The following is a 53,490-nucleotide window of genomic DNA, read 5'->3' as shown; positions in this document are numbered from 1 at the left end:
AGACCACATCACGCATTGAACATGCGCCCGCCAGTGCTTGAAACCTTATTAGAGAAAACGAAAATTACTGGTACTGAAATTGGGGGCTAGACACGGCAGCCATATCGAAGCACCTGAGCCGCAAGAAATGGCGCCCGGCTTTGCCGCCACAACTGCCCGTCTGGGGCAAGCCTGGATGGACAGGATCAGCAGCACCTAGGAGGCACCTGATGAGCGACTGGAAAAAAGCCTATCGCAGTTTCTATTATGAAACCGCGGATGACCCGGAGGATATCGTGCTGGAGCGTAAGCGTACGGCGCTTTTGGTAATCGACATCCAGAACACCTATCTTGAGCCTGATGATGACCCCGCCGAGGCTGCACGTTGGCAACCGTTCTATGACCGGATGAACAACATCGTCATCCCCAACAACGCCAAGCTTCTGGACTGGGCCCGGGGTGAAGGGATCGAAGTCGTGTTCGCTCGCATTGCCTGTCAGACACAAGATGGCCGCGACCGCTCTCTCAGCCAGAAGAAACCGGGGTTCAACTATCTGTTGTTGCCGAAAGACCGCGAAGACAGTCAAATGGTGCCCGAGTTGTCCCCTCAGGGCGACGAGATCGTGGTGACTAAAACTACCGATAGCGCTTTGACGGGCACCAATCTGCGGCTGATGTTGCGCAACATTGGCATCACCGATGTGATCGTGTCAGGCATTTTCACCGACCAATGTGTCAGTTCAACTGTTCGGTCATTGGCTGACGAAAGCTTTGGCGTGGTTGTCGTGCATGACGCTTGTGCGGCAGCCACAATGGAGCTGCACGAGAAAGAACTGGAGATCATCAATATGATCTATTGTCATGTTGTTGGTATGGATAATCTGTCGAAGCTCTTGCAAGACGCCTAGGCTGACGTAAAAGCATTGTAGATGGGCCAGATAAAGCTCAGCTGCAGTAAGGAGCCATTGGAGCAGGTGCAACGAAGGCTCACTTAGTCCCGCTCATTTCAGCCGTTCGCTGCATCACCGCCTAAGGGCTGTTAAGCGGGACTTTGCGGTCATTCACTTTTGTTGATCCAATTGGAGCAAACGGCCCACAAGGCCCGAGGTTGGATGTTGGGTAAGCTGTCGAGCATTTGGCCGTTCTATTTGTGAAAGTGCACTCGCTCGGTCTTAGCGGCGCAATAGGGACAGCTTCCAGTGACACGCGGCTTTAGAATGAGCGCAACCCGCCGTTCGCCCGCGCAATGGGCAGTTTAGGTCGAACAGCCTAATTTTCAGGCGATGTTTTATTTTCTACCCACAACTAAAATAGTGTCTTTCAATCGTCAGCGGTATCGCGAAACCGGCGCACCAGATAGTCAACAAACGCGCGGGTCTTTGGGGCAAGGTTGCGTCTATGAGCAAACATCACGACGATATCGGTGCTTGGCGGGGCGTATTGTGGCATGACATGGATTAGCTCGCCCGATAGGAACTTCTTATCGGCCATATAGTATGGCAACCGCGCGATCCCGATGCCGGCAAGGGTCGCGCGAAAGATGACATCAGTGCTGTTTCCTTCAAAGTTGCCTCGGGCCTCAAAATCAACCCCGTCGGCAGGCCCGCCCATGCCCCATGAATTTCGGTTGCGATTTCCCGCAACCCTAAGGCAATTGTGTGTGGCCAGTTCGAAAAAGTTTGTCGGCATCCCGTGGCGCTCAAGGTACGAGGGGGCCGCACACAAGACTCTGCGGCTGTTGACGATCCTTCGGGCTACAATGTCGGGACTCTTGCGTTGCTCCGCAAAGCAAAGTGCGGCGTCTAAACGCTCACTTTGTAAATCAATTTCTCGATCTGTTAGGTCAAGCGAGACTTGGACTTCGGGGTTTTCATCCATGAACTCTGGCAGCGCGGGGATCAGTTGGGATTTGCCGAAAGCAACGGTAGAGGCAATTCTGAGCTGTCCGCGCGGGATACCGTCAAAGCTTGTGATGAGCGCTTCGGCCTCTTTGAACTTGTCGGCCATCGCCTTGCACTTATCGTAAAGGTCTTTGCCTTCCAGCGTTGTAGACACGCCCGTTCTGGACCGGTTGAGAAGTCGATAGTGGACGTGATCCTCAAGCAGTCCGATCTGCTTGCTTACGGCGGAGGGCGTTTGTCCCATTGATCGTGCAGCAGCTGAAATGCTGCCTTGCTCGACCACATTCGCAAAGATCAACATCTGCGCAGAAATATCCATCCCGGATCACCAGCCTGTTCCATTTTGGCAAGGTGCCTATGCCAAATCTACAAATTGTGAGCGCTAACGAATGCGGCTACCTCTGCAGTGCAGCATGAATACTGCGCTGCAGCAAGACACGAGGTGAGAACATGGCAATTACAGGATCTACAAATTGGTTGGATGCCGTCCTAGAAGCTGGACGCACAGTATTTCAGCAAAAGTGCGACCAAATTCGAAAGACGCGTGCACGACGCACAGTCTACTGCGATACCTATCAAGAGTTTTCGGCGCTTACCGATGGGGATTTGAGAGACATTGGAATTTCGCGAAGCAATATCAAAAGACTGGCTCGGGAGGCGGCGCATGACCATTAGAACTCAAGGGTACGGGTCAAGTGACAGACAGACCGACGCTGCTTTTGCACTGTCTAAACTGGTGCAGGGTCTTGTGTCGGTGATCGCGGGTATTGGCAGCAAAACGATGGCCAAGACACGCTCCTTTACGAAAGCCCTTCAATTGGCTCGAATGATGTCGGTGCTCTCAAGCATGAGTGATGATCAGCTTTTCCAGATCGGTATCTCACGATCCGAAATACCCAAGTATGCAAAAACCCTGATGGCGGATGACAAATAAAACAAGCCATTCGGGTTAAGAAGCAACGAAAAGTGCTGGTTCTCGCTCCTCCCAGAGTAAGCCAGCATGAGCGGCGGCGGCAAAAAAACCAACAGGGAGCGCCAATGCACAGGGCCAGCATCTTCACCTCCTCCCGAGGGTGCTGGCCCAAACTTTTGGGCAGACAGGAGGTCCGAGCAATGCGTCTCAAGAGAAATCCTCAGGATATTCTGATCAGCCGCCTTTATGCGGCCAATCAAGACAACATTTGCGATCATTTTTTACGTCTCGATGTTCGATCTCGTCGCGCGCGGTTTTGTGGAGCGGTCAACGACAATGGAATATTAGATTACGCACGGAACATCTTTCGCGGTGACAGCATTGTCTGCGGCGCTTTTGTCGATGGGCGGTTGCGTGGTGTAGTAGAGCTGCACGGCGTCTTTCAGTTTTGGGCCTCAAAGGCCGAAGCTGCGATCTCTGTCGAGCCTGACTCGCAGAATATCGGGATAGGAGATGCGTTGTTTGAACGCATAATCGCAATGGCCCAGAATCGAGGCGTCAGGAACATTCAGATGATGTGCCTGAAAGAAAACAGCCGCATGAGGCACCTTGCGACAAAGCACCACGCTTTGCTGCGCAGCAATCACGATGCGGTTGATGCTGTCCTCCATCCCTATTGGCCAACACTCGCGTCTGTAATGAAAGAGGTCGTCGGAGAAACCAGGGGTTAAACTCACGGGCTATTTGAGCGAAGCAGCCGTTCTGGGGAGCTGTAGCGAAATCATTCTTTGTCCCGCAGTCTGTGAATTCGACCTCTGTTGTTTGCTGCGGTTTCCACGAATGGCCGGTCTGCCCGCTGCGTGGCGGCACCGGATCTTACGTTCTCGCAGCACTTTTCGCGCTGCAAGCGCACGCAGCAAGATTCTGACGCTTCCGGTGTGGGCTCAAAGCAGCCGTCCGCTGCGCTCAACACGAATGCCCGCTCTGGGCAAAAAGCAGCAATGGGAGTTGGGTTAGCAGCTCAGCCACGAGAGGATTATATTTTCAAAAGCCGATTAATTCACAGGTGCTTATTGACCATGCTGATACAGTGGATTATGCACTGCTGAGCACGAGCGGGCGTTGTGTAGTGGTAAGACCTTAGCCTTCCAAGCAAGTGTTATATGTTTCCTGATCATTCCTATAGTTGCCAAGTCATTCAGTTTAAGTAATAAATTGTTGCACGGAGTTTCCTGTGAATTCCCCCTGTTTCAATCCATTACCTGCAAAAAGCTGACAAAATGCCAAAGCTGACAGAACACCTCGCAAAGCGTCTTCCGCAGTCAAAAGCTGGAACGGACAAGCACTGGGACAGCGAGATCAGGGGGCTGGTTCTCTTCGTCGGAAAGAGGTCAAAGACCTGGTATTTCCAGAAAGACGTGGGAGGGAAAACGCAACGTATCCTGATCGGCCGCTATCCAATGATATCCGCTCAAATCGCGCGGCAGACAGCGATGGGCCTAGCGCTTGATATGGGGCGCGGGGCAGGGAAGGTGGCTCAGATCGGCGCTCCCCGATTGGAAGCCGCCATGGAAGCCTACCTTGTTCGCCCTAAACTCAGGTCTGAATTGCACAAGCAGGGCATGCGACAGCAGTTTGAATTGCACCTGAAAGACTGGCTCAGGTTGCCACTGGATGAAATCACCAAGCAGATGGTTGTCGAGCGACATCGATCCTTGTCTGACCGGCCGTCTGCTGCAAACCACGTTCTGAAGTACTTCCGAACGGTCTGGAACCACGCAAGGCGCACGCATGACCTGCCGGAATCGCCGACCATGGCAATTGAATGGTGTGATGAAACCCCGGAAGGGCGGATCATCGAGAACCTGAGGGAATGGCGTTCAACCGTTGACAGGTTAGAAAACCCACTGCACCGGGTCTTCTACGAATTGTCGCTTTTCACGGGGTTGAGAAAGACCGAAGTGCTGACGCTTCGATGGGATCAGGTTTTTGAGGATCGCATTCACCTTCCGATGACGAAGAATGGCCGTAGTTTTGACCTGCCTATTCTTCAGGTTCATCACGAAATTCTGGCACCCCTCAAGAACCTCAGCCGAACCTGGGTGTTTCCATCGCCCAAATCCGCATCCGGCAGGGTCCATGCCCCGCAAAGGCTCAAGTGGTCTCCGCATGCCCACAGGCGAACCTTCGCAACCGTTGCAATGGAGACGGGTGTCCTTGAAGATGTCGTCGGTCGGCTTCTCAACCACACGCCTCTTTCCATCACGGGCCAGAGATACGTGAAGCCATCACTTGACGCGCTTAGGCCGTCGATGGAGGTTGTTTGCGGGGAATTGATCCGGCGTGTTGATTTGAAGGCTTGAATTAACAGTAGAACTGGAGGCAAATCTAAGAAAATTAACAAGAGAAGGAAACCAAATTGGCAGGAAGTAAGATGCCCACTGAGGCTGACGCGATTGAACACTACGACGGTGTTGAACGTATTCTTGAAAAGCACTTTGCGGGCCCCGAACGCTATCCCATCGAGCTAATGGCGTTCCAATTCATGACAGTATTAGCAAGCTCGTTCCCCAATGTTTGGTCACCAAAACAAACTATGGATCAACTCGTGAAGATGAAGTCTCATTTTGCCGAGATTGAACGGATTTATAACAAGCTTCCGTTCATGATGATGGACTTGTTTGATGGGGAGGCAATTCGGCTTGTCGGTGTCGCTAAGGAAAATCAATTGAGTATGTCAATTGCGCTTGAAGAAGGTGGCACTGCAGCGAATTCTTTTCCTTCCTTCGAAGAAGCCTTGGAAAACGGGTTTGGGGTATCAGAATTTCTCGAAGTTCAGAAAAGTTTTGGAAAACCTCTAGCTAAGGCGATAGAACTTGCTCCGCGTGGAATTACACATGGAAACAAGGGGTTGACATCTTGGGAGGTAGTTCATGCTTGCGTCGTGGTCTGCAAGGAATTCCCTGACAAGGTAAATGTTCCGGAGGCTGTGAACGAGGCGGGTCCGTTTTATCGCTTGCTCGTGGACATGCTAGACCATCACGGCGAAAACGTGGATCCTGTAGCGGCGTTCAAAGGTTGGAAAAAACATATGGTTAGCCTGGATCAAAATTAATTCTGTGCTGACCATGACCAATTCCCAATTGTGGGCATCAATGTTCCAGACGTTACCTAATGGAGCAGAACGATGCAGGCAGAATACCTTACTGTGCAAGAAGCAGCACAATACACCGGGATAAGTGAAAGCTACTTGGCCAAGCTTCGGATGGGCACCTTTTCCATAACTGGCCCACGGTTCGTGAGAATTGGCCTGAGGGCAATCCGTTACAAGCGTTCTGAACTTGATAACTGGATGGAAGATCGTTCCACCAACCTGGGTGAGGGTTGGTAAGATGGCGAAGCAAGGATCCTGGAATTCACTCCGTTTTAAATGGAAGTCACACCTTCTCAAGACGCGTTCAATGTCACGTGGCGCCAAACAGCTGGGTGTCGTTCTGTGTGACACCTACGTCGATAAGGATACCGGGAAATGCTGGCCGGGAAACGAAGAGCTTTCAAGGTGCTTGGGGGCGTCGGTTCGGTCTGTCCAACGACATGTGAACGAACTCATAGAAGCGGGTTGGATTCAGAAGGTCCGTATCCCGAGAAGACGACGGGGTTTGCAGCTGGAATTCCCATCGGCGCTGGGGCACTACAAGCATGACAAAACTGTCGTTAACAAGATGCCAAAAGTGTCACCCCAACATGACAAAACTGGCGCTCCCTATATAAAGAAAGAACCAAGTAAGAACCAAAGACGCGACAGGCATTCTGAAAAGAGCTGGCAGGTCGTTCCCATTAAAATGAACGAGACGTCTTGTTTGAGTGCTTGGAGATGTTGGTGTGATCAACATTTGGATCATTGTTTTGACAGCCTTTTAAAATTGCTGAGAAACAGAGATATCTACAAATTTCCATCTCGCTTTCCGAGGGAAACCGCCGAGATGGAGAATGAGTACAAGCGTTTCTTTGGGATGGTGGTTCAGGCCAAGGGAACGTTTCTTTGATGGCGTTCAGGTTTGCGCCTCGCGGGCCAACAATTGGAGGGTAAGCAAAGAAGATCCCGATCCCTGCTTTACGTTTTCCAAGCCTCTCTATTGAAGCTGACTCGTGAGACACGTCTTGCGCATCTTGTAATTTTAATGTCGATGTTTCTTGAAAACCCCAAGGAGACTACCCTTGAGCCTCGCTCTGACCGTAATCGAGATCACCGCACCAGTATTTTTGCTCGCCGCAATCGGTTTTGTGTGGGTGAGGTTAGGGTTTGAATACCGGGTGGAATTTGTCACACGCCTGGCCATGACACTGGCTGTTCCGGCTCTTATTTTCATTGCCCTGATGGAAACAAAAATTCCGGCTCAATCTCTGTCGCTCATTAGTCTTGCAGCAATCGTCGGTTACGTGGTTGCAACCTTGGCAGCTTGGGTTTTGGTCAGGATTACGGGCCTTGATCTACGTACCTACCTGGCACCAATTGTGATGGGCAATACCGGCAATATCGGGCTACCGCTTGCGTTCTTCGCCTATGGTGATGAGGGCTTGGGCTACGCGGTGGTCGTTTTTGCAATCTCTGCAATTTACTCCTTTACTTTCGGAGTGTGGATTGTCTCTCGTGCCAGATCGCCGCTTGCCATGTTTAAAGAACCTATCGTGGCTGCCACCTTGCTGGGAGCACTCTTCCTTTGGCAGGGCTGGGAAACGCCTTCGGTCGTGACCAACACCTTGTCACTGGTTGGGCAAATGGCAATCCCACTGATGCTTGTTACCTTGGGTGTCGCAGTGGCTCGGTTAACACCAAGAAACTTGGGTCGGGCGGCATGGGTCTCCGTGGCCAAAACAGCGCTATGTGCTGGCATCGCTTGGTCGGTCGGGCTTTGGTTCGGCCTACCACACGTAGCATTTGGCATCTTAGTTTTACAGATGGCCGCACCAGCAGCGGTAACAAGCTACCTGTTGGCGGAAAAATATGGCGCCGATGCGCAGGCGGTTGCGGGCCTGGTTGTCGTTTCAACCTTACTAGCCATAGTTACGCTTCCCATACTCCTAGGCGCGGTGCTCTGACTTCAAAGTCCACAAACCTCCACGCCGAGCACTAGGGGGGGTATCAAAAAAACAAAAGCCTCTCTGGCGTACCGGCGCGGGTAGCTCAGTTTACACGCCCGCCGATTTGAGGAAAAAAGCCCATTTTGAATGGGTGGAATATCAAACAATTTTTGCCCGTCATTTCATTTAGGACGGCCTCTCTTCTGACAGTGCTGTTAAGATTGAACCAATTAGCAGGCCGAATGGCGAGAAAACACTGTACAGGTTCTGTTAGTTTGTCATCTATTCTACTGGTAACTGAGACTGGTTAGCATTCGTCTGACGCCACTGGCCCGACAAATGACCTCTACTCATAATTGTCAACGCCAACCAGAAAAACCCGTGCAGAAACGGGGCCATCTACACATGTCACCACCTTAGCCGATGACGTCTAAAGATTCAGATTTTCGGCGTGCAATGAAATCCAGCAGAGCTTCGTCAATGCTCGCATCAAGCTTAGGAGCTTCGAATTCGTTAAGTACCCTGCGAATCTCTAGCTCTGCGCGGTGTGCAGCGTCGTGGCTGCCATTTTCGCGCCACTGCTCAAACGATGAAGAATCAAACAGTTGCGAATCGAAGAAGGCGTCTTTGTATCCCGACAAAGTTTGAGATGCGGTAAGGAAGTTACCTCCTGGTCCCCCCATGTCGATGTAGTCTTTAAGCGCAAACGCACTATCAGAAACGTCTACTGTTTTCATCATGCGGGTAACAGAACCTAACATATCGCAATCCAGCGCAAATTTACGATAGTCGATGCAAAGCCCCATCTCCAGTGATCCTGCGGCATGGATTAGAAAATTGACCCCAGAAAGAAGTGTGTAATTTAGGTACAAGGCAGACTCAATTCCCGACTGAGCGTCAGGAATTTTCGACGATGTTGAAGAACCGCCGCCACGGTATGGGACACCTAGACGACGGGCAAGCTGGCCAGCCGCGACAACACATTTCCAAGATTCATCGAAGCGAATAGGCGCTCCGCTTCGCATGTTCAGCCCCATTGTGTTTATCCCAAAAATCACTGGGGAGCCAGGTCGTATGATCTGCGCCAAGGCCATTCCTGCCATTGCCTCGGCAAGAAGTTGGGCAAGAATCGCTGCCGGTGTAATCGGGCCTGATGCCCCGGCTATGACGAATGGTGTTACGACGCAAGCCTGTCCGTTTTCAGCGTAAATTTCCAAGGAATCAAGTGCATCTGCATCATAAAAAAGTGGCGATGTTGGGTTAATCATAGCCGAGAGGCAGCAATGCTGTGCAACAATATCCTCTCCGAATGCGATCTGGGCGAGAAGAATGCTGTCCCGCGCTTGTTCGCGCGAAGTTACGGCTCCCATGAACGGCTTGTCCGAGTAACGCAGATGACCGTAGATCATGTCGAGATGCCGTTTGTTAACCGCAATGTCTGTCGGTTCGCATATCGTGCCGCCTGTGTGGTGCAGATAGGGCGATGCATGCGATAGACGGACGAAATTATTGAAGTCTTCAATGGTCGAATACCGACGCTCTCCATCAAGGCTGCGGACGAAAGGAGCGCCGTACAATGGCGAGAATACCATTGACTTGCCGCCTATTTGGACATTTCGCTCTGGGTTTCGGGCATATTGCACGAATTTTCGGGGCGCGGATGCTTGGATGATCTCGCGGCACATGCCCATTTCGAACGTAACGCGCTCTCCGTTGATTTTCGCGCCAGCTTTGCGGAAATACTCCAGCGTCGCTGGATGGTCTTTGAAATCGATACCGATCTCACATAATATCCTATCGGCCTCCATCTCGATCCGGTGTAAGCCTTCCTCGCTAAGGATTTCGTATGTTGGGCAGCTTCGAGAAACGAATGCTGCTTCTGGTTTCGTGAGCGACTCCATTCCGCCATTTTGGCGACGTCTGCTCGGCCCGTTTCTACGTCTTTTTGAAACTTTGCTGCCAGACATCTTCAATCCTATCTTGCGAATAGTAAAACGTTTTAGTAATCTCATTTACTATTATGTCTTAATTAATGTCAAGAATTGCACAGGATCAACCGGCGGCCAAGTAATCATCAAACCGCCTTCATGTAGCGAAATGAGGTCAACCCAATGAACGAGCAACTGCGAATTTTCGGGGCGCCGTCACGCTATATTCAAGGCGAGGGAGCTTTGTCGTCACTCGGAGAGATCGTATCAGGCTTTTCCCGCGTATGCTTCGTCGTTTCCGATGGTTTGGTGCTTGAACTTTACAAGAATGAAATCGAACGCAATTGCAGGGATGCTGGTGTATCAGTTTCTTTCAGCCAATTTGGTGGCGAATGCACTTACGCCGAAATCCGCCGCATGGCATCGCAAGTTAAGGACGCTGGCGTGATTGTTGGACTTGGTGGGGGAAAAGCGATTGATACGGCTAAAGGGATAAGCCTAGAGCTTGGATTGAACATCATCATCGTGCCGACGATTGCTTCGAATGACTCGCCGACTAGCCGTCTTGCTGTAATATATGATGAAGACCACCACATCGTTGGCGTCGAGAGAATGCCAAGAAACCCGGATGCGGTGCTGGTTGACTCTGCTATCATAGCAAAAGCTCCGGTGCGGTTTTTAATTTCTGGGATAGGTGACGCGATTTCAAAGAAGTTCGAGGCCGAACTATGCGCCCGCTCAAAAGGCCTTAATTTCTATGGTGGACGCCAGACGTCGACAGCCTTAGCCCTTAGTGATTACTGCTATCATCAAATCAGGAAATACTCTGTGGATGCCCTCAAAGCCGCTAGACAAGGTTTGGTGACGCCGGAACTGGATGAGGTGATCGAAGCTGCCATTCTACAAAGCGGCCTGGGTTTCGAGAACGGAGGTTTGGCAATTGCTCACGGTTTGACCAGAGGTATGGTGCAGCAAAAAGAGGCGCAACGCGCACTTCACGGAGAATTGGTCGCATGGGGCCTTCTCGTCCAGTTGATCGCAGAAAATCGCGATAGCGCGTTTATTGCAGATTTGCGTACTTTTTATCGATGTATTGGGTTACCTCTTTTTTTGTCAGATCTCGGTTTTGAGAATACCAATGGAGATGTGATTGACGCTATTGCACATTCGACTTGGACCGATGCGTCTTATGTCCGGATTATCGACGGTCTTTCTGCAGAACGTATAGCTACCTCAATTAGGCAACTTGAAAAAATGTAAAGCGGATTAGGTGGATGTCATGAAACGGTCCCATCAATTAGGGTTTGAAACTAGGCTAATGCATGTCGGACGCGATCCCGAACGGCATTTTGGGGCCGTCAATACACCTTCTTATCCAAGTTCAACGATCCTGTCTTCAACCCTTGACGACTATCTCGAGACACCAAAATACGGGAGGCTCGGGACAGAAACTTCTAGGGCTGCCGAAATGGCGGCGGCGGAGATTGAAGGTGCCGAAGGAGCGGTTGTCTTTCCCTCCGGTTTGGCCGCAGTCTGCGGGGCGCTGCAAAGTGTGTTGAAAACAGGCGACCATTTGATCGTCGCTGACAATGTTTACGGCCCGACCCGTAAGTTCTGCGACGAAGTGCTTACCAGGTTTGGTGTCGAGGTGTCGTATTTTAATCCTCTCGACCACAGCTCTGTAACAGACCAGATCAGGCCAAATTCGCGCGCCGTCTATTTGGAATCGCCTGGTTCACTGACATTCGAGGTGGCCGATACCGCAGCGATTTCCGCAATTGCACATGAAGCCGGGCTTGTAATGATACTCGACAACACATGGGGTGCTGGCGTTTTCTTTCGGGCCTTTCAGCATGGCGTAGACATTGCCGTCCATTCTGGCAGCAAATACTGGGGTGGACATTCGGACTTAATGATGGGCTTTGTTGTCGCAAACGGCACACACCTTAGTTCGGTAAGGAACACTGCAGTTCGGCAGGGCGTCTGTGTCTCACCCGATGTGTGCTATCTCTTTCTCCGCGGTATACGCAGTCTCCCGTCACGACTAGCGCGACATCAGCAGACGGGTCTTGATTTGGCAAATTGGCTTACTACCCGTCCGGAGGTTCGGACCGTTGTTCATCCCGCTTTAAAGAGTTGCCCCGGTCATACTAATTGGAAACGGGATTTCAGCGGGTCGTCGAGCCTGTTCGGCGTCGTTCTCGACCCTCTAACACGGTCGGAGCTCGCCCTGTTGATCGATGCTTTGGAACTTTTCGGGATAGGTGACAGCTGGGGCGGGTATGAAAGCTTGATCGTACCGGTTTTCCCTCAAGCTGTGCGGCTACGACCGACCAACTTACCTGAGGGAACCTGGCTGAGAGTGCACACGGGACTCGAGGCCTCTTCAGACCTGATCACTGATCTTGAAATAGGATTCATGAAGATCGCTAAGACCTTTGATTCGTTGGGCCGCGGTAATGTCTAAAACCGCCGATAGAGAAAGGAACTCCATGGCTGAGCATAATTCCGACACCGAAAACAAAGTTGTCTGCGAAAACGTATGGAAGATTTACGGACCTCTTAACAACGAACTCAACCAACAACTTCTGAGCGCCAACTACGATAGCCAAACCCTTGAACAGAGTCTCCGAAAGGACGGCAGTATTATCGCTTGCTGCGACGTAAGTTTTGAAGTTAAGGCCGGAGAAATCTTTGTTATTATGGGATTATCCGGTTCTGGCAAGTCTACAATTGTCCGCTGTCTGTCCCGCCTCGTTGAACCCAATTCCGGTAAAATAATGTTTGACGGAAGAGACTTGCTGTCGCTTCCTCAGACAGAATTAACCGAAATTCGACGCCACAAGATGGGGATGGTTTTCCAAAATTTTGGTCTCCTTCCTCATTTGAACGTGTTCGAAAATATTGCTTTCCCGCTGAAACTTCAGGGGCTGCCTACAAACGAGCAAATAGAACGCGCCCAAAGAGTTATTGATCTTGTCGGGCTGCAGGGGCGGGAAAATAGCTATCCACGCGAACTTTCCGGGGGCCAGCAACAACGCGTCGGCATTGCGCGCTCATTGACAGTAGAACCTGAGCTATGGTTGCTGGACGAACCGTTTAGTGCTTTGGATCCTTTGATCCGGCGGCAAATGCAAGACGAATTTCTGCGCCTGCAGTCGGTCCTGCGGAAATCGATTGTGTTCATTACACATGATTTTATCGAGGCGCTGAGGATCGCGGACCGCATGGCGATCATGCGCGACGGTCGAATTATCCAGATTGGTAGGCCTGAGGAATTGGTAGCGAACCCGGTTGACGACTATGTTCGTGACTTCACCCAAGAAGTTCCGCTGATGCGTATATTGCGCGCGGGGCAACTCATCGATGAAAATGCGACCGATATCGTTTCAAGCGACGATTTGCCTTGTTTGGACGAAAACGCCAACAGCGAGGCTCTGGTGCGTCTCCTCGCGAAGTCACCTAGCGGTGTCGTCGTGACACGTTCAACGGGAGAACGGATTGGTGTTGCGACGCCGTTGAGCCTGATAGCCCGGCTGTCGCGCGAACTCCCTTCTGAACAAGAACAGCAAGCATAGTAATACCTATCGCAAGTGCTGACGCGTGTGGATGGGTTCATTTGTTCAAGATTGTTTTAACTGCACCTTATTATTTCAGTGTGCGCTGCTCTGAGCAAGAAAACCTCAATCAATCAAAGAGCTCTTTACCGGGAGCGCTTGCCTCCTGGATAGAGGAAAGCACGGAACCTAATAACTCTCGCCCAAAGAACAACTGATAAGTAATTCCGCGACGTGGGCATTATTCGGAAGTGCGATAGCCGTTGCGACAAGTTCTGCAAGATCTTCAGCCTGTATCATTTCTTCGCGTGGCAGCTGCCCGGCATTAGCTGCCAAGTCGGTATTAACCCAGCCAGGACAGACTGCGGTGACCCGAACTCCATCATCCCATGCGGCTCTGCGCGCGGCATGACTAACTGCCATTAAGGCAAATTTACTCATCGCATAGCCCGTACCATCATTGATGACGCGTTTGCCCGAAAGGGACGCGACGTTTACGATCCGCCCATTTCCCGCAGCTCGTAAATAGGGAAGTGCAAAGCGGATCATCCGCATTGGGCCCATGGCATTGACTTCGAAAATCTCTCTGAACGCATCGTCATCGTCATCCTCGAGGTTCACGCTGCCGCCCATGCCTGCGTTGTTTACGAGGCCGTCGATCCGCCCGAAGTGATCTGCGGTTGATGCAACCCACGCTTTACCACTTCCTGAATCCACTGCATCATACGAATGGGTCATAATGCGATTGGGATCGAGGTCAGCGGTCACCTTGCGCAACTGCCCTTCGTTCCGAGCGCCCAGGCTGAGTGAATAGCCTTTTTCGTACAAGTTTAGGGTTGTTGCCCAACCGATGCCGCGATTGGCACCGGAAATCATGATTACTCGGTTCTTTGGCTGCATCATATTTAGGCCTCTTTCCTTTTAACTATAAAGTTTCGGGGGTTTAGGGTAGCATCGGTTCCGGTCTGCCTACGATTATTTGAATGCGCTATTCGCGCTTTGGCGCACCTGACCGCTGGCTGTTCTGCCAATTATCCGGCACGATAACTGGAGCGTCTGATTGCTTCAGTGGGGGCTTGCCAAGGATCATATCAGCTGCCTTTTCGCCAATCATGATCGTCGGTGCGTTAAGGTTACCATTGGTGATTGTGGGCATGATTGACGAATCGACAACCCGCAAGCCTTCCACCCCGTATACGCGTGTTTGATGGTCCACGACGGCGTCCGGCCCCGTTGCCATCTTGCATGTTCCACAGGGATGATAGGATGTGGCCGCGTTCTGAGCGATCCAGCTGTCCAGTTCCGCGTCAGTTTCAAATTCGCGGCCCGGTCTGATCTCTTCTCCTCGAAAGAGGTCAAGCGAGGGCTGCGCGAAAATTTCCCGCGTTAACCTTGCAGCAATTCTCAGAACCCGCCGATCTTCTTCGTGATCCAGATAGTTAAATTTCATTTCTGGCGAATCTTTCGGGTTACTGGAGCGCAGACGCACATACCCTCGGCTGAGTGGTTTGCCGTGGTCCACAAAGGCATGAAAGCCGTGACCTTTGTGGTATTCCGAACCATCAAACACCCGGGCGACCGGCGAAAAATGGAACTGGATGTCCGGAATGGTCAACCCTGGACGGCTACGGATATATCCGTTTGCTTCATAGTGAGACGTCGCTCCAAGACCACTTTTAAAAAGCATCCAACGGATGCCGATCAGAAGTTTGGAAATGGGATTCAAGTAACCATTAAGTGTGATCGGTTCTTTGCATTCATAGTGAAGCGAGACTCCCAAATGGTCCTGCAAGTTCTGACCGACACCCGGTAAATTAGTGATTGTCTCAATGCCGTGAGATGAAAGTTGTGCGCTGTCGCCAATGCCCGAAAGCATGAGCAGCTTTGGCGAGTTGATTGGTCCAGCGCTCAGAATGACCTCGCGCCGTGCCCGTGCATGAAAGACTTTACCCGCTCGCGCATACTCGACCCCAACTGCACGCTTCCCTTCGAACAGGATCCGTTGCGCAAGTGCATGCGACGTGACTTGCAGGTTTTTCCGTTTCATTGCGGGTTTCAGGTAAGCATTGGCCGTCGAACTGCGTACGCCTTGACGGATGGTCAGGTCCATGCGTCCGAAACCTTCCTGCTGCGCGCCGTTTACGTCTTCGGAGTACAGATAACCTGCGTCAACACCGCTTGAGATGAACGCGCCGTAAAGCGGGTTAGCCATATTGTTGCCATTGCAGGTATGCACGGGCCCATCATTGCCGCGATAGGTATCGCCGCCATACTGACAAGTTTCTGCGCGGCGGAAATAGGGAAGGCATGCCTGGTAGTTCCAGCCAGACGCTCCGGCAGCCTCCCATTGATCAAAATCGCTTGGATGGCCCCTAACATAACACATGCCATTAATGGAGGAGGTGCCGCCCAGGACTTTTCCACGGGCCTGATGAATACGTCGCCCTCCGAGCCCCGGTTCAGGCTCTGTCATGAAACCCCAATCATAACGCTTAAGGGTCATCGGTAAGTAGCAGGCTGACGGCATTTGAATTACGGGGCTTTTGTCGCTGCCTCCATATTCCAGAACCAAAACCGAGTTTTTAGAATCTTCGCTCAATCGGCTAGCTAGCACACCACCGGCCGACCCCGAGCCAACGACTATGAAATCGAATTCTAAAGTCATCTTGCTCAGTTGCTCCCATTCTATTGATCGAATTTTAGACAGCAATATACCAGAACCTGAAACCAGTTCGTGTAGAGTGCATCAATGCACAGATATTGCGCACTCCACAGCAGGAATAGTTTTTTGCAGGATCTTTCCTAAAACGATTTACCAAATATGATAGTGTGTAAATTTCTTGTGTTGTCAACGTGAATTTTTTTGCTTTGTGGAGCAGGTGCTACCGGGCAAGACGGCCCCAAAAACTCGGATGGTGAGTTAGGGTGTTGCGCAAATTCTCTCGTTTGAGCGCCTAATGCCAATAAAAGGTCGTAGGTCGCTTCAAGGCGATCCAGTGTTGGAGAAATCCCAATCTAGTGAAACCTCAGAAGAGCCAAGCTCCACCTCTGGACTGGTGAAAGTGCCGCGATAATAAGCAAAATTTTAGTGCTCCACCAAACTTTACCTAGACCAAATCGTATTTACTGAACTATCACTATTTCGACAGGCCTTCTTAATTAACTCAATCAAACGGAAGCGCATAGGCAAGCTCGATGGCTGAAAAAAAACGACGCGCGACGACAATTACTGATGTGGCTAAGGCTGCCGGGGTTTCTTTAGGCTCGGTTTCCCGGGTATTGAGCGGAGACAAAACTTTCGTGGTGCGAGAAGAAACACGAAAAAAAATCATCAAAACAGCACAAAGTCTAAATTTCAAACCAAACCCTTTGGGTCGTGGCCTAAGGACTTCACGTACATTCACGTTGGGCGCTGTTATCCCACACCTGGACAATCCGGTTCACGCGCAAATTTTGAAGGGCGCCGAACGCGCGGCCGCGAAGCGCGGATATTCGTTGCTGATAGCCCATCGATCCGAGGGCATTACAGATTCTTCACTTTACGAGCGCTTGCTTCAACATACGCGAGTAGATGGCCTCATTGTAGCTACGATGCATGACGAGCAGGCCGGCGTCGCCACTTTGGCGGAACTCGGACACCCGTTCGTGCTCGTTAATCGCAAGGCAATTGGCGTTAGGCACTTTGTCGTATGTGAAGACCGCGGCGGTTCAAGAAAAGCTGTGGAGTACCTTGCTTCAAAGGGACACCGGATTATTGGTCATCTGGCTGGACAACTCCACCGTTACAATGCGGAGTGCCGAATGAACGGCTACAAGGACGGGCTTAATGCTTGTGGTCTGAAATTTGACCCGCGCCTGGTCGTTGAGGGCGGGTACTCTCAAAATGAAGGCGCCGACGCCATGCTAAAAATGTTGAAGTCGGGCAACCCCAGGCCAACTGCGGTTTTCGTAAACTCATTGCTTGCGGCCGCAGGGGCAATGAGCACGCTTCGAAAGGCGGGATTAGTTATTCCGGACGATATTTCGATCATTGCGTTTAATGACGGGGCGATAGCCGAAGTTCTCGCTCCGCCGCTCACGACTATTCGCGTGCCACTGGAGCAAATGGGTCAAATCGCATCTGACACTTTGATTGATGCAATCGAAGGCAACGATGTTGCCGTCGCAATGACTATTTCAGAGACGATAATCGTCGAGCGGGAGTCTGTTGCGTCAATCGGCTAACGTTGAACTGACCTTTTTTGTTTCACTTCGCGTCCAGAGCTAAATTTGGCGGCCGTTGGTCTTATGGAGAGATTTGAAGGCGGTGCCATCTCAATGTTGGTGCAGTAAGAAACTACTTGACAGCTGTGTAGGGATCGTCAAATTACAACTAGTAAAACGATTTTCTAAGGGTTGTTGATACAAATTGCATGGGGGCGGAAAGCCAATGTACGGAAGCATATCCATTGAAGATGCCGGGCGCGCCGCAGAAACGGAAGCAAAACCAGATTGGCTCGGTGAGCTGAGACGTTGCGTCGGCGACGAAAAGGTCGACGTGGGTTTCAAATCTCGTATGGAGCATAGCAGCGACAGGATACCCTTCGGCCGGTTCAGGCGTAGGTCCGGGTTTCTCACAGGATCGTTGCCAAGTGCGATTGTAGAAGTAGACTCGATTGATGATATTCAAAAGGTAATGAGCTTTGCGCAAGAGCAGAATGTGCCAATCATACCTTATGGCCTAGGTTCAGGCGTTCTGGGAGGAACCGTCCCGTTTAATGGCGAAATAATTCTTGACCTGAGTCATATGAACCGGGGCGTCGCAATAGACGAAGAAAACTTCGTTGCGGTTGTCGACGCGGGGGTTTGTGGTGCTGAACTCGAAAAGGCCCTGAATGCTCGAAAAATGACATGCGGGCACTATCCACAGTCTTTGAGTATGTCGACCATTGGTGGCTGGGCTGCTTGTAGAGGTTCTGGCCAGGCTTCGTCACGGTATGGCAGTATTGAAAACATGGTTGTGGGTTTAAAGGTCGTTCTTCCAAATGGTCGACTTTTAAATGTGCGGCATTCTCCGCGTCGCTCTGTCGGTCCCAGCATAATCGAGATGTTTCTCGGTTCTGAGGGCACGCTAGGAGTCATTGTAGAAGTGACAATGCGCATCTGGCGTTTGCCCCAGCACACATGTGGTCAAGTAGTAAAATTCCGGACCCTCAAAGAAGGAATTGCAGCGATCAAACAGCTTATGCAAGCGGAGCTGCGACCAACACTTGCGCGGCTCTATGATCAGCCGGAGTCAATCGTATGGGAAGGTGAGAGCTTGCCGAATGACACTTGCGCCGTCATTTTAATGCTTGAATTCGCGGGCGATGAGAAGGTCGCCCAGGCAGAATTTGAAGTAGCCTTGGCTATCTGCGGTGAAAATCAAGGAGTTGTAACTGCGTCGTCTGCGCTCAATCGATGGAAGGAAAAGCGTTATCAGTCTCATTCCGACGAATTTGTAAAAGGTGGCGGGTTTTATGACACCATTGAGATTGCTGCACCGTGGAGTGTTCAGTCCGATATGTACGACGAAATCCGAAGGGAAGTTTCCAAGCGGCATGGCGCCATCGCCAACGTAACAGCGCACTGGTCGCACGCATATTCCGACGGTGCGTGCATGTACATGACGGTAAAGATTCAGAAAATCGACGACGCGACGGGTCTCAAAGTGCACGCCGAAATCTGGGATACTGCAATGCGTATATGCTCGGAAATGGGCGGCACTATCAGCCATCATCATGGTATCGGCTATTTCAGAGGTAATTGGTTGGCTAAAGAACTGAATGAAGGCTTCGCAATTCTGCACGGACTTAAAGATTTTATTGATCCCGCAAACGTTCTTAATCCTGGGAAACTTGGGTTGACCCAAGAAAGCTGACTGATGAAGACAATGCCGTTCATCGCGGCAACATAGGATGGATTGAAGATGAGTGATGCGATGCTGCTCGGCGTTGATTTGGGAGCTGGTAGCCTTAAAGCAACGATCATCGGAATCGAAGGAACGGTACAGGGTGAGGCGACTGTGCCGATACGGACGGACATGCCAAAACCCGGTTGGTCCGAGCAGAATCCCGAAGATTGGTATTCTGGCCTCTGTACTGCGGTGCCAAAGGCGATCAAACAGAGTGGAGTCTCCGCAGGCGCGCTTAAGGCTATGTCTTTCTCAGCAGGTGCACATACCCCTGTCCTGCTAGACAGCAACGACCAAGTTATCCGCCCAGCCATACTATGGAGCGATCTGCGCAGCAGTGGTGAGGCTCGGGAACTCCTTGAAATGGCAAAAGAAGAGATTCTGCGGATATCGTTTAACCTGCCAGCAGCAACCTGGACTTTACCTCAACTTCTATGGTTGCAGCGCAATGAACCTGATTCAGTTGCGGCCGCTAAACGTCTGCTCATTGCCAAGGACTACCTCAGGCTCAGGTTGACTGGCGAGTGGCATATCGACTGCGTCGATGCCGCCGGCACCATGATGGCTGACGTTCGCTCGAATACCTGGTCGCCTGAACTCTACAATCTGATTGATTGGGATCCTCTAACATTGCCGCCGATTGTGGAGCCGACCAGACATATCGGTAATGTGTCTAAGCGCGGGGCAAGTGACTCGGGCTTGCCAGAAGGTTTACCGGTGATTGCTGGGACGATGGACACTGCCATCGAAACCTTTGGCGCGGGTTCGATAAATCCGGGAGACGGTACGATCAAGCTGGCAACTGCGGGAACGGTATGTGTCGTAAGCGATCGAAGCGTAGCGCACCGCAGTGTAATTGATTATCCTCATGTCGTTCCAGGCCGATATTTCTCAATCACAGGAACAAACTCTTGTGCATCCGCTCACCGATGGTTGTGTGACCTGTTTTATTCTCCCGGCACCACCAAGGGAGCAGCCAACATATTCGAGGTGATGGATTTGGAGGCCAGTAAGGTGCCCGCCGGCTCCGATGGAATGCTGTTTCACCCCTACTTGAGCGGCGAAAGGTCGCCCTACTGGGATGAAAAGTTACGGGCGGATTTCATCGGAGTAACAATGCGTCATTCCCGGGGTCACTTTGTACGTGCTCTTTATGAAGGCATCGCTTTTTCGCTCTTTGACTGCAATTTGTGCTTCAAGGCTGAAGGGTTGGAGATGGAAACAGTTCGATTGATCGGAGGCGGTTCGAAAAGTGCGACGTGGTCACAAATTGTTTGTGATGTTTTCGGTAAGCCGGTCAGTGTGCCGGTCAACGGAGACGCGTCATTTGGTGCTGCACTTCTAGCTGGAGTTGGAATTGGAGTTTTCGCCAGTGAAGCGGAGGCAGTTTCGCAATGCGTAAGGGTGGCGAGAGTCTTTGAGCCCAACGTTGAGCGTACTGCGCTCTATCGCGATCTGTTCGAAATCTACAAGGATTCTCAGGCCTCACTGGCCAGCATCAATCATCGCTTATTTAACTTTTCTTTGGGGCAGGTTGGGACCTGATAATTATTTATGGACAGCAATCACCTTCTTTGCTTATTATTAAAGATAAAACGTTTTATCTTTTGGATTGTGGCTGATGGGTTGATCGACAAAATAGGAGGCCGCCGACGATGAAGATTGTCTTTTTCAGAGTGCTACCGGGCCTCCCCACAGCTGTCCGACAGGTGTAGGTATGTTATCAGCGGGTAAGAGTATTGGTCGAGTGCTCCGGAGAAGCGGCAAGCGATCCGGTCGGCAGGTTGGTTTGGCTGAAAGCAGCTCGATCGAACCGGATGCCCACGGTAGCTCTTTAGCGGGAAGCAGTCTAAGTCAGTCAAATTTGTTCATTTGGTCGTCCGTAGGTCTGGCAGTTCTTGTCAGCCTTGTATTGTCCGAACGGTATCCAATCTTGCTCAGGATAGAAGAGGGGGCTGGCCTTCCAATCCCGCAATTTCTTGATTTACTGATGGATTGGTTTGTAGGGATTTTCAAAGCCCCGTTTAGGCTCTTCGCATCGATTATGGAACTGCCAATTGAAGGGTTCCGCAGCTTCTATCTTTGGCTCCCTTGGCCATCTATTGTGGTGTTCACTTTTTATCTTGGCTATGTCGCAGCAGGCTGGAGTATGGCGATGTTCTGCGGCGGATCAGCGCTCTACACCCTGATTATGGGGAGCATGAAGCCAGCGGCATTAACGCTCGCCATGATATCGGTGTCGCTGCCTATGTCTTTATCGGCAGGTATGTTGATCGGTATTCTTAGCCACCGCAACTCCAGAGCGCGGACGATACTAAGCGCTTTGCTCGACTTTATGCAGACAGTACCCGCCTTTGCCTATTTGATCCCCCTTCTTATTCTGTTTGGATTTGGACCGACGGTTGGCCTTATCGCCAGCGCTATTTATGCGATCCCACCTATGGCAAAAAACGTTCTGCTTGGTCTCAGTAGGGTGCCAGCCGATGCAATTGAATCGGCGACGATGTCGGGGGCCAGCGAAAGGCAAATGCTTTGGCAGGTCAAGGTTCCGTATTCAATGCCGACAATCATGATTGGTGTGAACCAGTCAATCCTAGCCACGTTGTCGATGGTGGTGATTGCAGCGGTTCTGGGGAGCGGAGAAGATCTCGGTTGGGACGTTCTCGACAAAATGCGGAGGGCAGAGTTTGGAAAAAGCCTGCTTGCAGGAGTAACTATCGTTTTGATGGCAATGGTTATGGACCGCGTGTCGCAAGCATTCGCTCGCAAACATGCAACAAGTTATGGTGCAGGTTACACCTGGAGTTACCGGGCCCAGATTCTGGCCATCCTTGTGATTACTCTATTTGCGTTTAAAGGGGCGGCGCTGGCGTTCCCGGCATTAGACACTTTTCCCAAGAGTTGGGTGTTCGGTGGCGGCGATGCTTTCGACGATGTGGTTAGTTGGATCAATATCAACTATCCACAGGTGACGACGGCAATAAAAAACAATGTGTTGTTCTTTTTCATGCTGCCGCTGAAGCTTGGTCTCGATACGGTCGTAAAGCCATTTTCCTGGGGTTTTGAACCTACGCTTGCGCATTTGCTCGGCTATTTGGTGGGCTCAGCAGTTCTGATTGTTGTTACGACAAAGGCTGCTGGGTGGCGTGTTGGTCTGTCGCTTGCCTATCTATCATTGGTACTTTTGATTGGTCTTACAGATTTGCCATGGCCGGCAATCCTGATCCCGGTGGTTGTTCTGGCTTGGCAGGTGGTTGGCTTCAGAATGGCTGTTTTTGCCTTCGGTGCTTTGGTGTTCATGCTCGTCAGCGGACTCTGGATGCGCGCAATGATCTCGGTATATCTTTGCGGCTCTGCAGTGATCATCAGTTTGGTATTGGGATTGTCTCTCGGCGTCTGGTCGGCACTAAGCGACAGAGTCTCAAGATGCATTCGCCCAGTAAACGATACGCTTCAGTCGATTCCTTTGTTTGTATTTCTGATACCCGTGGTGGGATTGTTCAAAGTTGGTGAATTTGCCGGACTACTTGCAATTATCATGTACGCGATCGTTCCGGTTATTCGCTACACAGAACATGGTATTCGCTCTGTCAACTCTGAGGTGATAGAGGCAGGACGGGTTATGGGATGCACACGCTCACAACTTCTATTCAAAATCCAGCTTCCGCTGGCCTTGCCGGAGATTATGCTGGGGATCAACCAAACCGTTTTGTTTGGCTTGGCGATGTTGGTCGTGACCGCTCTTATCGGCACCAAAGGCCTTGGGCAGATCATATATCAAAGCTTGTCGACGGCGAGTTTCGGCTTGGGAATTTCCGCCGGCCTTTCAATGGCATTCATCGCCATAATCATAGACCGGATCATTCAGACTTGGAGCCAAAGGCGTAAGCTCGCGCTGGGAATTATAGATTAGATCAGAAAGGGAGAACCATTCAAGACGCGTGGAAAGCGTCGTTAAGGAACAAATTGACCGGCAACTGTCAAAAAGACGGGAGGTTTGATGTATACTTACAGCAAACGATTGATCAGCAGCTACTTTCTGTTGAGGCCGCAATTTTTGGAAAGCGTGCGGATGTGAGTTCCACGCAAAAGCATTCAAAATGCTTGAATGTACCAACAACAGATGTCGTTAAACATCCTGTCAAGAAACCGATCGTGGGAGGTAAGACGATCCATATTTAAAGGGAGAACACCGTGAATATTACAGAAAAACACGACAATCAAATCAATCCCCGGCGAAATCTGGTGAGAATGGCGGTCGCCGCAATCATTGGGTTCGGCCTTTCAGGTCAGGCTGCCAATGCAGTAGAAGGTATACCGGAGAATGAAGGTGCCATTAAGATTGCAGTAGCCGATAATACAGGTCAGCTGTTCCAAGCCTACGTGCTTGGACAGGTGCTCCAAAGCGTCGGCTACGAAGTCGAGTATGTAGCTGCTGGATATTATCCGCAGGTTCAGGGACTTGCCGACGGTGACCTGCATATGACGACTTCGCTTTGGTCTTCGAACATGGGTGAAGGGTGGATGAATCTCTTCGAGACTGGTCAAGTCCTGGATGCCGGTGAGACACATCATGCGGGTGTCGAAGCGTGGTACGCCAATGACAAAGCCCTGGAAGTTTGTCCAGGTTTGGACAAAAACTGGGAGGTCTTAAACAATTGTGTCGAAGCCTTTGCCACGGCAGAAACGTTTCCGCAGGGCCGGTTCCTCGATTATCCAATTGAATGGGGCGACAGTAATCAGAAACGTATTGCGGCATTAAACTTGCCTTTCGTGTCGCAGCCATCAGGTAGTGAAGGCGCTCTGATTTCAGAGATCAATGCGGCGGAAGATAGAGAGGAACCGCTCATCGTGCAGTTCTGGTCACCTCATGGTATCTTTGCTGATGTTAACCTTACGCCAGTGCCCCTGCCGGCATATGCCGAGGGCTGTAATACAGATCCGGCCGTTGGGGTTAATCCAGACGCAACATATGATTGCGATTGGGCACCAGCGCGTGTCTGGAAGGGTGCTTGGCCGGGTGTGGAAACCAACTATCCCTTGGCATATCGCATCTTGCAGAACTTCGAGGTGACTGGACCGGAAATGGCACAGGTCATGAAAGCGGTCGACACCTTAGGTGGGGAAATCCAGGAGTACGTGGATGTTTGGGTAGTAGATAATAAGGATCACTGGCAGGGTTGGGTCGACGACGCTTTGGCAAACCGGTAGGCGTACGTAGCAAAAAGAACGTTGTTGGACCCCCAAACGCGTCGTTAGGGGTCCAACCGTTCTGAACTTGCGTTGTTTTATTGCTCTAAAGGGGATTCTGACAGATGCGTTGGAAAAAGACTCTGCAAGTGGTTGATGTCCACTGCGAAGGCGAGGTGGGGCGAGTGGTACAAGCGTTGGGAATTGATCCACGCGGTGCCACAATTGCTGAAAAAATCCAGCAAATAAACAACGTAGATGACAGCCTCCGGCGTTTGATCATGCGAGAACCACGTGGGTTTGCCGCGAGCCATGGTGTTCTGCTAACACATCCGACTGTCCCTGAGGCAGATTTCGGACTTATCATTCTAGCAACGACCAAAGCGACTGCGATGTCTGGTTCTAACGTTATGTGCGCAACTACAGCACTTCTTGAAACTGGAACAGTGAAGATGGAGGAGCCCTATTCTTTCATTACATTTGATACGGCTTCTGGTCTCGTCCGCGCCACTGCTCGTTGCCGGGATGGCAAGGTCGAGAATGTGGCGCTGAAAATGCCACCAGCTTTTGTTGCACATCTAGATGTCAAGATCGCCACAAGTGCATGGGGTCGGGTCAGCTTCGACATCGCTTTCGGGGGAGTCTTTTGCGCCATTTTTGACGTTGCGCAATTTGGCATCAAAATCGAACGTCATTCGGCGCGCGCATTGGCAGACCTGGGAATCCAATTATTGTCCCTGGTGCGGAACGAATACGAAATCGCTCACCCGATTTATCCCGATATTAATGGCGTTGCCTACATCATGTTTCGAGACAAAGAGGAGGATGGAGCTACGCGTACGTGCAGCATATTGATGCCGGGCAGGGTCGACCGCTCGCCCTGTGGAACCGGTAGCAACGCCAATCTGGCGACCCGCCATGCGCGAGGGCTTACCGAAGTGGGTGAAATGCATGTAAGCCGGTCTATCATTGATGGTGAATTCCAAGCTGTCCTGGATGAGACAATATTATTAGGCAGTCAAAAAGCGATTGGGGCTACAATAACAGGTCGTTGCTGGATTCATGCAATCTCGCAAATGGGTCTCGACCCCAGCGATCCATTTCCAGAAGGTTTCATACTTTCCGATACTTGGGGCCCTGCCTCCGGGCAGTTAGATCCCTAATGCGTGGCACTTCGTCGCTACTGCGAGTGATCGGGAAACGATGCACTGTATCATTTGGTTCTTTCCAAAGCGCATGTAGGCTTGAGCAGGTAGCTCGACACGCAGAGGAACCTCGTTGCACGTCCGCAGAAGCAGAAGCAGAAGCAGAAGCAGGAGCGCTGTGCGGTCGGGCGATAATTGTTTGACTCAAGGCCGGAGTACCTACTGGGCGCGCAGATTTGACACCGACCCAGCTTGTATCGGGTTCAATGCCGTAGTTTTACAGCGTTTTACGGTGCGAAATTACAAACTTTCCAACTGCCAAAACGGCTTGTGTTCTTGCAGGATGTGCCGGACTGGAGCAACGCAACTTGATCTCAGTTGAAGCAAAAAAATTGGATGTGCCTATCCCATATTTTAAAAAAATATAACCATAGTTTTTTGTTCAGCATTGGAAGATTGATGCATGGTATTTCGGCCCGAAAAGAAGGTTGACTCAGTACTGATAAAACGATTTACTTATATGTGCATTTGAGGTTGAGTTGCAGTCCGAGCAGGGCGGCCTGGATTTCAAGATTCCGGAGGGGCAATGGAAAAATCACTACTTATCGACCCCCAAAAATGTACGAGTTGCCTCCAGTGCGAAATGGCTTGTTCATTTGAAAAAACTGGTCGTTTTAACCCAGCGCGTTCGCGGATCAAGATTTTTGAGATTGATCACGGTGCGATCTCGATCCCATACACCTGTACACAGTGCGCCGAAGCCTGGTGTCTCCATTCCTGCCCAGTTCAAGCACTTAACCGCAATCCAGAAACGAATGCGGTTGAAGTGTCGGAGGCGGATTGCGTCGGCTGCAAAGTTTGCACGATTGCCTGTCCGTTTGGAACAGTGAACTACGATCCTGAGAGTCAAAAAGTGATTAAATGCGATCTTTGTGGCGGTGACCCAGCATGTGCCAAGGCATGCCCGACGGGCGCGATCACTTTTGTTGATAGTGCTTCGACCGGATATGAGCGAATGAGGGAGCATGCGATCAGCGGCCTTCCTAAGCCGGAGCAGCAATCGGGCTGACAAGAAGGGGCTTCCAAAAATGAGCTGGCAGGGAAAAATTTTACTCGTCGACCTGACTGCGGGTCGAGTAAGGACGGAACCGCTGAATATGCAGTGGGCTGAGGATTACATCGGGGCACGAGGTTTGGCGACAAAATACATCGCAGAAATGATGGATCCGACCGCAGACGCACTCAGCCCAGAAAATCTATTGATCTTTGTGACCGGACCGCTGACCGGCACTATGGCACCGACCTCGGGTCGGTACGCGGTCGTTACAAAGTCACCATTGACAGGAGTGCTTGCCTGCTCGAATTCCGGTGGAAAATTTGGAGCGGAGCTAAAAAATGCTGGGTATGATATGCTTATCGTGACCGGCAAGTCTTCGAAACCGGTCTATCTAACGATCTTCGACGAAGAGGTAAAAATTCTTTCTGCCGGAGAGATTTGGGGCCAAACGGTATGGACAACCGAAGCATGGATTAAGGCTCAACACCAAGATCCGCAAATAAAGGTAGCGTCTATTGGTGAGGCTGGAGAACAAGGGGTACGTTACGCCAGTGTCATCAACGACTTGCATCGAGCTGCCGGGCGCTCCGGTGTAGGCGCAGTTATGGGGGCGAAGAATCTCAAGGCAATCGGTGCGCGAGGGACTAAAGGTACTGCTATCGCAGATCCAGAGGCGTTCATGGGTGTGGTTCGTAAAACCCATAAGATATTGGCCGAGAACCAGAGCCGAAAGTCGCTAACCGATTTTGGAACGATGGCTTCAATGGACTCCATGCAGGCATTCGGCTGCCTGCCAACCCGTAACTACGAGGGAGTTCAGTTTGACGGCGCGAGCAAGGTCAATTCAGATGCTATGTTTGCGGTTCAAGAAGACGGGCACCGGAATTTTGTTTCGAACAAAGCCTGCTTCGGTTGCACGATCGCATGCGGTCGAATTGCGCATATCGACAAAAATCATTTCAGCGTGGTTAATCGCAAGAAATACTGGGTTGCATCCGGAGGCCTAGAATACGAAACGGCCTTTTCGTTTGGCCCTATGAATGGAATTGATGATATCAATGCGTTGACGTTTGCTGGCTACATGGCGAACGAGCATGGCTTTGACACCGTTTCTTTCGGTGGAACGCTTGCCGCAGCGATGGAGCTCTACGAAAGCGGTGTTATTACCAAGGAAGATACCGAAGGCGTTGAACTCACTTTTGGGAATGCCGAAGCCCTTGTGATCATGGCCGAAAAGACTGGTAAGGGTGAAGGCTTTGGGAAGATACTGGGGCTTGGTTCTCGATTGATGTGTGAAAAATTCGGCCATCCAGATGTGGCAATGCACGTCAAAGGACAGGAATTTGCCGGTTTTGATGCAAGGGCTTTACAGGGGATGGGCCTTGGATACGCAACCTCAAATCGAGGAGCGTGTCACCTGCGCCATGCAGTTTTCTCAGAAGATATGTCAGAAATAAGTGGTAACGGCAAAGCAAGGCCCGTCAAGGAAAGTCAGGATCGTATTGCCGCTATGGATTCCAGCGGTCTATGCCTTTTCTTGGTAGACTCTGGTATGGAAATTGAACATTTTGCGGAATTGCTCGATTCCGATTTGGAGGGAAATTGGACCGTCGAACGGCTGATTGAATCGGGCGAGCGGACCTGGAATCTGGAACGTTTATACAACATGAGGGCTGGTATTACTGCGGCAGATGATTGTTTGCCTGGACGCCTGATGAACGTTCCCGCGCCGTCAGGAGCTGCAAAAGGAAAAGTCAGCGAGTTGGATATGATGCTGCCGGAATACTACCAAGAGCGAGGTTGGACAGAAGATGGAATTCCCACCTCTGCGACGCTGCAGCGGCTCGGACTCGAAGCTGGATAAAGTCACTGATGGAACATTTAATCATAGGGGCAGGACCTGCAGGTATCATCGCCGCCGAAACCCTGAGACGGGTAGATCAGCAGTGCAGCATCACGGTCATCAACGCCGAAAATGAGCCGCCCTATTCCCGGATGGCGATACCCTATCTGTTGACCGGAAGCATTGACGAGAGTGGCGCCTATTTACGTCGAGCCGAGGGCCACTGTGAAGACCTCAGGATTATCCAGGTTTCCGGCCGCGTTGAAAAAATTGCACCGAAGCAAAAGATTCTGACTCTGGCTTCAGGAGAGACGCGTCGTTATGACCGACTCCTGGTGGCGAGCGGATCAACGCCAGTGTTGCCCCCGATCCCTGGTGCAGACGGCGCTGGTATTGAAACCTGTTGGACACTCTCTGATGCACGTGCAATTGCCCTTGGCACAGGCAAAGGAAGCCGCGTCGTGCTGCTTGGCGCAGGCTTTATTGGGTGTATTGTCCTGCAAGCGTTAGCGTCTCGTGGAGTGCATTTGACCGTCGTTGAGATGGAAGATCGAATGCTACCGCGAATGATGGACAAGGTCGGTGCTGCTATGCTCAAGACGTGGTGCGAAAAAAAAGGCGTCTGCGTCAGGACTTCCACTCGCGTTGATAGCATTTCCGGTACACCTGGTGATTTAACACTTGTTCTTAGTGACGGTAGCAGGATCGCGGCAGACACCGTCATATCCGCGGCTGGCGTTCGTCCCAGTATTGATTTCTTAGGGGGTTCGGGGATAGCCGTTGACCAAGGGGTGCTTGTCAATGACAGGCTTGAATCTTCAGTCCCGGATGTCTTCGCAGCAGGCGATGTCGCACAAGGACGAGAGTTTTTGACCGGCCGACGAGAGATTCACGCAATTCAACCTACCGCTTCCGAACATGGCCGCATAGCAGCGCTCAACATGGCCGGAAAGAATTCTGTTTACGTTGGGTCTTTGTCAATGAACGTTCTAAATACGATTGGCCTGATTTCCCATTCGTTTGGGCAATGGAATGGTCTTGATCGAGGCGAGGATTCAATCCTCGCAGACGCGGACAATTTTAAATATATGCGATTGAATTTCGATGATGACCGCCTCATCGGAGCGCTAACTTTGGGTTTTACCCAACATGTCGGTGCCATAAGAGGATTGATTCAGTCTAGAGTCCGCCTTGGGGATTGGAGAGATCGTTTGATAGGCAATCCTACCCAAGTCATGGAAGCATTTGTCGCCTGTACGAACGGCGCGATACTAAAAGGATGAGAACGTGCCGAAAGTTCAGATAATGGTATCAACAGTGCTCGCCAATCTCCTTCCAGACGGCGAAAATGGCAAAATATCTGGGTTAGATTTGCCTGAAGGCGCATCCATTTTTGATGTTCTCCAGCGGTTGAATTTTACAGAAATTCAAAAATATCTAGTTACTCTTAATGGCCAGATGCTTGTCGGCCTCGAGCGTGACCAAGCACTGGTCCGAGAAGGTGACGTGATCGGTGTATTCCCTCCACTCAAAGGCGGCTAGCAGGCGCTGGTAGATTGGACCGGCTTGGCTGTCCGCAGTCATGTAAAGTTGGGCATAATAACGGCTTGGGTATGTAGAGACTAGTTCGCATTGGTCTGACACCACCAGCCAGACCGTTGCAACTAGGCGGAGTCCATATACGTCCACAATGACACCACTCTTGGGTCCAATGGAAGAGTTCCTCAAACGAACTTCTATTTTATCGAATAACCACCATCCACGATCAACGATGCACCCGTTACGAAATCCGACGCGCTGCTGGCAAGAAATACTACCGGACCGGCTAAGTCCCCGGGTTCACCCCAGCGCCCGGCTGGTGTGCGTTCACGGATCAGTTTCTCCTGATCGGGAAACTTCTTCAGATATGATTGTGTTAGGTCTGTGTATAACCAGCCGGGCAGTATCGAATTTACTTGGATATTGTCTTTCGCCCAGGCTATGGCGCACACTTTTGTGAACTGGACGATGCCGCCTTTGCTGGGAGCGTATGCAGTGTCGTATTCGCCGCCGAAGATCGACATCATCGAAGCAATATTAATAAGCTTCCCACCTCCGCTTGCGAGAAAATACGGGTAGGCTTCGCGCGCGACCATGAATGGACCTTTAAGGTTCACATCCATCACACGATCCCATTCCTCGTCTGGGGTATCCTCTGGTCTAAAACGACAGGATGTGCCGGAATTGTTGACGACAATGTCGACCCTACCCAGCTGTTTGACAACCTGAGCAAATGCGCTTTTGACCGAAACAGGATCTGCTACGTCACACCTGACACCGATAGCGAGACCACCATTCGCGCTGATCTTCTCGATGGCATCAGCATTCTTTTTTTCATCTCGTGCAGCGATTACTATATTGGCGCCAGCGTTGGCTAGCCCCTCGGCCATGCCAAGGCCCAGCCCACGGTTACCGCCGGTCACAAACGCTACTTTTTCGTTAAGGTTGAATGTATTGTTAGTCATCTCGTTTTCCATAAACATTTCTTAATTGACGGGTAACTGTTTTGGACCTTTTGCTTAGCTCCTATGCAGTTTAATACAAGATCACATATTTCTGTGTGTTTCGCACATGGGGAAATCTCATGGCCGATCATGAGAAAGATGAATGCGTGTGTCACCTTGATAACCGTGACAGCCCACTTTCTGGATCTTCTATAAGATTATTCATGTACTCCAGTTCAACGTGCAGCCGGATAGTTGGATCGGAAAGTGACCATCCTGCCGAATTCGGATTTCCTGGGGCTCGGTCTAGACCTTTCGCGGTTTTGTTCCGCTTCTTTGATAGCATAATTTGCACTAAAGGAGATGACGTATGAGACGAACAAGGACGGATGAATTTCGCAATGATCCGGCGCGTCTTACGTCTGATCTCTTTTACGTGTTTGTCAGCCGAACCATTTGGCCCTGTCTTCGTTCTCATCTCGTATCCCTTCAAGGATTACGAGGAGCCAAAAACCCTCAATTAGCAGAAAACCTCGATCTGTCTCAAAGGCTATGGCGGGTTACATGACGACAGACACTCAGATTGTTTTATCCATTGAAATAAGGCAAACCACACCTAAAGTCGGTATCGCATTCAAGTTCGCGTACTCATTTTAGCTTTATGGTCGCAATTCCATTGTGCCTTTGAGTTCTGTTCTGAGCCAAGAGCAGAATTCCGTAACATCAGTGCGTTCCAACCGGTTTTTGGGAACGACGAGGTAATGGTGGCGATCCCATGTCTGTTCGATTTTGATAGGGCGAACCAAACTGCCTTCCTTGATAAAATCAGCTACGATGTGGTGCCAGCCAATTGCGACACCAAGGCCTCTTAGTGCAGCTTGAACCGTCATCATATAACTCGAAAAAGTTAAGCCATGCTTTGGTTGAGGCAACTCAAAACCAAAAGACGAGAGAAAGCTTGCCCAGTTCACTGAAGTCTGCCAAGGATAGCCAACAAACGCTGCTTCATCCAAATGTAACAACGTGGCGTCAGCAAGATCAGCCGGCTCGTTCATAGTAGGTCGATCCGTCAGATACTCCGCACTACACACTGGATAAGCCATTTCAGTGAGAACCTTTTCGGAATAGAAGCCGGGATCCGGATGGTATCCCGCTACAATAGATACGTCAAAGTCGTCTATCAACGGATTTGGATTCCGTTCCATTGAAACAATATTGATGTCTATTTCGGGGAAATGACGACGAAACTGGCTCATTCTCGGGATAACATAAAGGCTGGCTTGCGAGGTGAGCATTCCTACAGTAATTTTGCCAGAATCTCGTCTTTGCCTGATATCTTGTGTTACGATGCTAAGATGAGACAATGAAACCGCAACAGCTTCCATTAGGCGACGGCCATCAGGTGTTAAACGCACAGAACGGTTCTGGCGATCGAACAAGCGCGCACCTAGGCTTTCCTCGAGCGATCTGACATGCCTGCTTACAGCGGACTGCGTCAGGCAAAGTTCATCCGCAGCTACTGTGAAATTCTCTAGTCGTGCTGCAGCCTCAAATGCTCGCAAGGTGCCAAGCGGAGGGAGGATCCTACACGGAAACCGCATTTTTTACCTTTGCCTATATTTTAGTATTTATGTTCAGTCTGTTTGACATGCTGAGATCGACAAAAGGCAGGTTAACAATTTTTGCCAAACAATTCAAATTTTTCATGGATACAATTTTGAATTTGCGCAACCTGCACCGTGGCTCCTATTTTTCAGTAGCGCCCCAGCTCCCATTCTCTCCTAATTTTCCCCTCGTTGCAGATGTGCAATATTTTATTTGTTAGTGCCGACGCGAATTCACTTTTAGATATTAAATTATTGTTAAAAATTACTTTTTATGAATATAAGGTGAGTATTATCTCCCAAAATTCCAAGCATATCGTCTGTTGAGCAACTAACATAGAATAGTACATCATCGACAGGGATGTTGCGCTACCGCGCTCAAACAGAATAGCGATCAAATTTCGGAGCCATGAGTATTCCTCATCTGATTGCCTAGCCATTTGGAATTTGTGTTTGCTCGAGTTTTCTCTCAACTTGGCATGTAGCTTTTATTTAGGAGCGAATTGAGTGGTGACGAACGCCGAACATTTTATGCGAGACGCCGGAAATAGACGACGTGGCGGCCGGCAGGGCCGGAAGCGTTCTATCGAGAGTAGCCCTATCTTTCATCGCCCAACACTGGTTCGGAACATTCCGTTTTTAGATTTATTGGATGACGAGGGTGTTGATCAAATTCACGAAATGGCGATGCGGATCATTGAAGAAATCGGAATTGAATTCCGGGATCCGAAGTCTATATCGCTATGGAAAAAGGCAGGAGCTGACGTTGATGGGTGGCGTGTGCGCGCGGGCCGTGAAATGCTCATGGAATTACTCACAACCGCACCACAGGAGTATGTACACCGAGCCCGTAACCCAGAACGTTCAGTAACAGTAGGTGGCGAAAATATGGTTTTTGCGCCAGCTTATGGGATGCCCTTTGTTCGCGATTTGGAGGGTGTGCGTCGCAACGCAACACTGGCAGATTTGGACAATGTCCAGAAGTTGACCCAAATGGCGCGAGCAGTTCACGTTGCAGGCGGCCCGATTGTTGAAATTATGGATGTTCCGATTCCGCACCGACACCTGCATACGAATTTAAGTTCGTTACAATACAGTGACAAGCCCATCATTGGTGCCGTAACGGCCGCATCGCGAGCGGTCGACACTATTAAAATGATGCAGATAGTTTTTAGCGAGTCTTTCGTCGATGAGAACACGGTTACGACCTCACTGATAAACTCGACATCACCATTGGTGTGGGACGCAAATATGTTGCAGTCGCTTCATGTTTATGCGGCCAACAATCAAGCGGTTATCTGCGCACCTTTTTCGATGGCTGGTGCAAGTACACCGGCAAGCCCCGTGGGAACTATGGCGGTAGTAACCGCTGAAAATGTAATGGCTATTGCGCTGACTCAGTTGATTAGACCAGGCACTCCAGCGCTTTTTGGTTGCCCCGCAATGACGGTATCGTTGAGGACGGGTGCTCCAGTATTTGGGTGCCCAGACTCGGCATTGATCCAACTTCTGGCTGGCATGATGGCGCGACGTTACAAGGTGCCACACCGGGCCATAGCCAATTGCGCGACAGCTAAGACAGCCGACATTTACGCTGGCTACGATTCGATGTGGGGCGCGTTTTCTGCGATGTTGGCCGGTGCCAATTGGACTAGCCATGCCGGTGGGGTTGTGGAGAACACAATGACTTTGTGTTTTTCAAAATTGATGCTTGACTACGAACAAATGGACGCCTTCTACCACTTCGTACGCGGGGTCGAGATGGAAAAAATCTCGGATCTGGTGAAAGTCGTCCAAAGTGTGGGACCCGGTGGTCACTATCTAGGGACCGCTCACACGCGCAACAGCAATCTATTCGAACATTTGATGCAAGATACCAAGCCATATGATCAATGGGTTGAGGAAGGCTCTCGTGATGCGGTTGACGTCGCAAATTCTAACGCAATAGAACATCTCGCCCGGTATGTTAAACCACAGCTGGATCAGGGAATAGAAGAGGCACTAGTCGACTTTATTGCAAAACGAACGTCTGAGCTTCCGGCTAACGCCAGCGAATAGGATATTAACACGCCAATTACTTCTCTCGGGGTATGGCGGGCACCTTGGGTGGCGTTTAAAAGATGACTGAAACTATGCGCTTCAATTTCTTGCTTATTGAAGGTTTCTTCCCGTTGCCACTTTATGCGGCGATAGAACCAATGTGCTACGCAAATTACTTGTCTGGGAAGCAGCTATACATTTGGCGCTATCTATCCCAAAACGGGCGGCGGATTCTAGTTCGAAGAAACTTTTGATCAGCGTATCAAGTACAAACGAAATGAACTATGGATTAGTAACTAATCTTTTCGGTATATTTGCCCTCTGTTTTTTGTTGAGTTCAACTGCGCCGAAAGGACGTACATTGGCCCTAGTGGGAGAGCTATTCCTCAAGATCATATCAGCTGCTTTCTCGCCAATCATGATCGTCGGTGCATTCAAGTTCCCACTTGTTATTTCAGGCATGATTGATGAGTCCGCAATCCTCAGTCCAGCAATGCCGTAAACGCGCAATTCAGAATCCACGACGGACTTTGAGGTATTGCCCATAGCGCAAGTGCAGCTAGGATGATAGGCTGTTTCCGCATGTTGGCGTACCCAAGCGTCGATTTCCGCGTCGCTCTGGACAGCTGCACCAGGAAGAATTTCCTCACCACGCCAAATGTCAAATGCAGGTTGGCCAAAAATCTCCCGCGTTAGTCGGATTGCCCTGCGGAAAGTGGCAATATCTTCATCCTCACTAAGGTAGTTGAACATCAGTTTTGGTTTGTCTTTAGGGTTTGCAGAAGCAAGTTTTACTTCCCCTCGACTCAACGGTTTTACTGGGCTTACATGGGCTTGGTAACCGTGTCCGTGTGGTGTCGATGACTGGTCAAACCCCATAGCACCAGCAAGGAAATGATACTGCAAATCCGGTGCTGGAAGTCCATCCTTGCTTCGTATATATGCGTTTGCTTCAAAGTGATTTGTCGCGCCTAGTCCTTTGCGGAACAACAGCCATTGCAGACCAATGGCTGTCTTGGAGAATAAGTTGAAATGCCGGTTGAGAGAAACTGGTTTGGTGCAGGAACTCTGATACCAAACTTCTAGGTGATCTTGTAGGTTGCTACCCACTCCGGGTAAATCACACACTACTTCAATGCCATGAATCATCAGTTGTTTGGCAGGGCCTATACCAGAAAGCATTAAAATTTTGGGCGAATTTATGGGCCCAGCACTCAGGATTACCTCACGCCGAGCAGCTACTCGAATGACCTTCCTTCCTTTAGTATATTCGACACCAACCGCCTTCCCTTTCTCAATTAAAACTCGATGACAAAGCGCATTCGTTTCTAACTTAAAATTAGTGTTATTAAGGGCAGGCTTTAGATATGCATTGGCGGTTGATGACCGGACGCCATTACGAACCGTCATGTCCATTTTCCCAAATCCGTCCTGCTGATATCCGTTCACATCATCCGATTGAAGATATCCAGCATCAACACCAGCCTGAATAAAAGCGCGGTACAGAGGATTTTTCATATTACGGCCGTTGCAAGTGTGGATCGGGCCGCTCCCTCCGCGATAGTCATCTTCGCCATAGGCACATGTTTCGGCACGCCGAAAATAAGGCAAGCATTCCTGATAAGACCATCCCTTAGCACCTAGCTCCACCCATCTGTCAAAATCACCAGGATTGCCACGAACATAGCACATCCCGTTGATAGAGGAGCTTCCACCGATTACTTTGCCACGCGCCTGATGAATACTTCGATTATTTAGACCGGGATCCGGTTCGGTGTAAAAACCCCAATCAAAACGTGACTTCGTCATTGGTAGGTAGCACGCACCGGGCATTTGGATGATAACGCTATTATCTTTTCCCCCATACTCCAGCGCCAATACTTTGTGCTTGCCAGACGATGACAAACGAGCAGCAAGAACGGCGCCTGCTGAACCTGTGCCCACGACGATGTAGTCAAACTCTTCGTTGTTCATTGACCTAACCTCGTTGGTAACCAATAGCGAAAAAATCGTGTAAAAAACGGGGCGTATCAAAGGGTACGTCTGATGCCCTTTTAAACACAAGCTCGCATTTATCGGCGTATTTCATGAAAAATTATCATGTAAGAAAGGCTAGCCAGAATCGCAAGTAAAGCTAGAGTGTTGCCACGTTGTCAGGACTGTCTGACGTCAGCGCCTATCTGTCCAAATAGCGTTATTTGATAAGAGAGTGTTTTTGGCTCATCGCAAGCACTGAGGAATGGAAGGAGAGACAGACAAGCGGAACTGGACGTAAGACGTCAGAAAAGATCGTCAATGACATTCAGCGAGCGACGCGCAAGCAAGCCTTAGCGGAAGGATGCAACCAGCTCATCTGCGGGACCGGGTGCTTGCGCACCGGACTCGGCCAACGCGCCTGCGAGAAGGATTGTCCGCCGCTATCTTCTGATCGGGAAAAGTGCCTTCAATGTCAAGAAGGGGCTCTAAGCAGCCGTCCGCTATGCTGCTACTTAAGGGCTGCTGTGCGGGACTTTGCTGCCGTTCGCCGCGCTTAGGACGAAGGTCGGCTTTCGTTAGTTACTAACCTGCCCTCTACCGGACTCGACCCCTTCAATACGGTTATCCGGGAATTGAAGAGGGCGTTAAGTTGATTGAGATCATGGAAATCCAAACCAAAAGACTTGCGTTCTAAAAACACGTCGCCCAAAATACTGATGGAGGATGCCCGCAATGACTAACCCTATTATTGACGAATTCGTTGAACGAGCCCGTACAGCTGCCGCATCCGACACCTCCACATCTGCGATCCGCGAATTGCTTAAGGGAAGTCTATCGGAGTCCGACGCCATGGCGGATGCGATTGCATCACTGGAAGATGACGAAGTCATGGTCTTCGAGGACGAGACCTGCTCGATCTGGACTTGCCGCTATGATTCAGACGTGGTTTTAGCACCGCATGAGCACTGCATGTCTGTGCATATCGCCGTCTATCGTGGCGCCGAAGTCGAGGTGCTTTACAAACGCGAGCCGGGCCGGCTGAAGCATGGTGGAAACAAACTGGTTTCAGCAGGTGAGGTGGTCAGCCTTGGGCCTGATGCGATCCATGCGATAACGGCGGATGGGAGCGGGCAAAGCCACGCGATCCACATCTACGAAGGTCCGCTCACTGAGGTGAAACGGTCACTATTTGACTGGAACAGCGGCGAGGAAGTCGACTTCACCATGGAAAATTTCCATGCGATGCGGCGACTGAAGTCGAACATGAAAGAGTTCCAATAAAAGCCCCTTAAGACAGTTGGTATTGAACAACCGCGCACAATATTTGTTAATTTCGACGGGCCAAGGACGGGCCAGATTTCTATTCGCGCTCGACGTTCCCACTTCTGACCGGCACGCCAAATTCCTCGAAGCAGATTTGCGCTAACTTGGCAACTCCTTCGCGAATGTTCTCATTTGTCGGATGCCCAAAGCAGAGGCGCATGCGGTGTTTATTGTCCGCACCTTCGACTGTCCATAGAGCCCCGGGATTGATCTCTACGCCCTGACCTAAGGCCACAGTATACAACCGATTGGTATCAACAGATTTCGGAAAAGTGACCCACAGGTAGATACCGCCAATCGGCTTTCTATATTCGACATCTGCGCCAAAGTACTCGTCAAGAGATGCACAAAGCGTATTGGCCTTTTCTCTCAACATGTGGAGCAAGCCCTCGACATGATTGTCAAAATTCCTCGGCAGGAACTCGGCCAGCACTATCTGTTCCAACGCACCACTGCCCGCATCGGTTTTTAACGGCAGGATATGACCCATCAACGGCCACGGCGCGACGAGATAACCTACACGCAAAGCGGGTGCGATTGTTTTGGAGAACGTGCCACAGTAAATTACTCGATGCTCGTCATCCAGAGCATGAATCGCGGGTGGACGATCCCCTGAAAAAACTAGGTCAGCGTAACAATCGTCTTCAAATATGGGAACATCGTATCGCTTGGCCAGCGCCAGCATTTCCAGACGCCGTTCAAGCGGCATAACGGAGCCTGTCGGATTTTGGACGGTAGGAATGGTAAATATGTACTTCGGTTTGCGGCCTTGGGCGGTAAGGTCTGACAGTGCTTGCTCAAGTGCGTCCATGCGCATCCCGTCGTTGTCGAGTTCAATGCCAACATACGAGACACCCAACGCATCCAGCTTTGTCAGGGTCCCCGCGTAATTTGCTGCCTCTACCAAGACCACATCGCCGTTGTTCAGAAGAGTTTTATTGACCAGATCCATAGCTTGGAGCGACCCGGTAGTCAGCAAGACCTCGCTTGGATCAACCGACATTCCGGCGCGTCGTTTAAGTTGTTTGCAGATGATGTCCCGCAGCGGCAGGTGACCTTGCGGGCCGCTGTCCATACCATATTTCCCCATGGCGTGACCCAGATTTCGGATCACGTCACCAACAGCATCCGCAAGAGCCTCGGTCGGGACAGTTGGTTCATCAATATTGCCGCCGACAAAATGGAAAGGCGGATAGCCTGAAAACGGCTTTGCATCGCCTTTGGCAGCAGCTGACAGAATGGTGCTGAATTCAAACATACTTGAGACGCCTTTTCGATTTGGGAATCTTTTGGGGTACTATGTCAGCAAGTTAGAAAGAGCGCGACTCCCTCAAAATGCTAAGTCTGTTCGCAAAACCGCCATTGGCGTAATTCGCAGCGAAAGATCGGTTTCCGCCCCTGACCGACGAACGCTGCGTTTTGGTCCAACGTCAAAGAAGGGCAAAAAGCAGCAATGGGAGTTGGGTTAGCAGCTCAGCCACGAGAGGATTTTATTTTCAAAAGCCGATTAATTCACAGGTGCTTATTGACCATGCTGATACAGTGGATTATGCACTGCTGAGCACGAGCGGGCGTTGTGTAGTGGTAAGACCTTAGCCTTCCAAGCAAGTGTTTTATGTTTCCTGATCATTCCTGTTGTTGCCAAGTCATTCAGTTTATGTGATTAATTGGTGTATGGAGTTTCCTGTGAATTCCTCCTGTTTCAATCCATTACCTACAAAAAGCTGACAAAATGCCAAAGCTTACAGAGCACCTCGCAAAGCGCCTTCCACAGTCGAAGACTGGAACAGACAAGCACTGGGATAGCGAGATCAGGGGGCTGGTTCTCTTCGTCGGGAAGAGGTCAAAGACCTGGTATTTCCAGAAAGACGTGGGAGGAAAAACGCAGCGTATCCTGATTGGACGCTATCCAATGATATCCACGCAAATCGCGCGGCAGACAGCGATGGGCCTGGCGCTTGATATGGGGCGCGGGGCAGGGAAGGTGGCCCAGATCGGCGCTCCCCGTTTGGAAGCGGCCATGGAAGCTTACCTGGTTCGCCCCAAGCTCAGGTCGGAAACGCACAAGCAGGGCATGCGACAGCAGTTTGAGCTGCACCTGAAAGACTGGCTCAGGTTGCCACTGGATGAGATCACCAAGCAGATGGTTGTCGAGCGGCACCGATCCTTGTCTGACCGGCCGTCAGCTGCAAACCACGTTCTGAAGTACTTCCGAACGGTCTGGAACCATGCAAGGCGCATGCATGACCTGCCGGAATCTCCGACCATGGCAATTGAATGGTGTGACGAGACCCCCGAAGGGCGGATCATCGAGAACCTGAAGGAATGGCGTTCAACGGTTGATCGGCTGGAAAATCCATTGCACCGGGTCTTCTACGAACTGTCGCTCTTCACGGGTTTGAGAAAGACCGAAGTTCTGACGCTTCAATGGGATCAGGTTTTTGAGGATCGCATTCACCTGCCGATGACGAAGAATGGTCGCAGTTTCGATCTGCCTATCCTTCAGGTTCATCATGAAATCCTGGCGCCACTTAAGAATCTCAGCCGAACCTGGGTGTTCCCATCACCCAAATCCGCATCCGGCAGGGTTCATGCCCCGAAAAGGTTCAAGTGGTCTCCGCATGCCCACAGGCGCACCTTCGCGACCGTTGCGATGGAGGCAGGGGTCCTTGAAGAGGTTGTCGGTCGGCTTCTCAACCACACGCCTCTTTCCATCACAGGCCAGAGATATGTGAAGCCATCACTTGACGCGCTTCGGCCATCGATGGAGGTTGTTTGCGGGGAATTGGAGAACCGGACAAAAAATCTTGAAAATCGTGATGCTCTTGTTTGATTGCTTTAATTGAAGCTGATCTATCTGTCGTTTAGATTTAAAGGAAAATGGCGCTGGAAAATTTTTTCGATGAGAGTGACGAACTTCACCACAAAAAGTTCTTTCAAGAGTTGGAAAACACACTAGAGCACCACTTTTCACAGTGTGGAAAGTTCGATTGCGGGATAATGGCGCACTATCTCTGCTATGATCAAGTACATGGAATTCCGGAGATTTGGTCCGTCCCTAAAGTCCAGAAGAATCTTGAAAAGGTTAAGTTCCGTCTGAAAGAAGTGGCAACCATATTCGAGGAATTGCCGTGGTCGGTCTACGATGAAATGCGCTTGAATGCGCTGAAAAGAATGGAATTGTTCACGCCGCCCGGTGAGAACGAGCCAAAGGAATACTACGGTGAGCAACTTGAGAAGAGAAAGGCTATGCTGAATCTCGCTAAAAGATTGATCCCGTATTCGCCTTCTTACAGAGCCTTTTCAGCGTTCTCAGAGTTTTTTGCGGTGATCGACGACTTCTACCCAAGTATCGACGCCGCAATGGAAAAAGCAGAAGACGGTAGCCCGCTTGGGAAAAAGGACATTGAAGCGTGGCGGCTGGTGGATTCTTGTGCCAAGATGTGCGAGGTTCGCAATCCAAACACGATACCTGTTCCCAAACACATGAATTCTGCCGGACCGTTTTACAGGTTGTTGGCCGATCTGTTTCCACTGTTCGGATTGGAAACTTCGCCAGAAACGGCTTTCAGAGGTTGGAGAAAGCATGTGGGTAATGGAGATGAAAAATAGTTCAGCACTGCCCATGACCCATACCCATTTGTGGGCATCAATGTTCCAGACGTTACCTAGTGGAGCAGAACGATGCAGGCAGAATACCTTACCGCCCAAGAAGCGGCGCAATACACCGGGATAAGTGAAAGCTACTTGGCCAAGCTTCGGATGGGCACCCATTCCATAACTGGCCCACGGTTCGTGAGAATTGGACTAAGGGCAATTCGCTCCGAGCGCTCCGAGCTTGATAGCTGGATGGAAGATCGATCCACTAATCTGGGCGAGGGTTGGTAAGATGACGAAGCGAGGATCCTGGAATAAACTTCGCTTCTGCTGGAAGAACCAACTTCTCAAGACGCGTTCAATGTCGCGTGGAGCCAAACAGATGGGTGTCGTTCTTTGTGACATTTACGTCGACAAGGATACCGGGAAATGTTGGCCGGGAAACGAAGAGCTTTCGAGGTGCTTGGCGGCGTCGGTTCGTTCTGTCCAGCGACATGTCAACGAACTCATTGAGGCAGGCTGGATTCAGAATGTTCGTATCCCAAGAAGACGACGGGGTTTGCAGTTGGATTTCCCATTGTCGCTAAGGCACTACAAGCATGACAAAACTGTCGTTAACAAGATGCCAAAAGTGTCGCCTCAACATGACAAAACTGGCGCTCCCTATATAAAGAAAGAACCAAGTAAGAACCAAAGACGCGACAAGCGTGTTGAAAATATCGGTTCAAATGTCCTTGTGGAATGCACTCGAAGGTATGCGGTTGATACGTGGAAACGTTGGCTGAAATTTAACACCGAGCTTGACGTGGAGATGGTGTTCAATTTGCTTAGAATAGGTGACGCGTATTGTCTCCCTGAGGCACATCCCATCAACAACCTGGATGAGCAAAACCGCTACTACGATTTCTTTCACTCGGTTGTACTGTCAAATGGTGAATGTCTTTTGCAGCAGGGGCCAGCATGACGGGTCAAAACAAGATGCGTAGATCCATAGCAATGGTGTGCCGAACCTCTTCGACCCGAGAAGCAGGCAAAGTGGGTTTCGATTGCTGGTTGCAAAATGGAAAGCCGCAATCTGAAGGGGGGGGTATCGAAAAATAAAAAGCCCCCCTTTGGGTACCGGCGCGGGTAGCTCAGTTTACACGAACGCCGATTTGAGGAAAAAAGCCCATTCTTGAAATTCATCGAATATCTAAGGTAGATTGTCAGTTTCGAGCTAAACCGGTCGTTCGGGTTAAGAGCGGCGAACTACCGCTACGAGCCCAGAGTAACGGATGCTGCGAAATGCACCAACGATTGGTATGCATCAATAAAACTACCTTCTGCGCTGGCTGACGGTTTCGATTGGAAGAGCGCTTGCCCGCAGATGTCTTTCGACCCTATTGTTGCTGAAATTCAGCTTTAACGGTCAAAAGGACGTCATTGAAACCGCAGATTCCAAAAAAGACCGTAGAGAAATGGCAACGTATCGTTGACCTGATCGCGCGTGTTGCCGAAGTGCCAGCCAGTCTGGTTATGCGCACTGATGCGCCCTACCATTCGGTTTTTGTCACCAGCCGAAGTGAAAACAACCCCTATCAGGTTGGCTGCCAGTTCACGTTAAACGAAAAACTGTATTGCTATGGGGTTCTGCAAAATGACGGGGAGCTGTTCGTCGAGGACGCTACCTGTGATCCTGTCTGGTCAGATAATGACGATATGGAAAACGGTATGACCTTCTATATCGGCTACCCTCTGAAATGGCCGGACGGTGCGATTTTCGGAACAATCTGCGTGCTTGATTCACGGCGCAACCGGCGCGCGACATTGTTCCGGGAAGGGTTGAAGGAATTTGCCGGCGTGATTGAGGCCGATCTTGAATTGTTCATAGAGATAAACCGGCGGATCGAGTTGGAAGCCGAGTTACAGACCACTTTGGACGAGCTTGAACTTCGTGTCGCGGACCGCACGGCGGATCTGGAAGAGGCTAATACCGCGCTTCGGGTGTTGCTGGGCAGTGTCGAAAAGGCGCGCGAGGAATACGATCTCACGCTACTGCGCCAGATCAAAGGGCTGGTGATGCCGCATCTGGCAAAACTTCGCATTCGGCTGAAAGACGATCCAACTGGATGTGCCTATCTGGATTTGGTCGAAGACCAGCTGAAGTCGATCACCGCAAACGTGAGCAGGAATTTGATGACAGTGATGGAAAAGCTGACCCCGGTCGAGCGCGAGATAGCCCAAATGATCATGCACGGGCAGTCCACAAAGGAAATAGCGCGCATCCTATCGCGTGGGCGCAGCACGGTCGAATTTCACCGCAATAACATTCGGTCCAAGCTGGACCTAAGACATAGCGGAAAAAATCTGCGCAGTTTGCTACTATCTCTCCACTAAAACATGGGGAAGTTCCCCATGTTTTGCCAGTATTATTCTAATACATGGCCGACCAACGTTCGTCGCTATCATTGTGTCATCTGGAACCAAATCCAGGTCTTTGAACAACAGGGATGACAATCATGGACAGAGATAATCTCAACTTAGAACCTACGCTCATTAATGGTGAAAAGGATGAATTGGCCAACGGCATTTCACGCCGCTCCTTCTTTATGGCAGCGGGGGCTGCGGGTGTTGGTGGGGCTGCCAGCCTGCTGAGCGGTGCATCTGCACAGGCCCAGTCGACCGACTGGACGCAGCCTGGCAACAACAACGGAGTGATTGAGTTACAGAAAACCACCGGATCAGCCATTTCGGGCGCAGTGGGTATCGACTTCTATGGCCACTGCGCGATCAAGATCACATCGCCGGGTGGCGCGACGCTTATGTTTGACCCTTGGCGCGACGACCCCTCCGGCGCCTGGGGGCTTTGGTTCAAGAACGAATTTCCCGAAACGCCGGTCGATATCTGCCTGTCGACACATACCCATTTTGATCATGACGCCATTCACCGCCCGATTTCGACCATGGTGCTGGACCGCATGGTTGGAAACTTTGAATTCGCCGATATCAAAATCACCGGGTTTGCTGACAAACATGTCTGCCGCGCACCTGGCTGGTACAACTGGACAAATGCGCTGAACGAATTTGGCGTAAAGGCCTGCCCGCCGGAAAATGTAAGCCACATGGATATGGTGGTTTATCTGGTCGAGACAGGCGGCATCCGAACACTGATCTGGGGCGACAACCGGCATAATCCGCCACAGGAATTCTGGGATGCGATCGGACAGGTCGATGTGCTGACACTGCCCGTCGACGGGTCGCAGCACATTCTGGATTACCAGCAAGGCAACGATATCGTCGAGAGGCTCAAGCCCAAGGTCATCATTCCGACTCACTATCTGAGTGAAACAACCAGCTACACGCTCACCACGCTTCAAAACGCTGATGATTGGGTCAAGTCGCAACAAAGCTTCAAGATGCTGGATAGCGCGAGCCTGTCTCTGGAAGCCGGGGATGTCGCCGGTATGGATCGCGAATTCCTCTATTTCGGCAACCATGCCCATACCAGCTGATAGTATGGACCGATGCGGGCGAGGGGTCGCCACGATTCCTTGCCCGCCATCGAACGGGAACTACTTTCGGCGGTTTTGCTGTCGGCTTGTCATCATCGCCAAAAGGCAGTGAGTGACCAACATACCAACAATCATTCTGACGAGTGGAACGAACGCCAGTTTCTTACCCCATAGGCTGTGCAGCAGGAGCATAAGGAGCAGAAGCCGCCATTCGTGCGGTTGCGGCGAAAGAGCGCTCCGTCCCGCTGAGCGAACATACATGTTGAGAGCAGCGAACGGCGACTATGAGCCCAAACTACCAGATGCTGCAACTTGCACAAATGGCCGCAATTCGAGCAAATCGGACTCAGGGGGTTCACAGAAAATTGTGCTGTCTTCGATATACTACGTCTGCAGTCGACAATAGATTCGGTCACATCAAACTGATCTCTTTTACCGCAATTCGCAGTTGACCTCGATCAATCCGAACCAAGAATGGCTGCCAAGTCATCCTGGGGCTCCTGGCGCGCTTCCATATCAAGACCGCTTTGAATGTGAGCAAGATGAGATATGAGTAACTGCTCGGCCAGTTCCGGGTTCTGTGACTGGATCGCCTTCAGGATGCTGCTGTGTTCATCATCTGGGCAACTGGCGTTTTCGGATGATCCGAAGAGACCGACAATGAGTGATGTCCGCGTGACCAACTCGCGCATCATACGGAAGATAAACTTGTTTTCAGTCGCTTGGGCGAGTTTTGTGTGAAACTCACCTGAAAGCCGAATGATTTCGGTGCGCTCTTTTTTCTCGCGGGCCGCATCCTCGAGAGCAATGTGGTCAGTGAGGATCGTCAGATCGATATCACCTGAGTTCTGCGCCAGTTGCCGAACGAGTGGTGGTTCGATCAACATCCGGGCCGCGAACACATCGTTCGCCTCGGACTTGTCGGGACAGGCGACATATGCACCACGATTTGACTGTAGCTCAATGATGCCCTGACTTGAGAGCAGAAGAAGTGCGCGTCGCACCCGCATGCGACCAACACCGAATGTCTCGCAGAGGCGCGCCTCACTCAGTTTGGTATTTGGTGCCAAACGTTGTTCCATGACTGCCTTGTAGATGCGCTCAACAATAGTGTTTTCATCTGATCCCGACTTTGGGTCCGATGTAGCTATACTGCTTTGCTGCGGATTGGATAACACAAGATCACTTTCAAGACTGACGGTTTTTATGGCTTAGGCTGCCTGCAAACTCTTAAACTCCAATTAGAGTAAGGCCAAGCGATGAGGTTTGTCGACCAAAATGACAAATGTGTTGACAAAAATTGTTAACAATCGTGAACTGACAGGGCGGCATGCATGGAGATTCCATCAAACTGCCGGCCAAGAATGGTGCGAAACGCGTCGAAATTGAATTCAACGGGAGTTTGAGACATGCAAAGAAGATCACTTATGAAGGCGGCTTTGACGGCCGTTACAATGACAGTCTTTGGGGCAACTGCTGCCTTCGCAGAGAACCCAGTTCTGAAAATCGGATTTGTTGGCGTGACCAGTGGCCCTGCTGCTGCTTGGGGCATTTCCAACCAACGTTCTATGGAAGCGCGTGCTGCCTGGATCAACGAAACCGGCGGCTACACCATCGGTGATACGACCTATGACATCGAAATCGTGTCATTCGACGACCAAAAAGACCCCAAGCGCGCGATCGCGGGCATGGAGAAAATGGCCCAAGAAGGCATCCACTATGTCGTTGGTCCGAACGTCGATGACGGCGCGGCGGCCGTGCGTCCCGTGGCTGAATCCAACGGGATCATGTATTTCCCTTATGCGTTCCCCAAGTCGCTTTATCAGGCACCAGCCTCTAACGCGGTTCTGGGCATGGTTGCCAACTACCAGTCCGGCCCAGCGATCTACAAATATCTGATGGAAAACGAAGGCGTGAAGACCGTTGCGTTCATCGCAGCCAATGAATCTGATCCTCTCAGCCAGCGTGACGGCGGTGTTGAAGCCGCAACTGCCCTTGGTATGGAAGTCGTATCTTCCAACGTGACATATCAGGTCGATACTACTGACTTCACACCGGTTCTGACGCCCGTCATGCGCTCACGTCCTGATCTGCTGGTGCTGTCCGGTGTATCCCCTGCGAATGCGCCGCAGTTGATTCGCTCTGCGCGCGAGCTGGGCTTCCAAGGCCTTATCTCGACAGAAACTGCACAGGATGCTGGTGTTTTGGCCGAAGGTGCTGGTGATCTGGCAAACGGATTTATCTCTGTCGGTGGCGCGTCCACACCAGAGCTTGCATCGCCAATGATGAATGAATTCGTGCAACGCTACACGGATATGTTCGGCGAGTACAACGACGAGTCCAACACCAAGGTTTATGCATTGGAGTATATCCTCGAAACGCTCAAAGCTGATCCTTCTGCGATCACTGATGTTGATGCGTTCCAAGCGACAATGGACACATTTGAAGCACCAAACCCATACATGAACGGTGACGCAAAGCTGCGTTATGTCGGCATGACATCCTTTGGCCAGCGTCGCCAAGTTGCGGTTCCTCTGGTGGTGAATGTGTATCAGGACGGTGCGTTTGAAACGCTGTTCGTTGCTGAAGTCGACTAAACACGTCCCTTTCTGCTTTTGACCTTTTCCTAAGCAGAACTTCCCCGGGCCGCACGTGGCCCGGGGCTTTTCAAAGAAAGAAAAGCTCCATGGAACAGATACTTGCCAATGGCGTCTATCTGGGGTCCCAGTATGCGATGATCGCGCTTGGTCTGACCCTGATCTTTGCCCTCATGAACGTCCTCAACTTTGCCCACGGCCAGATGTACGTAATTGGCGGTTTCGTGACTTATACCTTCTACGGTCAATGGGGCGTGCCGTTTGTTTTGGCCTTGGTGATGTCTTGCGTCACGCTTGCCATTCTTGGAGCCCTGATTGAGAAATTTCTCTTCGCGCCCGTGATCAAAGGATCAGCCCGCGAAGAAAGTACAATGCTTCTGGCTGCCGGTATCGCCTTCTTCCTCGACGCTGTGATCCTGCTGGTCTTCGGTGAGAAACAGCGCGGTGTTCCAAAAATTGTGGATGGCGTGTTCAACTGGGATTTTAGGATCATTATGCCTTATGACCGCATCCTGATCTGTGTGCTTGCGATCCTGTCGATCGTCGCATTCATCGGCCTAATGCAATATACAAAGACGGGCCGCGCCCTGCGCGCCTTGGCTCAAGATCGTACAGCGGCCCAGTTGATGGGCGTGAATGTAGACCGCTACTCGATGATCGGTTTCGCGCTTGGCGCGATGCTAGCAGGTCTGGTTGGTGGTCTGTTGGTCACGATTACAGGTGTGAACCTTGGTATGGGCGGACCCACATCGATCAAAGCCTTTATGATGGTCATGATCGGTGGCGCGGGTGTGATTTCTGGCGCGATTTGGGGTGGGATCATCCTCGGGTTTATGGAGGCCATTGGCCTCGCGCTGCTCTATCAGTACGGCGATATTACTTATCTGCTGATCTTCGTCTCCTTGATGATCTTTCTCGCCATTAGACCGCAAGGCCTGATGGGCAAGCCGTGGGGTTGATGTGATGCTTGGATTTACCTCAAAACAGCTTTTCGGCGTCGGGATCTTCCTGTTCATGATCTTCATCGGCGTTCCGCTCATCATTGGCGCAACAGGGCGCTGGGACTTTTACTTTACCCTGACATCGGTGGCCCTGCTGGCGATTGCCAGCGCCGGGGTCTGGCTGACTTTTTACATCGGCCGGATCAATATTGGCCAAGGTGCTTTCGCGCTGATCGGTGCCTATGTTTCGGCCATTCTGGTGGTCAAAGCGGGCTGGTCCTTCTGGATCTCGCTGCCTGCGGCGGGCCTCTTCGCGGCAGTGGTGGCGATCCTGATCGGCCTTCCCATCCTGCGTCTTCGCGGCGTGTATTTCGCGATGATCACACTGGTTTTGACCCAAGTTGTCACACTGACAGCCTTGGCGCTGCCCATCACCAACGGGGCAAAAGGCATCTCGAACATCCCGCTACCCTCTGGCATCTCATTGTTCGGCATTCCGATCCTGCCCGACTTTGCCGCGATGGAAAACACCAAGCTGGCCTTCTATTATACCGCCTGCATCATCATGATCTTAACCTATGCAGCACTCTACCGACTGGTGAATTCCCGCCTCGGGCATTTGTGCCGTTCTATGCAACAGAACGAAGAACTCGCCAGCTCTATCGGGGTGAATATATCCTACATTCGCATCGTGATCTTTGCCATCTCCAGCTTTTTCGGCGGACTTGGCGGGGCCATGTTTGGGTCCATCGCGCAGTCGGTCTATCCGTCCAGCTTTCAAGTCGCTGACTCGGTCAACTTCATGCTGAACTGCTTTCTTGGTGGCCTTGGCTATGTCTTTGGCCCGATGCTCGGCACGTTGGTCCTCTACTTTGGCTGGGACTTGTTGTTTGAGTTCGGTAAATACCAGATGCTGATCTATTCAACGATCCTGATCATCATCATCCGCTTCCTTCCCAATGGCCTGCTGAGTATTCGTTTCGGCAAAGGAGGCGACAAATGAGCCCGCTTCTTCAAGTCAAGAACGTCACCAAGAAATACGGTGGTTTGACTGCAAACAATAACATCAGTTTTGACGTGGCCGAGAATGAAATCCTGTCGGTGATCGGACCGAACGGCGCGGGCAAATCCACGCTGTTCAAAATGATCGCGTCCTTTACGCCGACGACCTCTGGCGAAGTCATCTATCAGGGCGAGCGCATTTCGAACCTCAAGCCACATATCGTGGCGCGTAAAGGGGTCGTGCGCACATTTCAGGAAACCACGATTTTCAAAAGCATGACCGTCCGTGAAAGCGTTGTGGTGGCACAACACTTACGCGCCAAGGCCTCGCTCGCGGGATATTTCTGGGGGTCCAAGACGGCCAAGGACGATGTGACCGCCTTTGAGAAATATGCGGACGAGTTGCTGGAATTCCTTAACATGTCTGAGATCAGCAATGAACAGGCCAGCAATCTGCCGCAGGGGAGCCTGCGCGCGCTTGGCATTGCAATCGGCCTCGCGACGGACCCAAAGGTGCTGCTGCTAGACGAGCCCTTCGCAGGTATGAACCACGATGAAACCATGAACATGGTCAATCTTGTTCGTTCGGTACGAGACGAGCGTGGTGTGACGGTCATGCTGGTGGAGCACGATATGCCAGCAGTCATGAATATCTCGAATCGGATTGTGGTGCTCAACTTCGGCGAAAAGATTGCCGAGGGCACGCCATCTGAAATCCAGAACAATGAAAAAGTCATCGAGGCCTATCTGGGCAGCGTCGACGACGAGATCGGGATGTAAACCATGACAGCCATGTTGGATTTTAAAGACGTCGAACTTTACTACGATCATGTTTACGCGCTGAAAGGTGTGTCACTGAACGTGAACCAAGGTGAAACTGTCGCGTTGATCGGGGCCAATGGTGCAGGCAAGTCATCAATATTGCGCGCCATCACTGGTTTGGCCAAGCCGAAAAGCGGTTCTGTGACCTTCGAAGGCGAGCGCGTGGATGGCACCGACCCCTCGGACATCGTCAAACGCGGTATCGCAATGGTGCCCGAAGGCCGCCGCGTGTTTCCGTTCATGTCGGTCAAAGACAACCTGATGATGGGGGCCTTCACACGCAACGACAAAGCCGACATCCAGAACACTTTGGACAACATTCTGACGCGCTTCCCTCGCCTGAAAGAGCGTTACAGTCAGGCCGCCGGAACCCTGTCAGGTGGTGAACAACAGATGATGGTAATTGGCCGCGCGCTCATGGCCAAGCCCAAACTCTTATTGCTCGATGAACCTAGCCTCGGGATTGCACCAAAGTTGGTACAGGACATTGCGCGCTCTATCGTTGCGATCAACCGCGACGAAGGTGTCTCGGTGCTGCTGGTCGAGCAAAACTCACGCATGGCGCTGAGCATTTCACACCGTGCCTACGCCATGGCGACCGGGAACGTCGTGATCGAGGGCAACTCGAAAGAGCTGTTGCACGATGACCGGATTAAGGCCGCCTACCTTGGTGGCGAGGTGTGAGCTGATATGAAAATCCTGGTTATTAACCCGAACACAACCAGTTCCATGACGGATAAGATTGCGATTGCAGCACGAGCTGTTGCCCGCCCGGATACAGAAATTGTAGCCACGAACTCGCAAGATGGACCGGTCAGCATTCAGGGCTTTCTGGACGTCGCCACCTGCATCCCCGGCCTGTTGGCGGAGGTTGCGCGGCACCCGGATGTTGACGCCATCGTCATCGCCTGTTTCGATGACACTGGCGTAGACGCAGTGCGGACGCTGGTCAAGGTGCCCGTCTTGGGCATCGGAGAGGCTGCCTATCACGCAGCCAGTATGATCGCCAACAAGTTCAGCGTCATAACAACACTCTCACGCTCTGTACCGGGTCTGGAAAACAACTTGATGCGTTATGGACTGGCCCAAAAATGCGCGCGCGTTCGCGCAACAGATATTCCCGTCCTGAAACTGGAAGAGGGCGATCCGGCAACATTGTTCAAAATCAAGTCTGAAATCCGCGAATCCATCGCGCATGACAATACAGAAGCAATCGTTCTGGGATGTGCAGGGATGGCGGATCTTATGGCGCAGCTCAGCGAGGAATTTGGTCTTCCAGTTATCGATGGTGTTGCAGCAGGTGTCACCTTTGCAGAAGCGCTCGTGAACAATCATTTGCGCACGTCAAAAATCGGAGCCTATTCGCGCAATTGATTGCGCGGCCGGCAGCATCTGTTTGCATTCTTACCGCTGATAGACTTGACAAAAGATTGGTCGTTATTGCGCCATTACTGACCTTGGCGCAATCGCAGCGAAATGGCGCTTTGTCCTGTGTGGATGGCTCCCTTTTTGCAAGTACAATTTTGTGCTTGGCGTTTTGTCAGAAGCAGTCTTGTGTTCGGCCTCTTAGCGCGACGCACATGGCCGCTGGCCCTTCTGTGGTTGCCGTTCATAATGCAAGAAGTTTCTGTGCCATTTGCGCGTGTGATCGAGTGCGGTCTTCTGTGAGGCCTTGAAGTGCGGCCTGTCTGGAAGCCGCTGGCCGGTATGGTGATCCGCAGATCAGGTCCAAATCTGATGAACGAGCTTAGATTGGCTCGTGGGCCAGCACTGGTTTTCCTGCTCCAGATCTGTTCGATCATTTCGCCCATGCAGGTCGTCGACTTCTCACCCTCCCTTTCACCGACTTTGGTCTGTCGTGCATTGCATCTCTGTTATGCCACGGCAGCCTGCGCCGGATCTCGATAATCCTCATCCTTTGTCAACATGGCCCAGATCGCCCGCGCCATCTTGTTGGCCAAGGCAATCGCCACGAGCATCTTCGGTTTCCTTGCCAGCAGCCGCGCCAACCACGAGTCTTCGGCGATCGATTTGCGACCCAGCCAGTTCAACCGGGACATCGCACCGATGATCAACAACCTGCGGATATCGGCTTGCCCGGCCTTGGAGACGCGCCCCAACCGCTCCTTGCCACCTGAAGAATGCTGTCGGGGGACGAGGCCCAACCAGGCCGCGAAGTCCCTGCCACGCTTGAAGCTCGCCATATCTGGCGCGAAAGCTTCGACCGCCAGCGCGATGATCGGGCCGATCCCGGGCATCGTCTGCAGCCGCCGCGCCATATCCGTCTCGGCCGCCAAAGCCTTGACCCGCTTCGTCTTTGCGTCGATCCGTACCGTCGTCTCTGAGATTTGATCGAGAAGGTCGTGGCATTCCTCACGGACCAGGTCCGGCAGGTCGCAGTTCGGATCATCGAGGATCGCGTCCACGCGTCTGATGTGCCCGATTCCCTGCGGGACCGTGTATCCGAACTCGTATAGATGCGATCGCAACGCGTTCACCAACTCGGTTCGCTGGTGAACCAGCCTCTCCCGGCTCCGGAACAGCACCGCTCGTGCCTGTTGCTCTTTCGACTTCGGCTCGACGAAGCGCATCTCGGGCCGTTGCGCCGCGATCACGATCGCCTCGGCGTCGGCAGCGTCGTTCTTCTGCCGCTTCACGAACGGCTTAACGTATCGCGGCGGGATCAACTTCACCTCGTGGCCCAACCGGGTCATCTCCTGCGCCCAGAAATTGGCGCTGCCGCAGGCCTCCATGGCGACGACAGCCGGGGGCTGCCCGGCCATGAACTTCAGAAACTGCGGCCGCGACAGTTTCTTGCGGAACAACACGTCCCCTGTCATCGACGCTCCATGGATCTGGAAAACATTCTTTGCCAGATCAACCCCAATCATCATATCTTTCGTCACGGTTGCCGTCCTTTCTGTTTCGTTGATGTAACACCACCAACTTGGCACATTGCGATGCCGTCGAGGGAGGGCGGCAACCACCCCATCTGATGGTTTCCACCAACCAAGTCCCATTCCGCACATCGAACAGCAAGCGTTCAGGACAAAGCACGGGGCCTCTTGGTTTTAGGGCTGACAAAG

Annotated in this window: 45 protein-coding genes; 35 read left to right on the top strand and 10 right to left on the bottom strand. The window is 51.3% G+C overall.

Annotation, left to right across the window (positions count from 1 at the left end; translation table 11 throughout):
* The first annotated feature begins 209 nt into the window (after nucleotides 1-209).
* Nucleotides 210-887: an isochorismatase family cysteine hydrolase gene (locus MWU63_RS19265; protein ID WP_247079602.1), complete on the top strand. Its 678-nt coding sequence runs from the start codon at nucleotides 210-212 to the stop codon at nucleotides 885-887.
* A 412-nt stretch (nucleotides 888-1,299) separates the two neighbouring features.
* On the opposite strand, the gene MWU63_RS19260 is transcribed toward MWU63_RS19265, so the two are convergent.
* Nucleotides 1,300-2,199, bottom strand: coding sequence for a LysR family transcriptional regulator (locus MWU63_RS19260; protein ID WP_247079600.1), 900 nt, complete (start codon nucleotides 2,197-2,199; stop codon nucleotides 1,300-1,302).
* 131 nt (nucleotides 2,200-2,330) lie between these two features.
* On the opposite strand from MWU63_RS19260, the gene MWU63_RS19255 reads away from it, so the two are divergent.
* From MWU63_RS19255 to MWU63_RS19225, 7 genes are all read left to right on the top strand, one after another.
* A complete protein-coding gene (locus MWU63_RS19255) occupies nucleotides 2,331-2,555 on the top strand; it encodes a DUF1127 domain-containing protein (protein WP_247079598.1) in 225 nt (74 codons plus the stop codon).
* Nucleotides 2,545-2,814: a hypothetical protein gene (locus MWU63_RS19250; protein ID WP_247079596.1), complete on the top strand. Its 270-nt coding sequence runs from the start codon at nucleotides 2,545-2,547 to the stop codon at nucleotides 2,812-2,814. Before MWU63_RS19255 ends, MWU63_RS19250 begins: the two co-directional genes overlap by 11 nt.
* 179 nt (nucleotides 2,815-2,993) lie before the next feature.
* Nucleotides 2,994-3,524 (top strand): GNAT family N-acetyltransferase, encoded by a 531-nt coding sequence (locus tag MWU63_RS19245; RefSeq protein WP_247079594.1) that lies wholly within the window; start codon nucleotides 2,994-2,996, stop codon nucleotides 3,522-3,524.
* 549 nt (nucleotides 3,525-4,073) lie between these two features.
* Nucleotides 4,074-5,156, top strand: a complete 1,083-nt coding sequence (locus MWU63_RS19240) for an integrase family protein (protein WP_247079592.1) — start codon at nucleotides 4,074-4,076, stop codon at nucleotides 5,154-5,156.
* A gap of 56 nt (nucleotides 5,157-5,212) precedes the next feature.
* The gene (locus MWU63_RS19235) at nucleotides 5,213-5,908 is read left to right on the top strand and encodes a hypothetical protein (protein ID WP_247079590.1); all 696 of its coding nucleotides are present in this window, start codon (nucleotides 5,213-5,215) and stop codon (nucleotides 5,906-5,908) included.
* 72 nt (nucleotides 5,909-5,980) lie between these two features.
* Complete coding sequence (locus MWU63_RS19230; protein WP_247079588.1) at nucleotides 5,981-6,184, top strand: helix-turn-helix domain-containing protein; 204 nt, start codon at nucleotides 5,981-5,983, stop codon at nucleotides 6,182-6,184.
* 827 nt (nucleotides 6,185-7,011) lie between these two features.
* Complete coding sequence (locus MWU63_RS19225; RefSeq protein WP_247079586.1) at nucleotides 7,012-7,893, top strand: AEC family transporter; 882 nt, start codon at nucleotides 7,012-7,014, stop codon at nucleotides 7,891-7,893.
* A gap of 398 nt (nucleotides 7,894-8,291) precedes the next feature.
* Here the strand turns inward: MWU63_RS19225 and MWU63_RS19220 are convergent, their stop codons facing one another.
* A complete protein-coding gene (locus MWU63_RS19220) occupies nucleotides 8,292-9,842 on the bottom strand; it encodes a trimethylamine methyltransferase family protein (protein WP_247079585.1) in 1,551 nt (516 codons plus the stop codon).
* Nucleotides 9,843-9,986: 144 nt separating this feature from the next.
* Between MWU63_RS19220 and MWU63_RS19215 the strand changes: the two genes are divergently transcribed.
* Genes MWU63_RS19215 through MWU63_RS19205 form a run of 3 tightly spaced genes read left to right on the top strand, consistent with a single transcriptional unit; the run spans nucleotide 9,987 to nucleotide 13,381 of the window.
* Complete coding sequence (locus tag MWU63_RS19215; protein ID WP_247079583.1) at nucleotides 9,987-11,063, top strand: glycerol dehydrogenase; 1,077 nt, start codon at nucleotides 9,987-9,989, stop codon at nucleotides 11,061-11,063.
* Nucleotides 11,064-11,082: 19 nt separating this feature from the next.
* A complete protein-coding gene (metC, locus tag MWU63_RS19210) occupies nucleotides 11,083-12,270 on the top strand; it encodes a cystathionine beta-lyase (RefSeq protein WP_247079581.1) in 1,188 nt (395 codons plus the stop codon).
* Nucleotides 12,263-13,381, top strand: coding sequence for a betaine/proline/choline family ABC transporter ATP-binding protein (locus tag MWU63_RS19205; protein ID WP_247079579.1), 1,119 nt, complete (start codon nucleotides 12,263-12,265; stop codon nucleotides 13,379-13,381). Before metC ends, MWU63_RS19205 begins: the two co-directional genes overlap by 8 nt.
* Nucleotides 13,382-13,549: 168 nt before the next feature.
* Here the strand turns inward: MWU63_RS19205 and MWU63_RS19200 are convergent, their stop codons facing one another.
* Entirely contained in the window at nucleotides 13,550-14,263 is a 714-nt protein-coding gene (locus tag MWU63_RS19200; protein WP_247079577.1) for an SDR family NAD(P)-dependent oxidoreductase, read from the bottom strand.
* An 85-nt stretch (nucleotides 14,264-14,348) separates the two neighbouring features.
* The gene (locus tag MWU63_RS19195) at nucleotides 14,349-16,025 is read right to left on the bottom strand and encodes a choline dehydrogenase (RefSeq protein ID WP_247079570.1); all 1,677 of its coding nucleotides are present in this window, start codon (nucleotides 16,023-16,025) and stop codon (nucleotides 14,349-14,351) included.
* Nucleotides 16,026-16,555: 530 nt separating this feature from the next.
* Between MWU63_RS19195 and MWU63_RS19190 the strand changes: the two genes are divergently transcribed.
* From MWU63_RS19190 to MWU63_RS19145, 10 genes are all read left to right on the top strand, one after another.
* Nucleotides 16,556-17,584 carry a LacI family DNA-binding transcriptional regulator gene (locus tag MWU63_RS19190; RefSeq protein ID WP_247079568.1) on the top strand — a complete coding sequence of 343 codons (1,029 nt, stop codon included), beginning with the start codon at nucleotides 16,556-16,558 and terminating at the stop codon, nucleotides 17,582-17,584.
* Between the two features lie 400 nt (nucleotides 17,585-17,984).
* On the top strand, nucleotides 17,985-19,259 hold the full coding sequence (locus tag MWU63_RS19185) for an FAD-binding oxidoreductase (RefSeq protein ID WP_247079566.1): 1,275 nt from the start codon (nucleotides 17,985-17,987) through the stop codon (nucleotides 19,257-19,259).
* Between the two features lie 48 nt (nucleotides 19,260-19,307).
* Entirely contained in the window at nucleotides 19,308-20,837 is a 1,530-nt protein-coding gene (gene xylB / locus MWU63_RS19180) for a xylulokinase (RefSeq protein WP_247079564.1), read from the top strand.
* A 202-nt stretch (nucleotides 20,838-21,039) separates the two neighbouring features.
* Nucleotides 21,040-23,205 carry an ABC transporter permease subunit gene (locus tag MWU63_RS19175; protein WP_247079562.1) on the top strand — a complete coding sequence of 722 codons (2,166 nt, stop codon included), beginning with the start codon at nucleotides 21,040-21,042 and terminating at the stop codon, nucleotides 23,203-23,205.
* A 281-nt stretch (nucleotides 23,206-23,486) separates the two neighbouring features.
* Complete coding sequence (locus MWU63_RS19170; RefSeq protein WP_247079561.1) at nucleotides 23,487-24,503, top strand: ABC transporter substrate-binding protein; 1,017 nt, start codon at nucleotides 23,487-23,489, stop codon at nucleotides 24,501-24,503.
* Nucleotides 24,504-24,607: 104 nt separating this feature from the next.
* A complete protein-coding gene (locus MWU63_RS19165; RefSeq protein ID WP_247079559.1) occupies nucleotides 24,608-25,645 on the top strand; it encodes a proline racemase family protein in 1,038 nt (345 codons plus the stop codon).
* A gap of 568 nt (nucleotides 25,646-26,213) precedes the next feature.
* Entirely contained in the window at nucleotides 26,214-26,696 is a 483-nt protein-coding gene (locus MWU63_RS19160; RefSeq protein ID WP_247079557.1) for a 4Fe-4S dicluster domain-containing protein, read from the top strand.
* Between the two features lie 19 nt (nucleotides 26,697-26,715).
* Complete coding sequence (locus tag MWU63_RS19155) at nucleotides 26,716-28,548, top strand: aldehyde ferredoxin oxidoreductase family protein (RefSeq protein ID WP_247079555.1); 1,833 nt, start codon at nucleotides 26,716-26,718, stop codon at nucleotides 28,546-28,548.
* 8 nt (nucleotides 28,549-28,556) lie between these two features.
* Nucleotides 28,557-29,810 carry an FAD-dependent oxidoreductase gene (locus MWU63_RS19150; RefSeq protein ID WP_247079553.1) on the top strand — a complete coding sequence of 418 codons (1,254 nt, stop codon included), beginning with the start codon at nucleotides 28,557-28,559 and terminating at the stop codon, nucleotides 29,808-29,810.
* Between the two features lie 4 nt (nucleotides 29,811-29,814).
* Nucleotides 29,815-30,069, top strand: a complete 255-nt coding sequence (locus tag MWU63_RS19145; RefSeq protein ID WP_247079551.1) for a MoaD/ThiS family protein — start codon at nucleotides 29,815-29,817, stop codon at nucleotides 30,067-30,069.
* 194 nt (nucleotides 30,070-30,263) lie between these two features.
* Here MWU63_RS19145 and MWU63_RS19140 read toward each other — a convergent pair whose 3' ends face one another.
* Nucleotides 30,264-31,031, bottom strand: a complete 768-nt coding sequence (locus MWU63_RS19140) for a glucose 1-dehydrogenase (protein WP_247079548.1) — start codon at nucleotides 31,029-31,031, stop codon at nucleotides 30,264-30,266.
* Nucleotides 31,032-31,669: 638 nt separating this feature from the next.
* Nucleotides 31,670-32,611 carry a LysR substrate-binding domain-containing protein gene (locus MWU63_RS19135; protein ID WP_281496611.1) on the bottom strand — a complete coding sequence of 314 codons (942 nt, stop codon included), beginning with the start codon at nucleotides 32,609-32,611 and terminating at the stop codon, nucleotides 31,670-31,672.
* 510 nt (nucleotides 32,612-33,121) lie between these two features.
* Between MWU63_RS19135 and MWU63_RS19130 the strand changes: the two genes are divergently transcribed.
* Nucleotides 33,122-34,672: a trimethylamine methyltransferase family protein gene (locus MWU63_RS19130; protein ID WP_247079544.1), complete on the top strand. Its 1,551-nt coding sequence runs from the start codon at nucleotides 33,122-33,124 to the stop codon at nucleotides 34,670-34,672.
* Between the two features lie 264 nt (nucleotides 34,673-34,936).
* Here MWU63_RS19130 and MWU63_RS19125 read toward each other — a convergent pair whose 3' ends face one another.
* A complete protein-coding gene (locus tag MWU63_RS19125) occupies nucleotides 34,937-36,628 on the bottom strand; it encodes a choline dehydrogenase (RefSeq protein ID WP_247079542.1) in 1,692 nt (563 codons plus the stop codon).
* A 735-nt stretch (nucleotides 36,629-37,363) separates the two neighbouring features.
* Here MWU63_RS19125 and MWU63_RS19120 point away from each other — a divergent pair.
* Complete coding sequence (locus MWU63_RS19120; RefSeq protein WP_247079540.1) at nucleotides 37,364-37,912, top strand: hypothetical protein; 549 nt, start codon at nucleotides 37,364-37,366, stop codon at nucleotides 37,910-37,912.
* A gap of 79 nt (nucleotides 37,913-37,991) precedes the next feature.
* On the opposite strand, the gene MWU63_RS19115 is transcribed toward MWU63_RS19120, so the two are convergent.
* Nucleotides 37,992-39,212, bottom strand: a complete 1,221-nt coding sequence (locus MWU63_RS19115; RefSeq protein ID WP_247079538.1) for a PLP-dependent aminotransferase family protein — start codon at nucleotides 39,210-39,212, stop codon at nucleotides 37,992-37,994.
* A gap of 474 nt (nucleotides 39,213-39,686) precedes the next feature.
* Here MWU63_RS19115 and MWU63_RS19110 point away from each other — a divergent pair, with 474 nt between their 5' ends.
* From MWU63_RS19110 to MWU63_RS19085, 6 genes are all read left to right on the top strand, one after another.
* A complete protein-coding gene (locus MWU63_RS19110; RefSeq protein ID WP_247079536.1) occupies nucleotides 39,687-40,787 on the top strand; it encodes an integrase family protein in 1,101 nt (366 codons plus the stop codon).
* Nucleotides 40,788-40,834: 47 nt separating this feature from the next.
* Nucleotides 40,835-41,566, top strand: coding sequence for a hypothetical protein (locus MWU63_RS19105; RefSeq protein ID WP_247079534.1), 732 nt, complete (start codon nucleotides 40,835-40,837; stop codon nucleotides 41,564-41,566).
* Between the two features lie 72 nt (nucleotides 41,567-41,638).
* Nucleotides 41,639-41,842, top strand: coding sequence for a helix-turn-helix domain-containing protein (locus MWU63_RS19100; RefSeq protein ID WP_247079532.1), 204 nt, complete (start codon nucleotides 41,639-41,641; stop codon nucleotides 41,840-41,842).
* Nucleotides 41,843-41,912: 70 nt separating this feature from the next.
* Complete coding sequence (locus MWU63_RS19095) at nucleotides 41,913-42,515, top strand: helix-turn-helix domain-containing protein (RefSeq protein WP_247079530.1); 603 nt, start codon at nucleotides 41,913-41,915, stop codon at nucleotides 42,513-42,515.
* 458 nt (nucleotides 42,516-42,973) lie between these two features.
* The gene (locus tag MWU63_RS19090) at nucleotides 42,974-43,927 is read left to right on the top strand and encodes a LuxR C-terminal-related transcriptional regulator (RefSeq protein ID WP_247079529.1); all 954 of its coding nucleotides are present in this window, start codon (nucleotides 42,974-42,976) and stop codon (nucleotides 43,925-43,927) included.
* Nucleotides 43,928-44,049: 122 nt separating this feature from the next.
* A complete protein-coding gene (locus tag MWU63_RS19085; protein ID WP_247079527.1) occupies nucleotides 44,050-45,042 on the top strand; it encodes an MBL fold metallo-hydrolase in 993 nt (330 codons plus the stop codon).
* 458 nt (nucleotides 45,043-45,500) lie between these two features.
* Here the strand turns inward: MWU63_RS19085 and MWU63_RS19080 are convergent, their stop codons facing one another.
* The gene (locus MWU63_RS19080; protein WP_348646255.1) at nucleotides 45,501-46,220 is read right to left on the bottom strand and encodes a GntR family transcriptional regulator; all 720 of its coding nucleotides are present in this window, start codon (nucleotides 46,218-46,220) and stop codon (nucleotides 45,501-45,503) included.
* Nucleotides 46,221-46,451: 231 nt separating this feature from the next.
* Here MWU63_RS19080 and MWU63_RS19075 point away from each other — a divergent pair, with 231 nt between their 5' ends.
* From MWU63_RS19075 to MWU63_RS19050, 6 genes are all read left to right on the top strand, one after another.
* On the top strand, nucleotides 46,452-47,639 hold the full coding sequence (locus MWU63_RS19075; protein WP_247079522.1) for an ABC transporter substrate-binding protein: 1,188 nt from the start codon (nucleotides 46,452-46,454) through the stop codon (nucleotides 47,637-47,639).
* An 89-nt stretch (nucleotides 47,640-47,728) separates the two neighbouring features.
* Nucleotides 47,729-48,598: a branched-chain amino acid ABC transporter permease gene (locus MWU63_RS19070; RefSeq protein WP_247079520.1), complete on the top strand. Its 870-nt coding sequence runs from the start codon at nucleotides 47,729-47,731 to the stop codon at nucleotides 48,596-48,598.
* A gap of 4 nt (nucleotides 48,599-48,602) precedes the next feature.
* Nucleotides 48,603-49,583 (top strand): branched-chain amino acid ABC transporter permease, encoded by a 981-nt coding sequence (locus MWU63_RS19065; protein WP_247079518.1) that lies wholly within the window; start codon nucleotides 48,603-48,605, stop codon nucleotides 49,581-49,583.
* On the top strand, nucleotides 49,580-50,362 hold the full coding sequence (locus tag MWU63_RS19060) for an ABC transporter ATP-binding protein (protein WP_247079515.1): 783 nt from the start codon (nucleotides 49,580-49,582) through the stop codon (nucleotides 50,360-50,362). Before MWU63_RS19065 ends, MWU63_RS19060 begins: the two co-directional genes overlap by 4 nt.
* A gap of 3 nt (nucleotides 50,363-50,365) precedes the next feature.
* The gene (locus MWU63_RS19055; protein WP_247079513.1) at nucleotides 50,366-51,088 is read left to right on the top strand and encodes an ABC transporter ATP-binding protein; all 723 of its coding nucleotides are present in this window, start codon (nucleotides 50,366-50,368) and stop codon (nucleotides 51,086-51,088) included.
* Between the two features lie 6 nt (nucleotides 51,089-51,094).
* The gene (locus tag MWU63_RS19050; protein WP_247079512.1) at nucleotides 51,095-51,778 is read left to right on the top strand and encodes an aspartate/glutamate racemase family protein; all 684 of its coding nucleotides are present in this window, start codon (nucleotides 51,095-51,097) and stop codon (nucleotides 51,776-51,778) included.
* Between the two features lie 500 nt (nucleotides 51,779-52,278).
* Here MWU63_RS19050 and MWU63_RS19045 read toward each other — a convergent pair whose 3' ends face one another.
* Nucleotides 52,279-53,298, bottom strand: a complete 1,020-nt coding sequence (locus MWU63_RS19045; RefSeq protein ID WP_247079604.1) for an IS110 family transposase — start codon at nucleotides 53,296-53,298, stop codon at nucleotides 52,279-52,281.
* Between the last annotated feature and the right edge of the window lie 192 nt (nucleotides 53,299-53,490).

The sequence above is a fragment of the Pseudohalocynthiibacter sp. F2068 genome, assembly GCF_023015645.1.
GTDB classification, from domain to species: domain Bacteria; phylum Pseudomonadota; class Alphaproteobacteria; order Rhodobacterales; family Rhodobacteraceae; genus Pseudohalocynthiibacter; species Pseudohalocynthiibacter aestuariivivens.
The sequence above is the reverse complement of the archived record's forward strand: the minus strand, read 5'-3'. Positions and strand labels throughout refer to the sequence as shown.

Coding starts and splice junctions, on each gene's coding strand:
- MWU63_RS19265 (WP_247079602.1), top strand. CDS start 210: ATGAGCGACTGGAAAAAAGCCTATCGCAGTTTCTATTATGAAACCGCG.
- MWU63_RS19260 (WP_247079600.1), bottom strand. CDS start 2,199: ATGGATATTTCTGCGCAGATGTTGATCTTTGCGAATGTGGTCGAGCAA.
- MWU63_RS19255 (WP_247079598.1), top strand. CDS start 2,331: ATGGCAATTACAGGATCTACAAATTGGTTGGATGCCGTCCTAGAAGCT.
- MWU63_RS19250 (WP_247079596.1), top strand. CDS start 2,545: ATGACCATTAGAACTCAAGGGTACGGGTCAAGTGACAGACAGACCGAC.
- MWU63_RS19245 (WP_247079594.1), top strand. CDS start 2,994: ATGCGTCTCAAGAGAAATCCTCAGGATATTCTGATCAGCCGCCTTTAT.
- MWU63_RS19240 (WP_247079592.1), top strand. CDS start 4,074: ATGCCAAAGCTGACAGAACACCTCGCAAAGCGTCTTCCGCAGTCAAAA.
- MWU63_RS19230 (WP_247079588.1), top strand. CDS start 5,981: ATGCAGGCAGAATACCTTACTGTGCAAGAAGCAGCACAATACACCGGG.
- MWU63_RS19220 (WP_247079585.1), bottom strand. CDS start 9,842: ATGTCTGGCAGCAAAGTTTCAAAAAGACGTAGAAACGGGCCGAGCAGA.
- MWU63_RS19215 (WP_247079583.1), top strand. CDS start 9,987: ATGAACGAGCAACTGCGAATTTTCGGGGCGCCGTCACGCTATATTCAA.
- metC (WP_247079581.1), top strand. CDS start 11,083: ATGAAACGGTCCCATCAATTAGGGTTTGAAACTAGGCTAATGCATGTC.
- MWU63_RS19205 (WP_247079579.1), top strand. CDS start 12,263: ATGTCTAAAACCGCCGATAGAGAAAGGAACTCCATGGCTGAGCATAAT.
- MWU63_RS19200 (WP_247079577.1), bottom strand. CDS start 14,263: ATGATGCAGCCAAAGAACCGAGTAATCATGATTTCCGGTGCCAATCGC.
- MWU63_RS19195 (WP_247079570.1), bottom strand. CDS start 16,025: ATGACTTTAGAATTCGATTTCATAGTCGTTGGCTCGGGGTCGGCCGGT.
- MWU63_RS19190 (WP_247079568.1), top strand. CDS start 16,556: ATGGCTGAAAAAAAACGACGCGCGACGACAATTACTGATGTGGCTAAG.
- xylB (WP_247079564.1), top strand. CDS start 19,308: ATGAGTGATGCGATGCTGCTCGGCGTTGATTTGGGAGCTGGTAGCCTT.
- MWU63_RS19165 (WP_247079559.1), top strand. CDS start 24,608: ATGCGTTGGAAAAAGACTCTGCAAGTGGTTGATGTCCACTGCGAAGGC.
- MWU63_RS19160 (WP_247079557.1), top strand. CDS start 26,214: ATGGAAAAATCACTACTTATCGACCCCCAAAAATGTACGAGTTGCCTC.
- MWU63_RS19155 (WP_247079555.1), top strand. CDS start 26,716: ATGAGCTGGCAGGGAAAAATTTTACTCGTCGACCTGACTGCGGGTCGA.
- MWU63_RS19150 (WP_247079553.1), top strand. CDS start 28,557: ATGGAACATTTAATCATAGGGGCAGGACCTGCAGGTATCATCGCCGCC.
- MWU63_RS19140 (WP_247079548.1), bottom strand. CDS start 31,031: ATGACTAACAATACATTCAACCTTAACGAAAAAGTAGCGTTTGTGACC.
- MWU63_RS19135 (WP_281496611.1), bottom strand. CDS start 32,611: ATGCGGTTTCCGTGTAGGATCCTCCCTCCGCTTGGCACCTTGCGAGCA.
- MWU63_RS19125 (WP_247079542.1), bottom strand. CDS start 36,628: ATGAACAACGAAGAGTTTGACTACATCGTCGTGGGCACAGGTTCAGCA.
- MWU63_RS19120 (WP_247079540.1), top strand. CDS start 37,364: ATGACTAACCCTATTATTGACGAATTCGTTGAACGAGCCCGTACAGCT.
- MWU63_RS19115 (WP_247079538.1), bottom strand. CDS start 39,212: ATGTTTGAATTCAGCACCATTCTGTCAGCTGCTGCCAAAGGCGATGCA.
- MWU63_RS19110 (WP_247079536.1), top strand. CDS start 39,687: ATGCCAAAGCTTACAGAGCACCTCGCAAAGCGCCTTCCACAGTCGAAG.
- MWU63_RS19105 (WP_247079534.1), top strand. CDS start 40,835: ATGGCGCTGGAAAATTTTTTCGATGAGAGTGACGAACTTCACCACAAA.
- MWU63_RS19100 (WP_247079532.1), top strand. CDS start 41,639: ATGCAGGCAGAATACCTTACCGCCCAAGAAGCGGCGCAATACACCGGG.
- MWU63_RS19095 (WP_247079530.1), top strand. CDS start 41,913: ATGTCGCGTGGAGCCAAACAGATGGGTGTCGTTCTTTGTGACATTTAC.
- MWU63_RS19085 (WP_247079527.1), top strand. CDS start 44,050: ATGGACAGAGATAATCTCAACTTAGAACCTACGCTCATTAATGGTGAA.
- MWU63_RS19075 (WP_247079522.1), top strand. CDS start 46,452: ATGCAAAGAAGATCACTTATGAAGGCGGCTTTGACGGCCGTTACAATG.
- MWU63_RS19070 (WP_247079520.1), top strand. CDS start 47,729: ATGGAACAGATACTTGCCAATGGCGTCTATCTGGGGTCCCAGTATGCG.
- MWU63_RS19065 (WP_247079518.1), top strand. CDS start 48,603: ATGCTTGGATTTACCTCAAAACAGCTTTTCGGCGTCGGGATCTTCCTG.
- MWU63_RS19060 (WP_247079515.1), top strand. CDS start 49,580: ATGAGCCCGCTTCTTCAAGTCAAGAACGTCACCAAGAAATACGGTGGT.
- MWU63_RS19055 (WP_247079513.1), top strand. CDS start 50,366: ATGACAGCCATGTTGGATTTTAAAGACGTCGAACTTTACTACGATCAT.
- MWU63_RS19050 (WP_247079512.1), top strand. CDS start 51,095: ATGAAAATCCTGGTTATTAACCCGAACACAACCAGTTCCATGACGGAT.
- MWU63_RS19045 (WP_247079604.1), bottom strand. CDS start 53,298: ATGATGATTGGGGTTGATCTGGCAAAGAATGTTTTCCAGATCCATGGA.